The organism is Aporhodopirellula aestuarii, assembly GCF_023701485.1.
Lineage (GTDB): Bacteria > Planctomycetota > Planctomycetia > Pirellulales > Pirellulaceae > Rhodopirellula > Rhodopirellula aestuarii.
This window is the reverse complement of sequence record NZ_JAMQBK010000008.1, coordinates 232,326-289,996: the sequence shown is the minus strand read 5'-3', so window position 1 is coordinate 289,996 and position 57,671 is coordinate 232,326. Positions and strand designations below refer to the sequence as shown.

Annotated in this window: 43 protein-coding genes (1 of these 43 only partly in view); 22 read left to right on the top strand and 21 right to left on the bottom strand. The window is 55.1% G+C overall.

Translation table 11 applies throughout. The features are described 5' to 3' along the window. The 3 genes from NB063_RS02570 to NB063_RS32175 all read right to left on the bottom strand — a co-directional run. Positions 1-2,489 carry the 5' portion of a methyl-accepting chemotaxis protein gene (locus NB063_RS02570; RefSeq protein ID WP_250927166.1) on the bottom strand. The gene continues 655 nt to the left of window position 1, outside the view, so 2,489 of the gene's 3,144 nt are visible here — the first part of the coding sequence; its start codon is at positions 2,487-2,489; its stop codon lies beyond the left edge, outside the window. 396 nt (positions 2,490-2,885) lie between these two features. Continuing rightward, a complete protein-coding gene (locus NB063_RS02565; protein ID WP_250927165.1) occupies positions 2,886-4,748 on the bottom strand; it encodes a hypothetical protein in 1,863 nt (620 codons plus the stop codon). A gap of 618 nt (positions 4,749-5,366) precedes the next feature. After that, the gene (locus NB063_RS32175; protein ID WP_261367166.1) at positions 5,367-5,501 is read right to left on the bottom strand and encodes a hypothetical protein; all 135 of its coding nucleotides are present in this window, start codon (positions 5,499-5,501) and stop codon (positions 5,367-5,369) included. A 681-nt stretch (positions 5,502-6,182) separates the two neighbouring features. Here NB063_RS32175 and NB063_RS02560 point away from each other — a divergent pair. The 4 genes from NB063_RS02560 (at position 6,183) to NB063_RS02545 (ending at position 15,411) form a co-directional block, all read left to right on the top strand. Continuing rightward, on the top strand, positions 6,183-6,746 hold the full coding sequence (locus NB063_RS02560) for a sigma-70 family RNA polymerase sigma factor (RefSeq protein WP_250927164.1): 564 nt from the start codon (positions 6,183-6,185) through the stop codon (positions 6,744-6,746). After that, the gene (locus tag NB063_RS02555; RefSeq protein WP_250927163.1) at positions 6,743-8,410 is read left to right on the top strand and encodes a LamG-like jellyroll fold domain-containing protein; all 1,668 of its coding nucleotides are present in this window, start codon (positions 6,743-6,745) and stop codon (positions 8,408-8,410) included. Before NB063_RS02560 ends, NB063_RS02555 begins: the two co-directional genes overlap by 4 nt. A gap of 49 nt (positions 8,411-8,459) precedes the next feature. Then, on the top strand, positions 8,460-13,517 hold the full coding sequence (locus NB063_RS02550) for a BNR-4 repeat-containing protein (RefSeq protein ID WP_250927162.1): 5,058 nt from the start codon (positions 8,460-8,462) through the stop codon (positions 13,515-13,517). A gap of 505 nt (positions 13,518-14,022) precedes the next feature. Continuing rightward, positions 14,023-15,411: a sulfatase-like hydrolase/transferase gene (locus tag NB063_RS02545; protein ID WP_250927161.1), complete on the top strand. Its 1,389-nt coding sequence runs from the start codon at positions 14,023-14,025 to the stop codon at positions 15,409-15,411. A gap of 230 nt (positions 15,412-15,641) precedes the next feature. On the opposite strand, the gene NB063_RS02540 is transcribed toward NB063_RS02545, so the two are convergent. From NB063_RS02540 to hmpA, 14 genes are all read right to left on the bottom strand, one after another. Next, entirely contained in the window at positions 15,642-16,046 is a 405-nt protein-coding gene (locus NB063_RS02540; RefSeq protein WP_250927160.1) for an ACT domain-containing protein, read from the bottom strand. Between the two features lie 262 nt (positions 16,047-16,308). Then, complete coding sequence (locus tag NB063_RS02535; RefSeq protein WP_250927159.1) at positions 16,309-16,710, bottom strand: ABC transporter permease; 402 nt, start codon at positions 16,708-16,710, stop codon at positions 16,309-16,311. 673 nt (positions 16,711-17,383) lie between these two features. Then, positions 17,384-17,647, bottom strand: a complete 264-nt coding sequence (locus tag NB063_RS02530) for a hypothetical protein (protein ID WP_250927158.1) — start codon at positions 17,645-17,647, stop codon at positions 17,384-17,386. A 246-nt stretch (positions 17,648-17,893) separates the two neighbouring features. After that, positions 17,894-18,502 (bottom strand): hypothetical protein, encoded by a 609-nt coding sequence (locus NB063_RS02525; protein ID WP_250927157.1) that lies wholly within the window; start codon positions 18,500-18,502, stop codon positions 17,894-17,896. Positions 18,503-18,572: 70 nt separating this feature from the next. After that, complete coding sequence (locus tag NB063_RS02520) at positions 18,573-19,025, bottom strand: DsrE family protein (RefSeq protein ID WP_250927156.1); 453 nt, start codon at positions 19,023-19,025, stop codon at positions 18,573-18,575. A 315-nt stretch (positions 19,026-19,340) separates the two neighbouring features. Beyond that, positions 19,341-19,778, bottom strand: a complete 438-nt coding sequence (locus tag NB063_RS02515) for a YbaN family protein (RefSeq protein ID WP_250927155.1) — start codon at positions 19,776-19,778, stop codon at positions 19,341-19,343. Positions 19,779-20,361: 583 nt separating this feature from the next. Then, positions 20,362-21,087 (bottom strand): DUF542 domain-containing protein, encoded by a 726-nt coding sequence (locus NB063_RS02510; protein ID WP_250927154.1) that lies wholly within the window; start codon positions 21,085-21,087, stop codon positions 20,362-20,364. Between the two features lie 2 nt (positions 21,088-21,089). Continuing rightward, the gene (locus NB063_RS02505) at positions 21,090-21,425 is read right to left on the bottom strand and encodes a cupin domain-containing protein (protein ID WP_250927153.1); all 336 of its coding nucleotides are present in this window, start codon (positions 21,423-21,425) and stop codon (positions 21,090-21,092) included. Positions 21,426-21,471: 46 nt separating this feature from the next. Beyond that, on the bottom strand, positions 21,472-22,992 hold the full coding sequence (locus NB063_RS02500) for a PQQ-binding-like beta-propeller repeat protein (protein WP_250927152.1): 1,521 nt from the start codon (positions 22,990-22,992) through the stop codon (positions 21,472-21,474). Further along, a complete protein-coding gene (locus NB063_RS02495) occupies positions 22,985-23,320 on the bottom strand; it encodes a cupin domain-containing protein (RefSeq protein ID WP_250927151.1) in 336 nt (111 codons plus the stop codon). Before NB063_RS02495 ends, NB063_RS02500 begins: the two co-directional genes overlap by 8 nt. Then, positions 23,317-23,610 carry a GYD domain-containing protein gene (locus tag NB063_RS02490; protein ID WP_250927150.1) on the bottom strand — a complete coding sequence of 98 codons (294 nt, stop codon included), beginning with the start codon at positions 23,608-23,610 and terminating at the stop codon, positions 23,317-23,319. The genes NB063_RS02495 and NB063_RS02490 overlap by 4 nt, the downstream gene beginning before the upstream one ends. A 92-nt stretch (positions 23,611-23,702) precedes the next feature. Next, positions 23,703-24,416: an iron-sulfur cluster repair di-iron protein gene (ric, locus tag NB063_RS02485; protein ID WP_250927149.1), complete on the bottom strand. Its 714-nt coding sequence runs from the start codon at positions 24,414-24,416 to the stop codon at positions 23,703-23,705. 81 nt (positions 24,417-24,497) lie between these two features. Then, a complete protein-coding gene (locus NB063_RS02480; RefSeq protein ID WP_250927148.1) occupies positions 24,498-26,930 on the bottom strand; it encodes a nitric-oxide reductase large subunit in 2,433 nt (810 codons plus the stop codon). A gap of 90 nt (positions 26,931-27,020) precedes the next feature. After that, positions 27,021-28,256, bottom strand: coding sequence for an NO-inducible flavohemoprotein (gene hmpA / locus NB063_RS02475; RefSeq protein ID WP_250927147.1), 1,236 nt, complete (start codon positions 28,254-28,256; stop codon positions 27,021-27,023). A gap of 159 nt (positions 28,257-28,415) precedes the next feature. Between hmpA and NB063_RS02470 the strand changes: the two genes are divergently transcribed. The 4 genes from NB063_RS02470 (at position 28,416) to NB063_RS02455 (ending at position 31,937) form a co-directional block, all read left to right on the top strand. Beyond that, positions 28,416-28,847, top strand: a complete 432-nt coding sequence (locus NB063_RS02470) for an Rrf2 family transcriptional regulator (RefSeq protein WP_250927146.1) — start codon at positions 28,416-28,418, stop codon at positions 28,845-28,847. A gap of 66 nt (positions 28,848-28,913) precedes the next feature. Further along, the gene (locus NB063_RS02465; RefSeq protein WP_250927145.1) at positions 28,914-29,606 is read left to right on the top strand and encodes an MOSC domain-containing protein; all 693 of its coding nucleotides are present in this window, start codon (positions 28,914-28,916) and stop codon (positions 29,604-29,606) included. A gap of 60 nt (positions 29,607-29,666) precedes the next feature. Further along, a complete protein-coding gene (locus NB063_RS02460; protein ID WP_250927144.1) occupies positions 29,667-30,707 on the top strand; it encodes a hypothetical protein in 1,041 nt (346 codons plus the stop codon). 729 nt (positions 30,708-31,436) lie between these two features. Then, a complete protein-coding gene (locus NB063_RS02455; protein ID WP_250927143.1) occupies positions 31,437-31,937 on the top strand; it encodes a DUF4303 domain-containing protein in 501 nt (166 codons plus the stop codon). A 135-nt stretch (positions 31,938-32,072) separates the two neighbouring features. Here the strand turns inward: NB063_RS02455 and NB063_RS02450 are convergent, their stop codons facing one another. Then, complete coding sequence (locus tag NB063_RS02450) at positions 32,073-32,606, bottom strand: LuxR C-terminal-related transcriptional regulator (RefSeq protein ID WP_250927142.1); 534 nt, start codon at positions 32,604-32,606, stop codon at positions 32,073-32,075. A gap of 194 nt (positions 32,607-32,800) precedes the next feature. Between NB063_RS02450 and NB063_RS02445 the strand changes: the two genes are divergently transcribed. Beyond that, the gene (locus NB063_RS02445) at positions 32,801-33,265 is read left to right on the top strand and encodes a CBS domain-containing protein (RefSeq protein WP_250927141.1); all 465 of its coding nucleotides are present in this window, start codon (positions 32,801-32,803) and stop codon (positions 33,263-33,265) included. A 614-nt stretch (positions 33,266-33,879) separates the two neighbouring features. On the opposite strand, the gene NB063_RS02440 is transcribed toward NB063_RS02445, so the two are convergent. Both NB063_RS02440 and NB063_RS02435 read right to left on the bottom strand, forming a co-directional pair. After that, complete coding sequence (locus NB063_RS02440) at positions 33,880-34,299, bottom strand: c-type cytochrome (protein ID WP_250927140.1); 420 nt, start codon at positions 34,297-34,299, stop codon at positions 33,880-33,882. A gap of 372 nt (positions 34,300-34,671) precedes the next feature. Continuing rightward, entirely contained in the window at positions 34,672-34,890 is a 219-nt protein-coding gene (locus NB063_RS02435) for a hypothetical protein (protein WP_250927139.1), read from the bottom strand. 827 nt (positions 34,891-35,717) lie between these two features. Here NB063_RS02435 and NB063_RS02430 point away from each other — a divergent pair. The 9 genes from NB063_RS02430 to NB063_RS02390 all read left to right on the top strand — a co-directional run bounded on the left by NB063_RS02430 (position 35,718) and on the right by NB063_RS02390 (position 46,939). Then, positions 35,718-36,419 carry a transposase gene (locus tag NB063_RS02430; protein WP_250927138.1) on the top strand — a complete coding sequence of 234 codons (702 nt, stop codon included), beginning with the start codon at positions 35,718-35,720 and terminating at the stop codon, positions 36,417-36,419. Between the two features lie 1,124 nt (positions 36,420-37,543). Next, entirely contained in the window at positions 37,544-38,569 is a 1,026-nt protein-coding gene (locus NB063_RS02425) for a LacI family DNA-binding transcriptional regulator (protein ID WP_250927137.1), read from the top strand. Further along, positions 38,566-39,618, top strand: coding sequence for a nucleoside hydrolase (locus tag NB063_RS02420; RefSeq protein WP_250927136.1), 1,053 nt, complete (start codon positions 38,566-38,568; stop codon positions 39,616-39,618). Before NB063_RS02425 ends, NB063_RS02420 begins: the two co-directional genes overlap by 4 nt. Then, positions 39,615-40,568, top strand: coding sequence for a ribokinase (gene rbsK, locus NB063_RS02415; protein ID WP_250927135.1), 954 nt, complete (start codon positions 39,615-39,617; stop codon positions 40,566-40,568). Before NB063_RS02420 ends, rbsK begins: the two co-directional genes overlap by 4 nt. Continuing rightward, positions 40,556-41,530, top strand: a complete 975-nt coding sequence (locus NB063_RS02410; RefSeq protein WP_250927134.1) for a sugar ABC transporter substrate-binding protein — start codon at positions 40,556-40,558, stop codon at positions 41,528-41,530. The genes rbsK and NB063_RS02410 overlap by 13 nt, the downstream gene beginning before the upstream one ends. Further along, complete coding sequence (locus tag NB063_RS02405) at positions 41,527-43,038, top strand: sugar ABC transporter ATP-binding protein (protein ID WP_250927133.1); 1,512 nt, start codon at positions 41,527-41,529, stop codon at positions 43,036-43,038. The genes NB063_RS02410 and NB063_RS02405 overlap by 4 nt, the downstream gene beginning before the upstream one ends. Next, on the top strand, positions 43,035-43,991 hold the full coding sequence (locus NB063_RS02400) for an ABC transporter permease (protein ID WP_250927132.1): 957 nt from the start codon (positions 43,035-43,037) through the stop codon (positions 43,989-43,991). The genes NB063_RS02405 and NB063_RS02400 overlap by 4 nt, the downstream gene beginning before the upstream one ends. Beyond that, a complete protein-coding gene (locus NB063_RS02395; protein ID WP_250927131.1) occupies positions 43,991-45,016 on the top strand; it encodes a nucleoside hydrolase in 1,026 nt (341 codons plus the stop codon). Before NB063_RS02400 ends, NB063_RS02395 begins: the two co-directional genes overlap by 1 nt. A 57-nt stretch (positions 45,017-45,073) precedes the next feature. Then, positions 45,074-46,939, top strand: coding sequence for an arylsulfatase (locus tag NB063_RS02390; RefSeq protein ID WP_250927130.1), 1,866 nt, complete (start codon positions 45,074-45,076; stop codon positions 46,937-46,939). Between the two features lie 522 nt (positions 46,940-47,461). On the opposite strand, the gene NB063_RS02385 is transcribed toward NB063_RS02390, so the two are convergent. Continuing rightward, positions 47,462-48,307 carry a class I SAM-dependent methyltransferase gene (locus NB063_RS02385; protein WP_250927129.1) on the bottom strand — a complete coding sequence of 282 codons (846 nt, stop codon included), beginning with the start codon at positions 48,305-48,307 and terminating at the stop codon, positions 47,462-47,464. A 199-nt stretch (positions 48,308-48,506) separates the two neighbouring features. On the opposite strand from NB063_RS02385, the gene NB063_RS02380 reads away from it, so the two are divergent. From NB063_RS02380 to NB063_RS02365, 4 genes are all read left to right on the top strand, one after another. Next, positions 48,507-48,830 carry a hypothetical protein gene (locus NB063_RS02380; RefSeq protein WP_250927128.1) on the top strand — a complete coding sequence of 108 codons (324 nt, stop codon included), beginning with the start codon at positions 48,507-48,509 and terminating at the stop codon, positions 48,828-48,830. Between the two features lie 651 nt (positions 48,831-49,481). Further along, entirely contained in the window at positions 49,482-50,774 is a 1,293-nt protein-coding gene (locus NB063_RS02375) for a carbohydrate porin (RefSeq protein WP_250927127.1), read from the top strand. A 266-nt stretch (positions 50,775-51,040) separates the two neighbouring features. Next, positions 51,041-54,082 carry a sensor histidine kinase gene (locus NB063_RS02370; protein WP_250927126.1) on the top strand — a complete coding sequence of 1,014 codons (3,042 nt, stop codon included), beginning with the start codon at positions 51,041-51,043 and terminating at the stop codon, positions 54,080-54,082. Then, positions 54,079-57,477: a response regulator gene (locus NB063_RS02365; RefSeq protein WP_250927125.1), complete on the top strand. Its 3,399-nt coding sequence runs from the start codon at positions 54,079-54,081 to the stop codon at positions 57,475-57,477. Before NB063_RS02370 ends, NB063_RS02365 begins: the two co-directional genes overlap by 4 nt. Positions 57,478-57,671: the final 194 nt, after the last annotated feature.

Here is a 57,671-nt window from a genome sequence, read left to right as displayed (position 1 = left end):
TTGAGCGCATTGGCGATGCCGCTGACATCTCGTGAAATGCTTCCCAGACCCTGCGCGACATGATCCGCGTTCGTCCACGGGATGTTACGGTATAAGGTTGCGGCAATTTGATCCAACGTCGCACCGGCTCGGGTGTTCAGTGCTGCTGCGATTTGCCCGATGTCACGGCTGAGGTTGCCGAGCGCACCGGCCACATCTTGAAGTGAGGCACCCGCTTGGTTGAAAAGATTTCTCGCAATGTCCGAGAGGCCAAAACCGAGCTCTTTGAGTAACTGCGCAATCTGACCGGCGCTGGCGGCGGCTTCACGGCGCAACAGACCGGTCAACTCACCGACCCCCACGTTGAGTTCGCGAAAGAGTGTCTTGCCGATATCGGCGACCGACGCTCCGACATCATTCTTGAGGACACGCACCAATTCCCCAAGTCCCACGTTCATGTTTCCGTGCAGGATTTTGGCCGTGTTGGTTAAATTCACACGCAGGTCTTGGATCATCGCCCGCGCTGTGCCGCCGATACTTTGCAGGTCCTGATAGAGCAGAACCGCAGCTGCGGCTGCAATGTGCGGGTCCAAAGGAGCCCCCGCGTAGACGGCTAGCTTTCCTTCTCGTTGAAACTGTTCCTTGAACGAATTCAACTGATCCTGAATATCAGCCATTGTGCCGATTTCGTAGCGGTAGAGCGGTCGCTCGATCTCGCGTTGAACACTTCGCTGAATGCCGAAGTCCAGCAGGCCGACCTCGCCCTTCAATCCCAGGTTGAGGTCAAGCCCCGCCGTCACAAGCAAGTTAGCCGGCGTGAGTTGACGCAATTTCGTGTCCGAATTCGCTTCGGTGATGAAGGTGAAACCTCCGAATGCCTCCAACCCGATTTCGGCCGTCACCCGGACGAGATCCAAAACGAAGAAGAGGTCCCCTTCCCCGACAATTTGTCCCGTAATCCCACCGCCGAACGTGATGTTCGCCTGATCGCTCACTCCGTTGACGGGATCCGCCTCGACATAGAACCCTTGGGTGTCAATTCCCATCTGAACGTCAAACTCGAAGAACATGCTGGGGATCAGGTTGACTTCCATCGTGACGTTTGCGATTCCGAGATAGCTGAACAGAAGCGTCTCGGGCATGACGGTGATGGGTGTTCCATCGGCCTGAAAACGTTGGTGTAAATCCAGACTGAGGATTTCATAAGACTGGCCGCTGAGCAAACGGGTGAGGTTGATCGGTTCAAACAGATCAAAGCCGAAATCAAATCGATTGCCGTTCTCATTCCTGGCCACTTCGGCCAAAGGTTTGCCGCGGAACGCTTCCGGTGCGATCAAAAACTGGGCTTCCTCGGGAACATCCAGTAGATCCAGCAGAGATTGCTCGAGTATCGGGATTTTGGTACCCAGCATCGTTTGCACCGCATCCGGTAATGGATTGTGTGTGGCAACTTCGTCGATCAATAATTGAAACAACGCGTCCTGCAGCGAATCGTTTGAACCGAGCAGCGACGCGATCGCAGCGATCGACTCGCTTTGGATTTCTAGATCAAATGCCTGGGTGACTGCATCGATATGCACGTCAGCAGACCAAGTAAGTTGGGATGGGAAGAGACCTTGCAATCGGTTGGAAAGAAATGCTGGCAAGCGTGATAGCGGGTTGTCGAGTTGAAACTGAACCTCGGCGTCCGCGGTTGCTGCGAAATCAACCGCTCTCGAATCAGCCAACAAGCCTGCGAGGTTCGTTGCATCTACCCCAGCCAAGTAGAAGCGTTCGTTGGCAATTGCGTCGAAATCGCTGAACAAGAAATCCAAACTACTGACGAACAAATGCCGGTTGTCTGCCGAGGTGGCCTGGGCGGTGACGTCCGCGAGATTGGGGATGTGGGCCGTGCCATGAAGTTCACCATCGGCCGTCACGTTGACATGGACCGTTGCTCCCTCGACAATAAAGAATCGCCCTTCATGATCGAGGCCAAACGTCAATTGATAGTGCACGTCGGGAGTGACCGTGAGAGTGCCATCGAGCGTCAATCGGATTCCATCATTCGACCCCAGATTCCCAGCAGCCGACACGGTCAGTGGGTTGGCGAGCGATTGTGTGAAATCCATGGTCAGAACCAAAAGGTCGCCATGGGTTCCCGCGTAGACTTCCTGAGCGGTGGCGACGGAATTGATTTCAATCCCACGAGCGCGTAAGTACTGTCGGGTATCGCCTTGAACGTTGCCGATGCTGTTCGCCGAGCGAATCACCGGCGTGATGGCGGCGAGAATCTCATCGCCGACTGCGGGGATCGTTCCGAGCCCACTCAAGTTGCTGCCGATCGCCGACGAGATTTCCCCAAAATGGCTGGCCGCCTGGACCGCTAGCAGATTGAGAAGTTCTTCATCGTTGCTAAAGGATGTTGTCTTAAGCGAGTTTGCGGCGAAGGTTTGATCAATCAAGGATGCCAGATGGATGGCGGCGGGCGTGTCATTGGAAACCCCCGCCGTCAAGGGCGAGGCAGTCATGACTCGTCTTTCTTCCAGGCTTTGCAGGATCATGACACGGTTCTTGCTGGCCGTGTCGTGGCCTTTCCTGCGACGTGATCGGGAGCGGTCAGAGAAAAACTTTGCCAACAAGCCGCGGTTGCTTCGATTCATTTCACATGACTCCAGGTCCGGGATCGTCTTCGACGCGAAGTGCGTCTCGAGTTCCCTGAGCTAGAGATGTGAAGCGTCCATCCAATACGGACAACAAATCTACAAAATTTTTTGCTCCGAGTTTTGGCGTGGACCGGCGTTGTTCCAAACGCCTAACTTCATCACCCGACCGACCGTCCTACGCACGCACAGCGTATCCCTTTGCTCGTAGCGGAAACCTGTTTGGTGATGCCACATACCGTTAACGCCATGGCAGTTTGGCAATCACGATTCGGGTGTTCGGCGGACGTGGACGGTCAGTTCTCCTTCGTTGTCCGCCAGCTTGTTCCAGTCGTCTTGACAGCGGAGATAGAGTTGCCCGTCGGATACCGCCTCTAAGCGTTTGAGTTTGCCGATCGGTATCGGGTCGGAAAGCTGAAAGTCGTCAAAAATCACTCCGACCAATTTGCCGCGGCCATCGCTATCTCCGTCGGCGTCGTATTCGCTGCCGTCTTGCGCGATCTTCCAAGTGCCTACCGACGCAATGTCGTACGACACGGCTTTCTCCAATGTCACGCCACTGGCCTGCCAGCCATACGCCGCGGCGATTTTCTTTTGCATACGCCGGCTGCCTTGCAGCGCTGCGAATCGTTCATTCCACTGCCACGCACAGAGATCGGCGCGGTAACCGTTGTCGAGTGTGTTCAGGAACAGGTCGTACTCGAACGCTATTTGCTGTGCCACCGGCCCGTAAACGGCGGCGAAACTGACGCCTTCGCGTTTTTCCATCAAAGCGATGGCCAGCGGTTTGAAGCGATCGGCGTAGTTAGGGTTATTCGCTAGCAAGTGGCAGAGCGCCCAACGCCACGCGTAGTCCTGCCAAGTCCCCGCGTCGACTCGGCCGGGCACGGCGATCTCCAGCAGCTTCTTTTTGGGTTCGGCCCGTTGCAGGTACGACATCACCGTCGGGCTGACGTTGACGGCCAGTTGATCGGCTTTCCAATACTGCCCCATTTCCGCCACACCCTCCGACAACCAGGTTGGTCCGGTCGATCCGAAAGCGAGGTAACAAAAGCCATGCGTGCATTCGTGTTGAACCACGCCATGATCGTCGCACGAGTACAACACCGCCCGCCGCTGAGATCCGAGCGACGAGTTGAAGCAGATCCCTGCGCCACTCTCAATCTTTGCGATCCCCGCCGGCTCCTTCAACAGCCCGTTGGGCCAGCCGCTTAAGTCGCGAACGACGAAGCCTTCGACCACGCCGGTCGGGGCGCGGCCGAAGTACTTGGTCAATAACCCGGCCATCGTTTCCAGTTTGTCGAGAATGATCCGCGCCTGCCGATCGGAGACGTCGGTCATGAATGCGAAGTGCGACGAGCGAACCAGACGCGGCGGTTGCGGCTCGTCGGAAAGATGTCGGTATCTGGCCAATAATTTGTCGTCGACGCTGGCGCGGGCGGTTGTCTCGCCGCCGATCTCGATTTCGACCGCCTTGGCAACAAGGTCGCCTGTGTTGAGTCGTGCCGCTTCCAATCGCACGACTTTGCTACCCGCAGCCGCGCGGCGAATGTCGTTGCTCTGGAAACTGACCGTCGCGTCGTCGGCAAGCTGAAACGAGAGAACCTGCTTGCGCGTGAAGCCGTTGTTGGCCGGGACCTGGACCAGCAGACGTCCGTTGCTGACGCGAGTGAATTGACAGACGATTTCGCAAGTGAAAAAGGCTCCCGTGCCGCTCGCTTCCTCAATCACCCGGATGCCGCTTGATGCCTCCGCGCCACTGACCAGCGAAATGTTTTGGATCTCGCCCGCGGTACGGCCAACGCGATTGACCTGGCCTTGAAATTGGATCGTCTGTCCCGCTTTCAAATCATCAATCGTATAGTTGCCGATGACCTGGATCTCGGCCGGAAAGCGGAGCAAACGCCCATCCGCCAACGCCACATTTTCCTGGTCGACCGGCTGGACGCGTACGGTGTGCGCCTTCCCGCTGTCATCCTTCACGACCAATCCCGCCGCCGAGACCGATTCGACCGTACCTGTGATCGACAGTGTTTTCTTGACGGTGATTTGCGCGCTCGCCGAAGTCATGCTTGCCAACGGCGTGAGCAACACCGCGCAAATAAAGATGAGAGTGTTTCGCAGCATGATGCCGAGTTGTGCGTGGACGTACCGAAAGTAACCGCATTCAACTTATCAGAACGCCAGCCAAACGACCATTCAGCGTACCGGTCCGTTGGATGCCCTCAGACAAATCCTCTTTTTCGGGTCTGTTTGCGGAATCTGCCAACTGCCAACAGTGCAGCAGAGACGTCGAATGACGTAGAGCCGTCCGGTCCCACATTACCGGACGGCACGCGTCATTCCGCTACTCTTGAGATCCCGCAGTGATCAAGTCGACGTCCCACCCGCACGTTTGGGGCAAAGGCAATGCTAGAGGTTGGTCCCTCAGACAAGCCAACGGTGACACGAAAGGGCCAGTGGTCGTTGTGAAGTTTCCGTCAATAAAGCAGGATTTGGGAGCGCTATTGTCGCAGTGAAAACAGGGGTGAGACCGGACGGCTCGCGCCGTTCCGCTAAGAGTAGCGTTAAAACTACCAATGTCCCGAGAGCCTCAACGATGTGGGAGGCGAAAGCTCCAAGACGTCTTCCAGAACGTGGCGTTGTCCAGTCAGTCCGCGTGCACTTCTCGCTTCACCGAGAAGCGGAGGCAGCGTGAACTCGGGGTAACGCATCGCAACGGACTCATACTGACGCTTTGCCAACTCAACGTTCAAACATCTCGCTGTCCTGGTCAGCCACAAAAAGGTCCAGCGTCGACTCATTGAGCGACGCCGTGGTCGTTATATCGGCTGGCAAGGCGGGTGACGTATCGGATTGTCGGTCGATGCCAGAATGCATTGCGTCGAGTATTTCGGTGAAGCAATCAATCTATTGCAACTCTTCTCCGAGTCATCACCATCCCCCGCCAAGAAGTGAGAATGCCGGCCGGCTTCCGTCAACACACGCACGCATGCGGACAAAGACAGTTCGAAAGACCTCCTCCTCCACAGGATGCCAGAGACGGAAGATGTTCAAATTTCGCACTCATTACGTGTGAAGATACAAAACGCGTTCGCTGAGAAATCACGGTGAGGTCGCAGCCAAGCTGCGTTCTTGTCATTTCGTAGCCAAATTGGCGAATCTCACGGGAATAGTCGCAAAATTTCTTGCCCGCGGCGGGATGTAACAGCGCGGTGTTTGCGTTCTCATCTGCGCATCTAACACGTGGAGCCGATGGCGGTAATTGGTTCAGCGGATCTGGGCTCAAAAATTTGACATCCGCTCATTTGGGCGGCCCACACCGGCCTTCTTTTCAAGGGACATTCGTGCGGTGTTTGGGCTTGAAGATGGCGAGTCTCTAAACGGCCACTTTCTCGTGGTAGCCGCACCGGTGTTGAAAACAGAAGTGGCATTGATGTCGAGAACGCTGCCGAGAGTCGTGATCAGAATTCTTGCGAGATTCTACGGCAGATTCCGCTTTGACCGGGACTTCTATGACACACGGATCACTCTTCTACTTCTACTAACCGAGGACGCTCAATGCTGGACGCCCGTGGTGACCATCCTGGCGACGAATGCGACTCAGACGCTCAGACTGAGCGGTATGTTGCGATGATGAACCGGCATCAGGTTCAGTTAGTGACCTACGTCGAGTCGCTGGGGCTGGAATATCAGACGGCATTGGATCTGGTGCAAGAAACCAATCTGATTTTGTGGCGGAAGCGGCATCATTTCCGAGTAGAGTCCAGCTTCTGGGCTTGGGCCTGCAAAATCGCCTACCACCAAGTGCTCCATCACCGGCGTTCGCAGTCGCGTGACAAGCTGGTTTTCAGCGAGGAAGTGCTCAAGCGGTTGGCCGATGTCTCGCAAACGCGTCTCGAGTTTTTCGGCGACCACCAACGCCAATTGCGGCTCTGCCTACAAGAACTCTCCCCCCGGCAACAATCCGTCATCCAGTGGCGGTATCAGCAAGACACCGCGGTCGGATCGATTGCCGATCGGTTGAGCACGACGCCGAATGCGGTCAGCAAGTTGCTTCAGCGTGCCCGTCTGGCGTTGATCGCCTGCGTCCAGCGCAGAATTGCCGTGGAGGCAGGACAGTGAGTCGCGTCCCAGATCATTCCGAACGCCTGTATGCATTGTTTGCTGCACAGATCGATGGCGAACTCACGCCCGCCCAACGCGACGAGCTGAACGCCTTGCTGCTTGAGTCCACTGCAGCCCAGGAGCTGTACGTTGACCTTGTCGCGCAGCACTCCGAATTGTCACGCATTCATCGTGGACTCGGTCCGTGGGGCGACTTCGACATTCCCAAGCTGGACCTGAGCGAACTGGCGGTCAGCCACGGGGAAGGATTCAAAGCGGCTGTCATGCGGTGGTCCCGGCATCCCGCATTCGTCTCGGCTTCTGCCGCAGTGATCTTAATCTGTTGTGGGCTCGCAGTCTGGCTCGCTACTGACAACTGGGATCCGCATCGTTCGGATATCGCCGCAACTAACAGTGAAATTGCTCGGCTGGTTTGGAGCGACGAAGCCGTCTGGGATGGCGACGCTCCCAACGGCGGAGGCATGTCTGCGGGCCAACAGCTGATGCTTTGCTCCGGCTTGGCCGAGTTGAAATACAAAACGGGCGTCATCGTCATCCTGGAAGGGCCTGCGAACTTTACGGTTGGAGGATTGATTCAGGTCGGAGCAACGGAAGATGACGATTCGGATACTCGTCCTTCATTGCTAATCTCTAGCCCCTCCAACTCGGGCTACCTCGCGTTTGGCAAACTACTTGCATGGGTCGAAGGCCCGCAAGCCAAAGGGTTCACGATCCAATTGCCTAACGCAGCCGTCGAAGACTTAGGCACCGAGTTCGCCTTGCAGGTGCACGGTGACGGCGCGTCGGATGTCATCGTTTTGACCGGTTCTGTGGATCTTTCATGCGCCCCGGATCAAGATACGCCGAGGCAAAGAATTCGAATGACGACTGGTCAAGCGGCATTCGTTGAAGCAGGCGGCGAGACATTAACGCGTCGTAGAGTCGTCGATTACCGATTCATTAACGCGATGCGACGCCGGTTGGAAGCATCGCGGAACGATCCGGCCGCTCTACAAAACGATGCCACGATCATCGCACATTGGAAGCTAGACGGGGACGCCAACGATTCGACCGGTTCGCACCCTGGAAAACTTGGTGGCGATACAGACTTCGTCGCGGGTCGAGTGGGCCAAGCCGCCAAATTCGACGGCGATGGTGACTTCATAGCCACCGGCACAGACCCCTTACCAAAGTCCAATTTCACGATCGCTGCGTGGATCCTCCCTGACTCAACCACCGAGCGGATGTACATCGCGGGTACGCAGCGTTCCGGTGACAAAGGGGCGTTCCTGATGGTCGGCCATAATGGTTTTCTTGCCGCTGTGTTTCCGGGAATTGATCGGAATAGGGACGCCGCTTCCATCATCAAGACGGTAGCACCGAAAAACTGGACTCATGTCGCGATGACCGTAAGTAGTACGGACGGATTAAAACTCTACGCCAACGGAAGCCTTGTCGCCATGGACGGCGCGATGACATCGCAACAATCCGTGAGCAATTTCACGATTGGTAGACGCCCCGACAAACCACCCACAGACGACCGCTATCAATTCTGGAAAGGATTGATTGACGATGTTGCCGTGTGGAAAGGGGTGCTCACCAACACGCAACTGCGAAACGTCGTCAACCTGGGCGCCGAGAATTTTAATCGCGGCGTCGCGTCGGCGCTACCTAAGCGTTAATTGCATACAAGTATTCGAAAAAAGCATATCGAGGACAATTGAGGTATTGATGAACGGTCTCCCAAATGAACAGGTGATGGCTGGAAGTCGGTCAATTCTTGGAGGATTGCGCAGTAAATTCGGCGGTCGTAATCGATCCAAATCCAGTCGTGCGAGACTGAAATCTCGACGCAGGAAGACGCTGCGTTTGGAGGCACTGGAAAGCCGCCGATTGCTGGCCGCATCGCTGAATTTGACCGCAGACATGGTGCTTGACTCACAGGCATTGGTATTTCCTGACAGCGCGCGGTTTTCACGAGATGCCAATGGATCCCCGTACAGGACCGAACCTCTTTTGACCCATGACGGCTACCAGTTTGCGACGTGGTATAACCGTGGTACGGGTGATGGAGTGGGTGCTGATATTGGGATCAATATCGCGCGGCGCGATCTATCGGGCAATACGTGGGAGGTCATGGATACCGGTCTGGATATGGTTAATGCCAAAGCCATTTGGGACTCCCACAACGTCATTTCACTTGGGATTGCGAGCGATGGGCGACTGCACCTGGCTTATGATATGCATAAAGATGATTTGCGTTACGCAACAACACCTACCGGCAGAGCGACGGGATCGAACTGGCACGTTTTTAACGCTGAGCGTGATTCATTGAATAGTAACTCAGCAAGTTTGACAGACGTCACCTATCCACGTTTCATCAATAACGGCGACAACATGTTGATGACGTTTCGTAAGGGCGGAAGCGGTAACGGAGATATCGAACTGGTCCGCTACGATTCATCAGCCGCTTTGCCCCATCGGTGGGTTGATGAAAACGGCAATACCTCAGGGGATTTGACTCAAACGATTATCTCGGGAGCAGGAACCTACACCAACCCGATCGATAACTCCGTGAGTACCACTCGCAATGCTTATCTCAACGGCGTGGACGTGGATCCCAACGGTCGAATTCACATGACGTGGACGTGGCGTGAAGACTCCCAAGGAAGCAACCACGACATTAACTACGCTTATAGTGACGACAACGGAAGTACTTGGAAGAATAACGATGGCCAAAATTTGGGGGCGACCATCTCAATCAATTCTCCCGGAATCATTGTCGAGTCGCTCGATCTGCGCCAGGCATTGATCAATCAACAAGGCCAAGCGGTCGATGGGGAAGGCGGTGTCCACGCCCTGATGTATCACCGTCGCCAAGAACCGGGATTCGAATGGGAGCCAGGTGACGGACTGTTCTTCAAAGGAGATTCCGCCTACTTTCACCATTACCGCGATCCGAGTACTGGCGAATGGGTGGAGAGCATGTTGCCAACCGATCGGCGTGTCGGCTCACGCGCCAGCATTGGATTTGACAGTAATAACAATCTCTATGCTGCCTATCTCTCGCCGTCATCTGGTAACAATATTTTGATCATTGCTGGCGCTGAAAAGCTGGCGACTGGTGGCTACAGCGAGTGGGACATTCTGTTGGAAGACCATCGTGACTTCCTTGGTACACCACTCCTTGATCAAGAGAGATTGCTGAACGACAACGTTCTTTCCATCTTCCTTCAGGAAAACACAGACTCGCCCACCCTAACAGGAACCAATCTGCATGTACTGGAATACAGCATCGTGCAGGCTCCTGAAGTGACAGGCGTCTGGTTGGTCAACGCCGACACGGACGAGAATATCGTCGAACTGACCGATGGTGCGGTGATCAACCTCACCGCAAGCGAAGCCATGAATTTGAACATCCACGCGACGACGAATCCTGCAGTGGGAAGCATCGGCTTCGCTCTTTCGGGAGCGACAACGGTTGACAAGACCGAAAGCGTGGCACCGTTTGCCTTGTTCGGTGATGTCGCAGGGGACTTCAACGCGGGAACACTTCAGCACGGCCAACACACTGTGGTTGTAACACCCTACAGCGGAGCCGGATTAACTGGCACGGCAGGCACACCGCTGACCATCCACTTTGAAATCGGAGGCCAAGTTCCGTTTACGCAGCGAACGGTGCAGGATGGCACGCGCATCGAGGCCGAAGCGTTTGACCGTGGCGGCAGTGGTGTCGCTTACTTCGACACGACGGCAGGTAATGAAGGCAACGAGTTCCGTACCGACGTGGATGTGGACATCTACGCCACCACCGACGACGGGGCTGAGTATTCGGTCGGCAAACCCAACCCTGATGACTGGCTGGAGTACACCGCCGATATCGTCGCCGGAACTTATGACATCGATGTCCGTTTAGCCGCCAGCGGCAACGACACGACTCGAACGGTTCGCATGTTGATTGCCGATGATGCCGCCAGCACGACCTTTACGGAATTAGGAACCGTCAGTGTTCCGCTCACCGGTAGCCAGTCGACTTGGCAAACGGTCACTCTCGAAGATGTCGACCTGAGCAATTGGGACGGTTCCGAGCGTGTGATTCGACTTGAAATGGGGGGATTCAATTTCCAAGTCAACTGGTTTGAGTTCAACTCGCCGCAACCGGACCCAACGTTGAATCTTACTATCGACGAATCTTCAATTTCCGAAAACGGCGGCACGACGACCGCCACGGTCAGTCGCAACACGGACACGACCTCCGAGCTCGTCGTGACGCTCAGCAGCAACGACACCAGCGAAGCAACGGTTCCAGCAACCGTTACAATTCCAGCGGGCCAATTAACGTCCGCGCCGTTTGCAATCACCGGTGTCGATGACACGGTCGTCGACGGAATACAATCCGTGACGCTGATCGCCAGTGCCGCGGCGCACAGCGATGGCGTCGCCTCCGTCGACGTGACCGATAACGACGAGGCCGAACTGACCGTACTGATTCTGCACGCGTCGATCAGCGAAAACGGCGGCACGACGACCGCGATCGTTAGCCGTAACACTGACACGACAGACGCGTTAGCCGTCACTTTGACCAGCAGTAACACCGGCGAGGCAAAGGTTCCCGCGACAATCACCATCCTAGCAGGTCAGGCAACTTCGGTACCGTTCACGATCACCGGTGTGAATGATGAGATTGTTGACGGTACGCAATCCGTTACCATCAATGCCGCTGCGATCGGACACGCTGTTGGAAACGACACCGTTGACATCAGCGATGACGACTTGGCGACGCTCACAATCTCGATCGGTGCCAATTCGATTCTCGAAAACGGCGGCACCACCAACGCCACGGTCAGTCGCAACACAGACACCACGTCAGCGCTCGTGGTGACGCTCAGCACCAGCGACAGCGACGAAGCAACGGTCCCCACCACGATCACGATTGCTGCCGGCCAATCAACCTCCGATCCGTTCTCGATTACCGGAGTGGACGACTTCGATCTGGACGGCGCTCAAACTGTCACTGTCACCGCCTCCGCGGAATCGCATGCCGACGCCACGGGAAATATCTTCGTAATAGATAACGAAACGCCAAACCAACGACCCGTCGTTGCTAATCCAATCACGGACCAATTTGTTCTGGAGGACTCAGCCTATTCGTTCACGATTCCAGAAAATGCGTTCAGCGATCCAGACGATGATGCGTTGACCTATGCAGCGACCTTGGTTAGGGGCGGTGCACTGCCGAATTGGTTATCGTTTGACGCGAGCAGCCGAACTTTCAGTGGCACGCCTCTCAATGCCAATGTGGGCGAGATTAACGTCAGGATTTCCGCGAGCGACCCCGATCGCGAATCGGCCACCCAAGACTTTGTGCTGACAATTCAAAACACCAATGACTCACCAATCCTGCTGAGCCCCATTGTCGACCAAACGGCCACCGAAGACACCGAGTTCCAATTTGTGTTCGCTGCCGACACGTTCAGCGATGCCGACGGCGACGTACTCACCTACATCGCGACACTCGCCGACGGTTCGTCACTCCCGAATTGGTTGACGTTCACGCCTGCGACCCGCACGTTTCGCGGAACGCCAGCCAACGAAGATGTGGGGGCCATCAACATCAACCTCACCGCGTCCGACCCGAGCAATACCTCCGCCTCCGACGAATTTGCGATTGACGTCATCAACACAAATGATGCTCCTGTTACCCAGGCCGATTTGATCGCCGTCAACATCGAAGGCAACAGCCCGATCAATCCTCTCGGTAACGACTTCGACATCGATGGGGAAGTCATCCCCTCGACAATGGAGATCACGACACCACCCCAGTTTGGGCAGCTTCTTACGATCGATGGTGTGTTGACATACGTTCCGTTTGAATCATTTATGGGCAATGACTCCTTCGTTTACACGGTGATGGATGATCAGAATGCGTTGAGCAATCAATCTACCGTGGAATTGGTCGCACGTCCCTTCAGTGAAACGATTGTTGCTGGCACGTCGATTAATCGAAGCGTCACGGTGGACATCGCATCGCAATTCGTCTCTCAAACGCCGCTGGATCTTACTTCAATCATAATTCTTGACGGACCGGTACAAGGGTCGGAACCGGTTGCATCCTATGGTCCACATCATGGTTCGGCGGAGGTGGTCGATGGCAGAATCCGCTACACACCCGCTCCCGGAACTATCGGCATCGACTCCCTTTACTTTACGGTCCAAGATCAAAATGGCATTAAGAGCCTGCCCACAAGGATCACGCTCAACACGGTACGCAGCCGCCTTGAGAACCCACGCAATCGGCATGACGTCAACGCCAGCGGCATCGTCACGTCCCTCGACGCCTTAAACATCATTAATTATTTAAATGCTGCAGGTGGGGACATTAGTTCGATTGTAGTCGACCAAGACAATGACTTTGGAGTCGGAACTAACAATGGAATCGACGAACAGTACTATTATGATGTAAGCGGTGACGGGCGAGTAAGCGCTTTGGACGCCCTGATGGTCATCAATCAATTAGTGTTCGTGCCAAGTCGGCAAGAATCGGCTCAAGGCGAACCAGTTCGTCCTCACACCGCTGAGGCACGGAACGCACCGCGAGTGCGGTCGCTTGATACGGAAACGTCCGGCGTCAAACGGGATCGAGCGAAGATCGTCGGAAAAGAGAGTGAATCAACTCCGTCGACGCAAGCATCCTCAATCTCAGACGTTTCCATCGCTAATAAAAGCGAGAAGGGTGAAAATGAATCGTTACTGACTGCGCTGGATGTCGCCATTGGGGAGATGTTCTAGTGCATCGTCAGCATTAAGACTTGGGAGAAGATCGAACGGATCGCGGGCCGTTGTTATAATCAGCCAACGGCGCGAGCCGCGGTTCTAACGGCATCTTCTTTGTTAGCGGTGCCGCGCAAGCCGCATAGTTGTAGTGAGTAAGATCTTCGAGAATAACCGGGCGGCTTGCGCCGCTCCGCTATAAAAATCACCCGGTTAGTGCGAAAGTCAATCGTATTGGACGGAGCACTCAAGTTTGATCCCTCCAAGTTCCGGTTAGGCAAACGCCAGTCAAAGCACACGCCTCGATCTCAATCTTCCTCACTGAGTATCGTTCGGATCGGCGCATGTGGTCAGTGCCCTCGTCGGTCATAACGATGGTGACATCCCTGCGCAGGCTGCGGAACAGATACAATGAGAGTCCGGCACGCGCTAGCGAATATGAGTAGCTGCTTTCGCCATTCCGTGGGCCGCAACTTCAGTAGAACAAAAGCACAATCACTAGCTTTCCATCTAGGCCAAATACATGCACCGATTCGTTTCAGGCTTCCTAGCTCTGCTTGGCATCGTCACGTCTCAAACCTCCGTTCATGCACAGCCCCTACCCAACGTCGTCGTTATCTACTTCGACGATACCGGCTGGACCGATTTCGGCTGCTTCGGTGGCGACGTCGATACACCGAATGTCGACAAGCTGGCCAGCGAAGGGATGCGATTTACCGAGTACTACGCTCCGGCTCCGAATTGCTCTCCATCACGGACCGGGTTGCTGACCGGGCGATTCCCTTTTCGCGTCGGCATGTACAGTTATCTGGCTCCCGATTCGGTGATGCATTTACCAAATTCCGAAGTCACAATCGCTGAGGTGTTGAAAACGCAAGGCTATGCGACAGGAGTTTTTGGAAAATGGCACTTGAGCTCGCTAAACAGCCAGCAACCGGGCCCCGCGGACCAAGGTTTTGATTACTGGTTTGCATGTGACAACAACTTGGTCAAACGGAATCCGAGAAGCCTGATTCGTAACGGCACACCGGTACCGAAGACCGATGGCTGGGCAGCGCAAGTGGTTGCCGATGAAGCGAACGGATGGATGAGGACTCAGGATCGACCGTTCTTTGCGTACGTTGCATTCAGCGAAACACACTCACCTCATGATGCGCCGACAAACCTCAAGGAAAAGTACGCAGAAAGAGGAAATGATAATAATCGCGCGACATACAAAGCGATAACGGAGTACACCGATTCCGCCGTGGGGAGCATTCTCAAAACGCTCGACGACCTTGGCGTGAGTGACAACACGATCGTCTTCCTAGCATCGGATAACGGCCCCACCTCCGACAAGTCCTGTGTCGGGCTGCGAGGCCGAAAGAGTTTTACGTGGGAAGGTGGCGTACGAGTGCCAGCGATCATGCGTTGGCCAGGAAAGATCACGCCCGGCTCGGAACATCACGGCCCCGTGGGCGGAATCGACCTGCTGCCAACGCTCTGTGATATTGTGGGAGCGGAGTTGCCACCAAAGAAGATCGACGGCGTGAGCCTCCGACCGTTGCTGGAAGGCAAATCGTTCACACGCACGGCCCCCATTCTCACATTCTTCTATCGCACCAGTCCTGCCGCTTCGATGCGACTTGGTGACTACGTACTGATCGGTCACTCTGACGACGAGTCGCGTGAGAAAACACATGCCGCTGGCGCAGAGGACATGCCCAAGATCAAAAGTGCCAAACTAGTTTCATTCGAACTATACAACGTCAAAACTGATCTCGCGCAGCAACACGATCTAGCCGAATCACAGCCCGAACGGCTGGCAGGACTTCGCGGCGTGATGGTCCAACTCCACCGTGACGCAATCGACGAAGGCCCCGTCTGGCAATTGCGAGAGATCAAGCCCAGGAAGAATCGGAAAGAGAAATGATCTCCCATGCTGGTAACTCACCGTCATACCACATGGACAGCACAATCCCCAATCTGCTTAGCGCTGCGTGCGTTTGAACGCGAACACCTTACCGTATTCGTGTAGCCCGAAGACGCGAACAAGTTGAAAGTCACCCCAGCGTTCGCAATCGAGAGCAGTATCGCAAGACGGAACAACACGGCATCGATGATTGATCCCGAAAATTCGCGGACACTCTCTCGGGGAAGCTGTTACGACGTTCGGCGGGCTAGGTCTTCCAAAACTTTCATCGCTTCGTCGGCACTTCCCGTCGGTACAAAGAGGTGATCATGATAATAGGCCGAGACAACATTCACGCTGATTCGGCTCTGTGCCAGTCTGGCCGTCACGGCAGCAAGAAAACCAACCGCCTCGAGACTGGAGTGAACCTTGAGGGTAATCATCCGGCAGACGTACGAGAAGTCGATTCCATTTGCCTCTGCTTCCGCCTTTGCGAGAATTAGAGTTACCCCCTCGAGTTCAAAAAATTGCCCAATGGGGGAAACGTGAAGACCAGAGGCAGTCGCCGGTTCCATCGTACAAAAAACGAACTCGACGCCTTGGAGCACAGGCTGCATGTTTTTCAGCAACATTTGGAGGTTGGTCTCGCCTGTCATGAGTCTTCTTCTTCCAAATCGTTAAAGCTGGTTGCGACGGTGAAAGATCATATCACGCCGTCAGGCTCGCCTGTTGTCCAACGCTCGTAATAGCAATGCCAATTTTCGCAGCGAACAATTGGAACGAGTTCGGCTCCCAAAATGTTTAAGCAGGCAGGAACAATTGGACAAAATTTCATGAACTATTTCGGCGTTAGTCTGGATTGCAAAATCATTGCCAAGACGTGCAGGCACAAGACCACACAACTATCGCTATCAATCCTTAGACGCAATAGCGACGGCGTGCGAAAGCCACGGACGCAACTCCAGGTTCGACTTGCCAAACATCATTGATAGCGGGCCTTCGGCAAATGCTTGACTGCGAAAAACTGACGAAATGCTGGTATGGAAAGAACATCGTGATCGGATTGAACCATTCAGGTTGGCATTCGATTGGCGTCATGGCTCCGGAGAGTCCTTGCATGGGTAGGACGGTGATGAGAACCAGCAAAGCGATCTGGACAATCGAACCGGAAAGGGCTCCTACGAAGATCCCCATCGCGGTGGCGAAGAACGGATAGAGCCAGATTCCTCCGAGCAGCAAAGCCCCTGACCAAGCCACCGAAACCAACAACCGTCGACAGACGCAGCAATGGCCAAGATCATGAGCAATCGTTAGACGCATTGGGTCATCGTTTGAATATGCGCGGTGTTTTGATCGAATTTTCCAAAACTACTTCATCGCAATCACGATGCCAGTTTGAGTGTCGAGACAATTCCGCATTCGTTCCGTGTAAGCGACGTTGCTAGACCCAACGACAAACAATGGAAACAGTTGCTTGGGACCACAGCAATTGCACAAACAGGCGCAGTCCACGCTTCAACCGTGCGGATGCGATGCTGAGCCGGACAGCCCCATTTTCTGGCAGACGTACAGGAGTTTTCGACGTCCACGTAGCAGAGTCTCTCGAGACGTCGATTTCATTACTGCGGCATTTCAAAAGTAGCGGAACGGCGCGAGCCGTCCGGTGACTCGGGACCGGACGGCTTGCGCCGTTCCGCTAAAAAAAGCACCAAAACAATCAACGTCCCGAGAGACCGAACTACGTGAAAAGTGGGGTTGTCCTGCTAGGGCTTTTTCAGCATTAAAAATGGTGGTGAGACCGGGTGGTTCGCGCCGCTCCGCTATAAAAACCACCCGGTTAGCGAGAAAAAAGATGGTATTGAATGCGAGCGATCCGATTCGAGTACCCCAAAATTTCAGGTGAGATAACTTACTAGCTCGACAACGCCACTTGCCGCATGACGCCCCGTTTTCCGGTTCACTTTGCTTCCTGGCTCGCCGCGTTAATCCATAGTCACATCACTTCACGAATCCGCTTCAAGCCATCACGGATTTCGTAGGCGACCAATTTTAGTGAATCCAAGACATCGTCTGCTGAGGTTTGGACCGCGTCCTTGAGTGGCTCGTACTGGTGATCGAGTTCATCGACCTTGTCGCCAAGCCTGTTCAGCTCCTCGCGAATTTCCATTGACGCTAGGTGTGCTTGCAGCTTGAGTTCGTCTCGTTCGTGTTTGAGCCCACGAATCAATTCCGCCACAAGCTTATTTTGTCCGGTCATCTCATCTTTCCCTACAGGTTTGAGTAATTTAGCAACGGGGTGATTCATTAGTGTCGTGGATAGCTCGAGACATTGATATTGTTACTGAAGCATTACAGATGTAAACGTAGGATGGACGTCCATCGTACGGCCCCGGCGACTTGCACCGTTCCGCCAAAAATGGCTAAAAAAACAACGTCCCCAGCAATTCCACGTTGGATCGGCGGAGCGATCCACGACAATCGGCAAACCAAATTCCTGCGACCGTCAGTCGTAGTTCTGCTGAGTTTTCTCCAAATCCTGGAACTGTTTCCGCAGCCCCTGCAAGTTTTCAGCGTACCCTTCCGCGTCACCAAACTCGCAGAACAAGCACGTGCGGATGTGACAACCTTTGGCGCGTCGGGCGTGTTTGATGGGGCACCAGTACTGCTCGGTCCTTGAAGCGACCTCGCGTGCCAAGGCCAACACGCCATTGCAATTGCCGCAATACACACAGTTGACCTTCTCGATCACGTTCAAATATGCCAACGATTGCCTATCGACGACGACGTATTCCTTGCGTGAAAGATGGGGAATCTGGTAAACCGGAAAGCAAATCCACTGATAAAGGCTAACAAGTAGGTCCAGCAGCGAAATCGGAATTAGCAGTGAATAGATAACCGGCGCAGTCGCGATCGTCAAAAACGAAGACTCACGAATGGTCCGCCAAACTCGCTTGGCCATTGCCCTGTGACGGCGACGCACATCTTCGCCAAAAACCGCACGCCCGTGGGCAATTTCATACGTCAGCTCCTTCTTCGTTTGCTGAACTTTTTCCGAGATGGCTCGTTCAAGTTCATGGACTTCTTCGAGGAGATGATCGAGTTGGTTGAGCATCGCATGGCCGTGTAAGCATTCTTAGTTTTAGTATTGCTTCGTTTCTTGATCGCGATAGCGACGGCATGTTCTAATAGTCCATGACTTTGTCGGCGTCGATGAGCAATTTCCCGAGCGATGGCATCGTCGCGATTTCAGCGTTGCGTTTAAGCCCTCCGTCGCCCATGCGAGCCGACTTGGCGCAATGGGGACAAACAACCACCTTACCGCCGCCTTCAGTGAAGTTCTGATAGTGTTCAGCAAGCGATGGTGAGTCTGGCCCCCACGTTAAGTCGAGCAACTGCCGACGTTCGGCCAAGCGGACACCCTCAAGGTCCAAAAAAATGGTTACTTTCGCACCGTGTTCCTGCATCAGATTCGCCATCTTCAACGCCATGAAACAACGATGAAGATCGTCCGTGAAATGCGAAAGGTGAACGACGACTTGTTGAGTCTTTGCGGCGGACTGGTGTTCATCCGCATGTACCGGATGTTGCGTAAGCGAGATCAGCAAGATGGCAAAAAGTATTGAATGCAATCTCATATTGGTTTCCTAGCTCGTGGCGGGGAGATTGTCGTGGAAATCAAGTTCTCACACGTCTGAGGCCGAAACCAAGACTTGCATTCGCTGTGCCAGTGGCGTGGGAGGCGACGGTTTTGGCAGACACGTTGCAACATTGCCACAAGATCATCGTCCAAACCCCAAAAAAGAAACGGTTAGTGCTCACCAACGAACCGTCAAACAAGCGGTCATATGCGGACAGTGTGCTCGATCGCACGCTCTGCCATTGCCGAACATCGTTCGCAAGCTTCCACGATTGTTCGGCAGCCTCCCACCGTACCGTCGGTCTTGGTGGGATCACTCTTGCTGCGAGTGTTCAATCCCGATCTCACCTTCAAACGCAGCGTGTTCGCCGCGGGCGACCGGTAAACGAGCGACCACAGAGATGCCGTAGATAGCGGCAGTTAGAATTAGCGATTTGAGCATCAGCGATAGGCTGCTAAAAACCAGCGTCGATCCGACCAGAATCGTGACCATCGCATAAGCCAAGCGTTTCACATTGGGGCGAACACCGCCTTGTTCCTGCCAATCCCGAAGTGGACCACCGACGAACGGCCAAACCATTGCCTTGGCGTGCAACCCAGGCGAGACGCGAAGCAAGAAGTAACACATCAGCAACAGGAACGGGGTTGTCGGAATGCCCGGCAAAACGACGCCCACCATCGCAAGCGTGAAAAAAAAGGCGGCTAGCCCCCAATAGAGAATGCGACGGACTCCGCGGACGGGCTCAACCATCGAAGAACGTCTTGCTGGTCGGTTTTTGCGTGATTCGTTGTCGCACACTGGTAATGTTCCATCCCGGTACGTGAACCAATCTGAAATCCTGCCGGTTAGACGGTCTCGACGGAAGATTCTGACGTTTGACATGAACAGTACAACGCCTTTTCGAATATAAAAACACCCCCGTGAATTAATACCAGCCGGACTTGCACGTGCTGGTACACACTGGGGCCTTGTAAGCATTGAAATTTGGGGGTGAGACCGGACGGCTCGAATAACCCAAGATTTCAGGTCAGAGAACGCGTTCGGCAAGGCTGGTTGACCTGTCCAGTAGACCTTCAGTCCACGAGCTGAATGATGAATCACCCTAACACGACTCCGCCATCCTAATGAGCCGAACAATTCATTCGCTAACCCGCGTTGTCTTGCCCAACATCTTGCGTCCAAAAAGACGCGTCCTTTCATAGTCGTTTCTGTCAGATTCAGGCTTTGCCATTCGTGAACATCTGTTCCGGTCGTAACAACAAAAGCGACTCCGTTCAGTCTATGCTCGCTTGTTCAACGAACCATTCGTCACCACCTCAGTTGAGACAGTTCGTTAACTATTGACCGCGGTTTTCACGCGAGGAAACAGGATCGACTCTTCTTTGTGGACATGATGGCGGACGTCGGCTTCGATCCAACGCAGCAGCCCATACATCTGCGAGAACTTTCCGCAAGCATCTTGGGGCGCCGAGAAATGCTTCGCGGCACTTCTTGCCTTCTTCAGGGCTTCACCAATATCAGCGTGTTTAAACGTGATCCGTTGGATCATCTTCTGGATCGAGTCGATGAGTGATTGACTGCGATCGAGATCATTTTCGAAGCGACGGATCGCCGGAAACAACGAACGCTCTTCTTCGACCATGACAGCTAATATTTCGTCACGCCACGTGATAAAGTGTTGCTGAACCTCTCGCAATTCTTCGTGGTCATCGCCATGCAGATTAACGACCTCGGCCATCAAATCGCTTAGCAACGGAAGCGAATCCTTCAATAACGCATGGTGTTTCTGTTCGATGTGATCACAAAGCTGACTCAATGAAGCATGCATCCAATCAGGTTGAGCATCTTTGCCCGCCTGGGCGACGGTATACTTCAATAGCGAGTGAACCCGCACCACTTCCAATCCATTTTCCCAGCACGCGTTCTCGAGCGTTTTTTGACCGTCACAGCAGTAATCGATCTGCAACATATCAAACACTTCCGCAGTCCGTGGGTACTGAGCAACCCAGAGTCCGACGGGAGATGCGGTTTGTAATGCGGGGGTGCGTAATTCAGACATAGCTAGCTCGCTTTGCTCAGGAGAATGGTCAACAACACGGATGCGTCTGTGACGGCTTCGACGGCGTGAGGTTCGGAAACTTCGAGATAAAGCATGTCTCCGGCGTTCATCTCGTGTTCAGCTCCCTTCGCTGTAAACTTGATGCACCCCTTCAAACATTGAACCGTGATCTCGCCGGGCGCTTTGTGTTCGGCGAGCTTTTTGCCGGCAGGCATCACCAAACGAATCGCCTCGATCGCGTCGGTTTTGAACAAGGTGTGCGTTTTGGTGATGCCAATTTTGGATCCGAGCGGTTGCAAATGAATGATTTCGAGAGGATTCGCGTGATGGATGGCCATTAGAGTTCCGAAAGGTTGCAATTAGTTCACAGTCATTTTCCGCCGTTTACTCACAGACACAAAAAAGGTGCTGTCCGGTGCGAACGAGCAAACGGTCATTTGCCACCGCGACACCGTAAACCATCGGATCGCCGTACGAAAACATTTGATGCAGTTGGCTTTCAGGCATCCCCGCGAACACTTTTTCAGGGCCTGTCTTTGGGGACGCTTGGTCCGCCGGTACTGCGTTGGCTTTGCGTTGTTTCTCGGCCGCCTCGCGGGCATCCATCATCGCACGGGTATCGTAAAGTTGGTTGCGAGCAACTTGGTCGTACTCGTTCCCAGGTCGCAGAATGATCGTGAATCCATTCTTTAACACAAAGTAAACGAGTTGCTCGCCATCGGTCCGTGTGATGCCAACTGCGGAGGCCCAACACGGATTTCCGATTCGCCGAGCAAATCGCTGCTCGCCGGTTGCTTGGTCGATGCAGTACAACACACCGATTTTGTTGACATAGTAAACGTAACCCGCAAATGCGAGCGGCGTTGAGTAATACGAGTTCGCACGCTGGGCACCCCAGCGAACTTCGTAGCCGGGATTGCCGCCGTCGCTGGTCAGCTTGATACAGCAATTTGATCCAGCGGTCGCCTCTTCATCCGTCGCACCGCCGTACATCGTCGTCGATCCAACAAAGACCTCGTCACCCACGACCGAAGCCGATGGGATATGGTTGCCTTGCAAACCATCATGCTGCCATAGCGAATCGCCGGTCGCCGCATCGTAAGCGTCGACCGTATCGGCGGAACTGGTGATGACGATGTCGCGCCCACCGAACTTGGCAACTACCGGCGAGGACCAGGACGGAACTCGCGTGCCGCGATCAGCCTTCCAGGCAATCTCGCCGTCATGTTTGTTGATCGCGATCAAGTACGACGGCCCGTGATGATCAACCAATACAAATAAGTGGTCATCGGTTTGAGCGAGTGAACTGGCAACACCACGTTCGTTGTCAACTTCGCCGTAGGTTTTGATGACCGGAGTCGTCCACCGCGTCAGACCGTCATGCGACATCGCCGTCACATCACCACTGGCAAAGAACGAGTACACTCCGTTTGCATCGACACAGCACGTCGGAGCGGCGCGGCTGTTGCGGAAGTAGTTCTCAACCTTCGTGGTCGCCTCGATGTGCGACGTCCATAGCTTCTTGCCTGTTTGCAGCTCAAAGGCATGCACTTGGCAATCCTGCTGGAACGGTCCTTCGCTGCTGGTCACGTAGACGTGAGTCTTCCATACAACGGGCGATGATTGCCCGTAGCCCGGGATATCAGATTGCCACGCAATTCCTTCCTCCGGCGACCACTGAGTCGGCAGATCCGCCGCGGTGATCCCGCTGCCATCGCCGCGAAAACCGGTCCAGTCTTCAGCGATTGTTGATGCCGCAATGCCGATCGCGAACGCAACGATGAGAATTAGGCGCAGAGCCGGGGAGACGCGGGGGTGCAGAGCAACGAGAGCTCTGCATTGTCGTTCAACTCCGTGTCTCCCCGCCTCGTGTACGTGGGCAGTACCTTTCCTCAACTTAACCATCAGCCTTGGCACCTTTGAGTAGCAGCAACAGCATTTTGGTGGGCTTATTGGCCGTGATGCTGTGCGACAAATTCGCGGCCATGTGAATGAAAGTACTTGCCGCAGCGTCAACGGTCTTATCACCCAAGGTTACGGTCGCGTCACCGTCGAGAAATTGCAGGACTGCCGGGACAGCCGCGGTATGCTCAGACAACTCTTGACCAGCATCGAACCCAAACAAAACGACTTTGAGGGAGCTGTCTTGATAGAGCGTCTTGCTGATCGTGCCACCATCTTGGATTTTGACTTCGGCAGCGAGATCGACGTAGGTCGTGGATTGATCGCTCATGAAATCACCTTCAGAATGTCAGCGAATTCTTGATTGTCGTAGCATCGCATCGTTTGCGTGCGAACATTCCCGTCTTTGGCCAGCTTGACCAGCAGCGCCGAACTTGTAGATTCGTCGGGCGTTTCAAACACGACGCAACCGTCGTACTTGCCGACGGTCCAAACTTGTGAGATGAGCTTGCCGCCGGCATCACTCACGGACTTTCCAAAATCAGATGCACGTTGCACCGATTTGTCGACATTGCGAGCACCTTGGTCAGTGAACTGGATGAGTGTGAGATAGCGAAACATGTTAATTTCCTTTGGGAATAAAGAGTGGTCTGAGCTTCCGGATTGTGTTTCAGGTAAACGCAGGCGACATGCTTACGCCCCAACTTTTGACACTACGTTGCTTGTTCGAATTGAATGGCTTTTGGAAACAGCACGTTGTTTTCTTTGTGGATGTGCTGGTGCATGTCGGCTTCGAGCTTGGCCAACGAATCGAGCATGGCTCGGTAAGTATTGCAGGCCCACTCGGGAGGCGTGTAACCGTCGGTGGATTCATTCAGCATCGCGAGTGCGTCGCCCGCTTGATCGTGCTCGTGCTCCATCTGGCGAATCGGATTGGCAACGCTGCCGCAATGGAATTCAGGACGCCCCGAAGAAGCCTCCAGCTGACGCACGATCGGAAACAGAATTCTTTCCTCTTTCATCATGTGCGGTTCGAGTTCGGCTTTGAGCGCCACGAACGCTTCTCGCATCTTGAACAATCGAGCGTCTTTGTCGCCGTGAACTCGTGACACTTTCTCGGTCATGAAATCGAGTCGCGGCAGCTCCTCACGCAGGTAAGCGTGGTGGGTCACTTCGATGTGGTCGGCAAGTTGCGTGAGCGTCATGGCATCGACGTCGACCAACTGTGTTTGCTCGGTCGCTTGGTCGGATTGCTCAATCTTTGCGAGCACTTCGTCGACGGCGATCCCACGTTTCTCGCAAGCCCGAGAGAGCGAGACCTTGCCACCGCAACAGTAATCAATCTTGAGCGATTCAAAGACGCGGGCACGGGCCGGTTTCTGACGAACGAAATCGCCAACGGTTTGTTCAGGATCAATGGTAAGCATGGTTCTTCTCTCTGAATGGAAGGAAATTGACATGAAGGTGGAAAATCGAGGCGACGAAAAGCTGAGTTGGTTTTCGTTTGTTTAAGCCAACACAGATTCACGTTTCTCCGTTTCTGTTTGCTCGTCGAACTTGTTCGCTCCGTCTTGCTCGGGCGGATCGAAGCCGTCTGTCTTTTTGGAGAACGAATGCCCAGTCCATAGCCCGAACACGAACCAAACTAATGCGACCGCTCCGAAGAAGAAAATCGTGTCGCCGGGCACCCGCATCCAACGCAGCGTTTGCATCAAATCGGTTTGCATGAATTCACTACTACGAGCGAACCAGTAACCTGTCTCGACCGATGCCTTGGTTTGCAACAACCCGACCGGCAATAGGCTCAGCACGCACATCGCCATCAAACCGACGTTCATCCCCCAGAATCCGAAGGCCAACATGCCGTCTTTCCACGGCCGTCCTGGGATCAGCACCCGCAGGCACATCAACATCAGTCCGATGCCAAGCATCCCGTACACGCCAAACAATGCAGCGTGGCCGTGCAACGGCGTCGTGTTCAGGCCTTGCATGTAATACAGCGCGATCGGCGGGTTGATCATGAACCCGAACAGTCCCGCACCGATCATGTTCCAGAACGCGACCGAAACGAAAAAGTAGATCGGCCATTTGTAGCGTTGCACCCACGGTGACGCCTTGCTGCGCCGCAGGTCCTCCATGGCGTCGAACCCGATCAGCGTTAGCGGTACGACTTCCAGTGCACTGAACACACTGCCCCAGGCGAGTGCGACGGTTGGCGTGCCGGAAAAATACAGGTGGTGTAGCGTGCCGATGATACCGCCGGACAGAAAGATCGTCGCCGACAGCAAGGCAGCCGCAGCAGCCAATCCCGGCCGTACCAATCCCAGCCGCATGAAAACGAACGCGATCACCGTGGTAGCGAAGACCTCGAAGAACCCTTCGACCCACAAGTGGACGACCCACCAACGCCAGTACTCGACCATGGTCAGGTGCGAATGTTGGCCCCACGTCAAACCGGCTCCATAGAACAACGCAATCGCACCGGTAGCGACGGCCAATAGAATCACGAGGTGACGCTGAGAATCGGCTTCAACCAAATTCACCTTCCCTCCGGAAGAATCGATCGTAGCGAGCGAAGGGCTGCCGCTCAGTGGCGTGCCCGCGCTCCCCGTTCGTTCCACGCGTTCCTCCCCGAGGGAGGATGACGTCATTCCTCGCAGAGCCGGCCACAACACTCGCAGCATCAAAACCAACCACAACAGCAATCCGACCATCAACCCGAGCTGCCAAACCCGGCCGAGTTCGACGTACTCGTATCCTTGGTGGCCGAGGTAGAACGACACCGTGTCGCTCATGAAGTGCTTGACACTAAGCCATTCGCCAGCCAGCGAACCGACAACGACTAGCAACAAGGCGCCGAACAACACGTTGACGCCGAGTCGTTGAAACTTCGGTTCGTGGTTGCTGACCAATGGTCCAATGAACAGCCCAGCGGCGAGCCATGCGGTCGCGATCCAGAACAATCCGATTTGGACGTGCCATGTTCGCGAAACGCTGTAAGGCAGATACTCGGCCAGCGGGAATCCATAGAATCCTTCGCCTTCGACTCCGTAGTGTGCCGTCACGATGCCAAGACTCATTTGGGCAAAGATCAATGCGGCGACAACCCAAAAGTATTTGACCGTTGCCTTTTGCGATGGCGTGGCTTGCCAGCGTGCGAGCGGATCGTGTGAGGCGATGCCTTCGGGCTTCTCTTCCTCTTCACGCCGCGAAGCATACCACCATGCCATCCCGGAGATTCCCGCTAGCAACATGATCACACTGACGCCGGTCCACACGATGTTGTCACCGGTCGGACGGTTGCCCACTAACGGCTCGTGCGGCCAGTTGTTCGTATAGCTGGCAATGTCATTCGGACGGGTCGTCGAGGCCGCCCATGAAGTCCAAAACACGAACGCAGAAAACTTGCGAACACGTTCCTTACTCGAAATCGTATTCGCCGGGATCGCGTAGTCGGCGTTGCCATCGATGAAAACCGTCTCGTAATGTTCAACGTTGGAATCGAACGCTTCGGCGCGGATCGGGTCGATCGTCACCACGCCAGTTGATTCGTCAAACGTATTGGTGTGCATCAACTTCGACAAACGGCCCACCAGTTGTCCTTGATATTCTTCCCCCAAATCCTCGTAAGGCTTGGAGAACTCCGCCGTCGCCCATTTGTCGAGAATGAATATCGCTTCACGGTGCAGCCAATCGGCGGTCCAGTCCGGTGCGACGTAGCTACCGTGACCCCAGATCGAACCGACCTGCATCCCGCCGAGCGACTGCCAAACATTCTGGCCCTCGCCGACTTCTCCGCTGTCGATCAGTGTCACACCATCAGACGTGACATACTTGTCGGGAATCGGCGGCATCTCTTGGTAGATGCGCGTTCCGATCCAACCAAGGACCATAAAGGAAAGGATCATCACAGCGGCAAAGCCGAGCCAAAGGCGTTTCATTATTGGGTCTCTCTCGTAGCCACGCTCGCCAAGAGCGTGGATGGAAGGGGAGTGTGGAGATGGATTGATTTAGGAAGTCTTTCCCACGCTCTAGGCAAGCGTGGCTACGGTTAACTCTTCTTTTGGCCCGAAGAACTCGTAGCGGACTCGGTGCTCGTCGACACCAAGTTCCTGCAAACAAGCATGGATGTTTTGCATGAACGGCTTGGGACCGCAGAAGTAGAAATCTGCGTCGGAAAACGGAGTCCATTCGCGGAGCAAGTCTGTCGTGACAAAGCCCGCGACGTCACATTTGCCGTCTTCGACATCGCCCGGTAACGGAGCGTCGTAAAGGACCTTGGTGTGGACGTTCGCTCCTAGTTCAGCCAGATTGCCAAGCTCATCCGCGAAGGCTTGCACCTTGCTGTTGCGAGCTGCCTGGATGAAGAAGATCGACGCGTTGGGATTGGCGTGAACGATGGATTTGGCCATTGACAACAGAGGCGTTACGCCGATACCGCCAGCGATAAGCACAACCGGTTTCCCAACTGTCGCCGGATCAATCGTGAACTCGCCACACGGTGGTCCAAGTTCGATGCGGTGGCCTTCTTCGATGCCGTCGTGCAAGTGAGTTGAAATCAAACCGTCCGGGGCGTCGGAAGCGAGAGCCTCTTCGCGTTTGACGCTGATCCGGTAGTGTGGTTGGCTGGGGCAATCAGACAGGCTGTAGTTGCGGGGAGACGTCGGCGTGTGCGGATGGTCAATGTGAACCGTGATGTACTGCCCGGGCTTGAACGGAGGCAGCGGGCCTTCGTCTTCAGGTTTCAAGTAGAACGAAGTCACGACGTCGCTCTCGGGAACCTTCTTTGCCACCACAAACGTTCGCGTGCCGTTCCAACCGCCCGGTGCCGACGCCTGCTCTTCGTAAATCGCGTCTTCCCGACCAATGAAGATGTCGGCTAGAAATCCGTACGCCTCCGAAACCGCTTCAACGATTTCCGGTGTCGCCGCGTCACCCATCACGTCGCCGATGGCGCCGAGCAGGTTGCTGCCGACGATCGGATAGTGCTCCGCTTTGATGCCCAGCGACACGTGCTTTTGAGCGATCAGTTCAACCGCTGGCATCAGCACGGCGGGGTTGTCGATGTGCGTGAAATAGGCACAGATCGCCCCGGCGAGTGCCTTCTGTTGACCGCCGGTGTGCTGGTGTGCTTGGTTGAAAAACACCTTCACTTCCGGATTGGCCTCGAACATGCGTTCGTAAAACCGGCGCGTGATGGTTTCTGCGTTGGCAGCCACCAGGGGCGTGATTTCCTTGACAATTCGAATCGTTTTCTCGCTCAGCATGGGCGGGGAACTCAGTTGAGGGGTCTTGATCGGGGAGGATTCCAACGCTGTGAAAAGCGTCGACTTTCTTATCTGCACCAAAAGGTACACATTGCATCCTACACGTCAAGGTGTATATTAGGGCAGTGCATAAAATTCCCGCCCAGACCGACACCAACCATGCTTTCCAAAACCACTGAATACGCTTTGCGAGCGGTCACTTGCTTGGCCGGACAGGCCGCCTGCGGCAAAACGCCCTCGCCCGCCGATGAAGTGGCCGGCATCACGCAGATTCCAAGACGCTATCTACACCGAGTGATGCAAAACTTGGCAGCGGCCGGCTTGGTGGAGTCACGCTGCGGCACGCATGGTGGATATCTTTTGGCTCGACCCGCCGAAGCAATCACCATCCTCAACGTCGTCGCCGCAGTCGAACCGATGGCGCGGATCTGCAATTGCCCGTTGAATCTGCAATCGCACACGGCACTGTGTCCGCTGCACGCGGAACTGGATCGTGCCTACGCCGCGACGGAAGAAGCGTTTGCAAAAGTGACGATCGCGGCATTGCTGTCTTCCGCCAACCCGATCGTTCCGATGTGTGAAACGCCTTGAGACAACTTGCATTGATATTGCTGCGGTTCAGCTCACTCGCATACCCGTTTTGGTAAACTTCAGACCATGGTTCGAGTTGCCTCCATCCAAGTCGGGAAGCCCAAAGAAATGGAGCCGGAAAACAGTCCCGGTAAACCGTGGCGGTCTGGTTTCGTAAAAGAGGCCGTGTCGGAACCGCTTTGGCTAGGCACCACTAACCTGGAAGGCGACGGTCAAGCCGATCTTGATTATCACGGCGGACCATCGAAGGCGGTTTGTGTCTATCCGCTTGCCCACTATCCGTATTGGCGGGAAACACTCGACATGCCTGACTTGACCGGCGGCGATTTTGGCGAAAATTTTACCGTCGCTGATCTAACGGAGGACGAAATTTGCATTGGTGACGATTGGACGATCGGTGAAGCAACCGTCCAGGTGTCTCAGCCACGCCAACCGTGCTGGAAGCTCGCGCGGCGCTGGAGCATCCAAGACCTCGCCCTCCAGGTTCAGCAAACCGGCCGCACGGGCTGGTACTTCCGCGTGTTGGTCGAGGGATATGTGCAACGCGGCATGCCACTGAAACTAATCAAGCGTCCCGAACCAAACTGGACGATCGCAAATGCCAACAGACTGTTGCACCACGATAAAGCGAACCGAACCGACGCAGCCCAACTTGCGGCCGTCGCATCGCTATCGCCCAGTTGGAGAGCAACATTGGCCAAGCGTGCCGAACTGAATATTCAGCCGAATGAACAACAGAGACTGAAGGGCAACGAATGAGAGCTGTCCCCCCAGATCAAAGACCTTTTCGCGCCGCTCGTGCTACCGAAGGAACGATGCTTGGCAATCACTGAAAAGAGCGACACCATCCATCTGTCGGGCCAATTTTCAAGGCAGGACCACTCGCAGGTCAGTCGACTGATCATTCCGCTTTCGAAGCGGATCGTTGTCCACGGCGCCGTCTTGCTGTTGGTCGCCCTCGTTCTTTCCGCGTTTCGCCCAATTCCGCCGCGTGGTCCGATCGCATTCGTGGCCTTCGTCGCTCTTTATTTTCTGATATGGTGGCGACTACAACGCCGCCGGTTTAGCAGCCAGCAAGCGAACCGCGAGCATACTCACATCGAGATAAATAACGGTGGCGTGCTCGTACGCGCGGTGGACCAAGAGACTCGCTTCGCTGCCAGCGTTTTCAAAACCGTGACACGCGACGACCGGTTCATCGTCCTACGCGGCCGAGAACCTGGCGGACTGCCGATCGTGGTCTTGCCAAAATCATGGTGTCCCACGGCATCCGACTGGTCGTCCGTCGAACGCATCGTCGCAACGTGGTTTCCGCTGGCAACCAGTTCGTTCACCACGGAAAGCGCACGTCGCGTTCGTCGCGAACATCTTCCGGCAGAGATCGCATTGAAGCGAAGCGTGCTCTTGTTGCTCGCCTTGTCGTTGATCATTACCCTCGTCGCTTTTGTCGTTCCGTTTCAAGCGGCCAATGCCAACGTGCCCTGGTTGGTAATATTCTTTCGCGTGCAATCGGGGATCGTGACGGCGGTTTGTTTCTTGGTGGCGTGGGGCGTGCGCCGAGGCGCGGCCTGGTCACGAGTCCCGCTGCAAGTTTTGGCCTATCTGTGCTTCCCACTGTTTCCGATCGGAACGGCGCTGGGGGCGAGGATTCTGTATCTGCTCATGCCCGGCTCCGAACCCCGCTTGCTAACAACCGAGTACGAGCAGATCGTGCGTGTCGCGGGACCAATGAAGCTCCAGGACGAAAGTCACATTCGCTCAGTGCGGTGGATTGCGTTCATGCTCGCTTGCGTCGTCCTGATCATCGGACTGGTTTATCTGATCTCACTCATCCCCGAGGACATCAGACACAATCTGTGACGGTGAATGTCGCGAAGAAGTTTGCGTGAGACATTGAGTGACAAATGAAGATTCGACCGAGCGTTCACGTTGCTTGATCACGCGCAATCAAAGAGACCCATCGCAGCTGCGAAGCAGTTGCATATACCAGCCGGCCAGCGCCACGTAGCTCGGTCTCTCCGAGACCGAGTATCCCAGGCCTTAGCCGCTTTCTAAGTCTCGGAAAGGCTGTGAAGTGATAATGTGGCCGTTCGCTCCGCGAACGAGCGTTCCCGTAGACTTCGTTTGCGCAGCAAACGGCCACATCACTTCGCCTCGGGACATCGATTGTGTTAGTGCTCTTCCTAGCGGTACGGCGCAAGACGTCCGGTCCCAGGTCACCGGACGGCTCGCGCCGTTCCGCTACTTTTGAAATCCTTCAGTAATACAATCGGCGTCCCCCGCGAACGAGCGTTCCCGTAGGCTTCGTTTGCGCAGCAAACGGCCACATCACTTCGCCTCGGGACATTGATTGTGTTAGTGCCCTTCTTAGCGGTACGGCGCAAGCCGTCCGGTCCCGAGTCACCGGACGGCTCGCGCCGTTCCGCTAAGACTTTGGTGGCAGAACGCATGCATCCGATTCGAATCCACCAGAATTTCCGGCTAGAGTACATACTAGCCGACACGCCGGCGGGAACGTGCAAGAACTGGCGACACGGATAATCCGGCAAAGGCCCTGAGCTAACGAACACAGAACAGGAGAACTTGAAGATGGTCGAACAACTCGCGAAGCTAAAAGCGGAACTGAAGACCGCGATCGCTGCACACTACAAGCAGCTAAAGGATTCTTTTAACGACGTCTATGGTTATGCCGTTTACACCGACGATGGAGTGTCGAGTATCTCTGCGGTGGCTAACCGTACCAGTGCCATCAGTGCCGATCCGTCGGACCGGATGTACAACTACTACCGGTACGGTGCCGTCGAATGGAGCGAGCAAGACGACTTTGGATTGTTCGACGCGGTGAACGACATCGTCGGGCAGATCCAGGACATCGATAGCGTCGAATTTGCGGACAAACGCAACGCAATGCTGCGTGCGGCGATGGAAGTCATGTGCGAACTGGATGCAGAAGGCGTTTTCGGCCCGAAGTCCGACGAACGGTTTGTCGCGGTTTGCGTTACCGACTCCGATGAACCGATCATGCTCGAATCAGTCGAACGGTTGAACACCCCTGCCGTCTTCGAGGCGTACCGTTCGGAGTTTGGATGATCCCCGCGGGGGGAAACCAAGAAACTTGAAGCAGACCTTGTCGATCGCATCAATGAGGACTTCATGGGCACCGACACGCAGGTTACGCATTGGGAACTCACCGCCAGCGAAAACTGGTGGCAATTGGATTCCGGGTTAAGCGCACTGTTGAGCGTTATACCATTCGACCTTGAACATCGACACAAAATCGTTGAAGCCGAACTCGGATGCATCACTGGCTAGCGAGGTGATGTCGTCGATTTCCAGCTTCTCTTTGATGCGAGCGCGATAGGTTTCGATCGTCTTGGGACTCAGACACATTTCCTTCGCGATCTCTTTGGTTGGCACACCCTGGCCGATCATGCGGAACGTTTCGAGTTCGCGGTCGGACAGTGATTCGACGGGTGAGACGGCAACGGACTCCTTGCCAGTGACCACTCGCTGTAGCATCTTGACGGAAAGTTCTTTGCTGATGAAAAGTTCGCCGGAGAGGACCGTGCGAATCGCGTCGATGATCGTGTCGGTGACATGCTGTTTGTTGATGTAGCCCATCGCCTCGGCTCGGAGTGCCCGTTCGGCATACAGCGATTCGTCGTACATCGACCAAGCGAGCATTTGTCCGTCACTCGTTTCAGTACTGGCGACCGCGTCGGCGTCGGATGGATTCATCACTTCAGCGGTGAAGTGCATGAGAACCTCTCGCCGTAATTCGCCGGCATCGGCTCTGACATCCACAACGACAAGCTCGCGACACTGTGGCCGCTGTCTGCCACTGGCCGACAGCAAGCACTGGCGCAACGTTTGCTCGGTAAACGAGTGTTTACGTTCTGCCAACTTCGGAGGATGCCATGCACACGCAGCCAATGCCACTCGCCTCGAACATCATGACCTCTCAAGTTGAGACGATCGGGCCAAAGATGCAACTTGCCGATATTATCACGTTCTTGCTGGAACACAAACGATCCAGTGCGCCCGTCGTTGACGATCAGGACGTCAAACGACGCTTACTCGGCTTCGTCTCTGAAGGCGATTGCTTGGAGTATGTCGGCAACGAATTGTTTTACGGAAATCCAAGTCCACCGCAGACTGCCGAAACGATCATGCGAAAGCACCCGACCTGCGTCGGTCCCGAAACCGACCTCTTCACGCTTACCTCGATCTTCACCAGCCATCGTTTCCATCACTTGCCGGTTGTCCAAGACGGGAACCTGATCGGTATCGTCAGTCGCCGCGACGTGCTCAAAGCAATTGACGTTTACTATCGTGATTGGAACCGCACTCGCGATCGCGAGCGATTTCCCGTGGATATTCACGAAATCATGAACCACCGTTTCATCGTGGGTCACTAAAGAAGCCCCCCAACGACGGTATCTGATTCCATCGGACGACGTGACTCTCGATTTCTGCGAAACTCTCTTTTGCGTTAGCAGTTGCTTGCGAGCTGATTTGATAGCAGAGGCCCGCATTTCTTTGGCAAAGACTTGTGCGCAGCTGGATCGCCGGTATCGGCAGAAGTGTACTCCGGGTGTGACAAACGTGCGAAAAGGGACCATTTCGGTGTGCCATTAAATCGGTCGCGGGATCACAAATTCACCCGAAAACACCGTCCTGGCATTCATCGTCAGGATCGCGTGGGTGAAAGATAATAGTCGTTTCTTGATGTCCCTGCATCGGCGGATTTCCGTTTCGTTATCGTGCTCTCCATGGGTTGCGAGCTAACTCGTCTAACCGGAAATTCGGGATAGCCTGAACCGGAGGGCTCGCGTTCTGCCGCTATAAGACCTAGCGGATCGGCGCAAGCTGTCCTGTCCCAAAACGCGTTTGAATGCTGTCGGGACATCGATTGTTTTAGTGCTCTTCTTAGCGGGACGGCGTACGCCTTCCGGTCCCACGTTACCGGACGGCTTGCGCCGTTCCGCTACTTTTGAAATCCCGCATTAATCAAATCGACGTCCATACGGCATTAGTGGTAGGGACCATAGGGCGTTGGGTCGAAACGAACCACGGAGTAGTGTGATTCCAAGAACGCCACCAAGTCGATCAATTGCTGCACGGTCATTTCATCGTTGTACAACCGCATCTTGGATTCACCGCCGGTCGCCACGTCCTCTTCGGCGTATCCCTTCGCAAATCGGTGAGACGGGTTGATGATCGAAGTGACCAGATCGCCATAAGTTTGCACTTTCGACCTTGCTCCGCCGAGCGCGACCATCTTGTGATCGGGCGATGGCTCAACGTCATCAAATGTCACACCTGCGACGGTATGGCACGCTTGGCAGTTGAGCTCGGCAAACGTTTGTTGGCCTCGCTCGATGTCACCCTCGGGTAACGTGAACCCTTTGCCGGACTTGGGGTCGGGCGTGCATGCAACCAACGTCAGCACGACGATACCTACGACAACGCAAATAGTCTTGATGATACGACTCCTCGAGTGAAAACAGTCTTCGACGAAGTCCATTTTCAACGCAAGCGGTGTGCCGATCTTCGCTGCTTGCTCAAGGAGGATCAAATCTCGCTCGCATGAGCCGGGTCCACAGCGAACGGTGGCATATCACTCAAGGGGCGAGAGCACGTATGATCATGAGATCCACTCGTTCGGCAAAGAAGAATAATCCTGTCTTGCGCGTAAGTAAATTCCTTAAGATGATCCGACTATTTCTCTCAACCTACCCCCCAGTCGCGACGATTCTGTTAGTCATTCTCGATCGAGCATGGCATAGGTCTGTGTCAAGACCGCATTGTGTGGAAGATTGCGTTATGAGATCGATAAGACCATGCACAACACTTCCGTCCCGCCGCCATCGAGCGGACGGACATCGAGTTCACCATGGATCAGGTGCGCGCGGTAAATCATCGTTCGCACACCCATTCCTTCTGTCGATGGATCGTCGGTTCCGATACCAGAGCCGTTATACCTGATCCGCATTAACTCGAGCGTGAGCGATTTGGATTTGTGCTTCTCGCAATTCTTCATTTTGAATCTCCAATTCCATCTGGTGGACGTGAAGTTCATGAAGCAGTTTTGGGATGTCCTCAGGCGGGATACGCTCCACATCCTCGATCGAGGTTTTCAGCATCGCCAGAGCGCGGTTCGCAAGGATTCGTTGGGATCATTCATGATGGTTAAATTTGGCCAACGGCCAGTTTGATCGTCGCCCCCGGCTAGGGAGCAAAGGGCCGTTGGCCATTAGTTTTAGGCCAAAGGCCTTCGTCATCGTAGCCTAGGGCAACGCCCTAGTCGGAAATATGTGTGCGGTATCGTTTGGCCAACGGCCATATTCACATGGTTGCCGTCGGGTGGACCGGTGGTTTGAATATGGCCCTTGGCCAAAATGCATTGTGGGTTGTGATTCGTCTGGGGCGTTGCCCCAGGCTACGGTGCCAATGGCCGTTGGCCATGGGATTGCTAGGCCAAAGGCCTTCGTCATCATAGCCTAGGGCAACGCCCTAGTCGGAAATACGTGTGCGGTACCGTTTGGCCAACGGCCATAGTCACTGCATCGGCTTCCTCCGGTTCAGGTTTCAAACGCCGACGCATCTCGGCCGCAATCTGCCCCAGCCGATGTTCGGTTTCTTCGGCGTGCTGAGCCAGCTCGGCCATCCATGATTGGTCAAACACGAATCCTGAATACCATGTAGCAATTCTTAAAAACCGAATGTCAGATCCAACAAAATGTAGAACAGTTGTCCCAACTGTTCATTCAAAAACAGGAAGAAATCTCCTAACTGTTCATGCCATACGAAAAACAATGCTTGTAAATAACAGATGAACATTTGAGACAAATGTTCTACAATTGCGGCATGTCACGTGACGAAACGAGTCCCGTTTTCCGCAGCTTGGATCCGCAAGCGGATCTTGAGATCACCGAACGAAACCTGCCTCATTGGTTTCAAATCGGTGCTGCGATGTTCATCACGTTTCGCACGGGCGACTCGTTGCCAAAAGAAGTGCTGCTGCGTTGGCAACGAGAACTCGAACACTGGCTCAAAGCAAACGAACTGCCACTCGATCTTGCCGTCTCGACAGCGGTCCGTAAGTCGAAAGACCACCACGCATTGCTGGAAACACTCAGCGATGCTCAACGCCGAGAGTTTAAAAAACTCTCAGATCGCTTCTTCCACCGGTCGCTGAATGAATGCCATGGCAAGTGCTTGCTCCGGCGACCAGAACTGGCAGAGTTGGTGGGCAACGCCCTGTTGTTTTACAACGACGAGAAATACGATCTTGACCGGTTCGTTGTGATGCCGAATCATGTTCACGCGATGGTACAGTTTCGTGCGGGAGCGACTTTGGAAGTGGTGAGTCAAAGTTGGATGCGTTACTCAGCACGTCAGATCCGCGCCGTGACAGGTGATTCCGGCGTGTTCTGGCAACCGGAGCCCTTCGATCACATCATTCGCAGTCCCGAAAAATTTGAGTACCTACAGCGATACATCTTCGACAATCCCCGAAAAGCAAACCTACGCCAAGGAGAGTTCCTCTACTGGCAAAGACCAATGTAGAACAGTTGTCCCAACTGTTCAGACCACACGCTGAAGAGGCGAACTGGCCAGTCCGATGAACATTTGGGACAAATGTTCTACATGGAATGCGGTACTCAGCATTTCTAATCCGCACCGCAACGGGCGACTCCGGGGTGTACTGGCAGCCTGAAGCTTTCTATCACATCATTCGCAGTCCCGAGCAATTTGAATATCTACAGCGATACATCTTCGACACCCCCCGAAAAGCAAACCTACGCCAAGGAGACTTCCTCTACTGGCAAAGACCAATGTAGAACAGTTGTCCCAACTGTTCAGACCACACGACAAAAGTGGACGTTTCGGATGTCCGATGAACATTTGGGACAAATGTTCTACACTCGATATCCCCAAAGTTCGAAACCTGAGGCAGCGGATCCCTGCGAAGAACAACGATTGAGCTGCCTATCCCGGGTGCGGCTTTTCGGGCGGACTCAGTCCAGATCACACGCATCCGGCTCTCCAATCGATCCAGATTCTTTCGAGGCGGAGAGACGCAATGATTCAGGCTCGGGTCGTCGCAGAGCTTACTCATCTTCATCCTCTGCGTCCCTGCGTCTCACCGTCTCTGCGTCCACTTCTCACAAACCATCGTCCGCGTCCAATTTCCAAACCAACGCGTTCGACGACTCTAAATAAACGCGTAATGACCTTGACGCAAAGTCGCAAGAGGCGCGGAGTCGCAGAGACTCAGACTCGGTTAAGCGTAGGTACTTCTATCTCATTTCCTCCGCGTCTCACCGTCTCTGCGTCCACGCTTCACCCAGGACAATCCACCAAGACGAACCATGACCGCACATAGCCGATTCACCGTGCACGACAAACTCCGATGGCAGCAACGAAAGCGTAGCTAAGCGAAGCATCGCTCCGGCCTCTTTCCTGATCCCTCGCTGCAGGTTGCGACAGAATCCCTAACTACGATTCGTACGGTTTAGCCGCGAAGCGTCCCCACGTTTAGTGGACGTTAACAAGAGACGCATGTTGAGTCGGACCACTCTCAGTACTCACCGCTTCGATACCTCCGAACTGGGTTGCAATCCCGAAAACGCCTGCTAGGATAGTCTAGCACAATCGTTTGTGCACGAGGACCTCGAAGGAATCCAGCGGTGGTGACGACTCTTAGCCAAGTAGCCGAAAAGGCCGGTGTCAGCGTCTCGGTGGCGTCCAGATCGCTGAACGGCCACGCCAAGGCCTACCGCATCAGCGACGCGACTGCTTCACGCGTCAAAGAGGCGGCTGATCAGTTGGGGTTTCGCCCCAGCCAAACGGCACGGTCACTTCGGCTGAAGAAAACCGGGTTGGTGGGCGTCGTGGTGCCGGACCTTTCGAATCCGTTCTTTGCTTCCATATCGCAGTCGATTGCCTTGTCTGCTGAGGCCGAGGGCTACAGCGTCATTGTCGCGGATAGCCGCGAACAAACGGAACATGAGATCCGGTTGCTGCACCAACTCGAAGACCGACAGGTTGAGGCACTTGTTGTCTGCCCGGTGGGTACCGAGAGCAAGCATTTGCAGGAAATCAATAAGCGTGGAACTCCAGTCGTCCTGGCTGATCGTACGTTCCCCAATTGCAACTTGGCGCAGGTTACTTCAGAGCATCGGGTCGGGGCCGCGAAAGCGACTCGTTTGCTCACCGCACAGGGACACCGAGTGATTGGTGTCTTGCAGGGCTTGCCGGGAACACTGCCCAACGAGCAGCGGTTGAGCGGTCACGCAGAAGCACTCGAGGAAATTGGCGTTGCGTTTGATCCATCGTTAACCATGGGCAATAACTTCACCGAAGCATCCGGTTTCGACTCAGCAAAGAAGTTGCTCGTTGATCGTCCTGACATTACAGCCTTCTTTGCTTTCAGCACACCGAACGCGATGGGCGCACTCCGCGCCGCAATGGAATCGAGCCGGCTCGTTCCCGACGACTTATCCATTGTTGCATTCGACGATTGTCCGTATGCGGATTTGATGAGCGTGCCGCTAACAACCGTTCGTCAGGACGTTGACCGCATCGGTCAGCTTGCTGCCGAGCTGGCGCTGCGTGCAGCGGTCGGTTCAACGAGCAGGAAACGAAAGAGGCGGCACGACGTCAAGACGCGTGTCATTGTTCGAAACTCCATTTCAAGCGTGAGACACTCATGAAACGACTTGCCCTGATTGTCACCTGTTTTCTCACAGCGGCGGTAGCCGTCGCCGGCGATGGCCAAAGCCACGCGGTTCCCCTGATTTTTGACACTGACATAGGGAATGATTGTGATGACGTACTCGCAATGGGCGTCATTCATGCACTGCAAACGCGTGGCGAATGCGAGTTGCAGGCAGTCACGATTACGAAGGACCACGAATTGGCGGCGCCGTTTGCTGACGTCGTCAATACGTTCTACGGACGAGGCGACATTCCGATCGGCGTATGCCGCAGCGGCGTCACGCCCAAGCAGGGAAGTTTCAACGTCTTGGCCGCCAAGAAAGATGACGGAAAGGACCGCTACGAACACGACTTGCGCAGCGGCAACGATGCTCCCGACGCCGTTGACGTGTTGCGTGAAACACTCGCCGATCAAGAGGACGGCAGCGTGGTGATTGTGCAAGTAGGTTTCTCGACAAACCTAGCGAACCTGTTGAAGTCGACCGCTGACAAACACAGTGATCTCAGCGGCCTGGAACTGGTCAAGAAGAAGGTCCGATTGCTGTCGATCATGGCGGGAGCCTTCCGACAAATCGTCAACAAAGAAGGCCAATTGTACGACCACAAGGAATACAACGTCGTCAAAGACATTCCAGCGGCCAAAACGTTGGTTCAAGATTGGCCGACGCCGATCATCTGGAGCGGGTTCGAGATCGGCAAGAACCTGACCTATCCGCACGAGAGCATCTTGCGAGACTATCAATACGTACCGCATCATCCGCTGCCCGAGGCGTATACGCTCTACATTCCGCCACCGCACGATCGCCCAACTTGGGATTTGACGTCGGTGTTGCAGGCGGTTCGCCCCGATCACGGCTACTTCGATCTATCGGCAACTGGACGAGTGCATGTAGCCGATGACGGTCTGACCACGTTCGAAGAATCCGCCGACGCTCGCGATCGCTACTTGATTCTGCGGGAAGATCAAAAAGGCCGTGCCCGGGAAGCACTCGTGCAACTTTCCAGCCAGCCACCGGCGTGCCAAGCAGCAGGGGCCAGCAATTGACATCCGCACACGAGAACCCGCCCTCACCGCGTATCGTCGTTTGCGGTTCCATCAACATGGACTTGGTCGTTCGCTGTCAGGAAATCCCGAAACCGGGACAAACCATCAAAGCGGAATCGGCGTCTGAAATCTGTGGCGGTAAGGGTGCCAATCAAGCGGTTGCTGCCGCAAAGGTCGGCGGACGGGTGCAGATGATCGGTCGTGTCGGTAGCGATGCGTTCGCCGAAAGACTGCGAACCAACCTTGAAAAACATGACGTTGACTGCCGTGCTGTCTTGCCAACGGACGACTGCACGAGCGGACTGGCGATTATCGCGTTAGAACGTTCAGGCCAAAACGCGATCATGGTGATTCCGGGTGCCAACGGGAAACTCTCGGAAACAGACGTGCAGGATCATCGACAGCTCATCGAGTCCGCCGATGTGTTGATGTTGCAGTTGGAAATTCCAACACCCAGCGTGATGGCGGCGATTCGGATCGCCAAGCGATGTGGCGTGCGCTGCATTCTGGATCCCGCGCCGGTCGCAGCGGACTGGACGGACGAGTTACTTGATGTGGATCTCGTCTGCCCCAATGAAAGTGAGGCCGCAGCCATCACCGGAATCGAGATCAAATCTCTTGAAGACGCCCAGTCAGCGGCACTGCAACTTCAAGCTCGCGGTGCCAAGAATGTCGCCGTGACGATGGGTGAGAAAGGGACCGTATTGCTTGCGGCGGAATCGTTCCACCACGTCGCACCGACACCCATCCAACCCGTTGACACCACCGCGGCTGGCGACGCCTTCGCGGGTGCCGTCGCGGTCGAGTGGGCGAAAACGTCAGATTTGCTGCAGTCGACTCGGTTCGCCAATATCGCCGGTGCCCTGGCGGCAACGAAGCTCGGCGCTCAGCAAAGCCTTGCCAACCGAAATGAAATCAATGCCATAAGGAATCAAACATGCAAAGAGTAAACCGAATATCGATCGCTGCAGGACTCGTCTGTTTCTGCCTGTTGATCGGATGCAAAGCGTCCACAACCACTGACGAACCGACTTCGGAGTCGTCGGAGAAGCCCAAAGTCGCGTTGATCATGAAGTCGCTCGCCAACGAGTTCTTTTCGACGATGGCCAAGGGAGCGGAAACGCATCATCAGCAGAGTGGGCAATACGAGTTGGTCGTCAACGGGATCAAAGATGAACGCGATGTGAGTCGCCAAGTTGCTTTGGTGCAGGAGATGGTTGCCAGCGATGTGGACGTCATTGTCATCGCGCCCGCAGATTCTCAGGCGTTGATCCCATCGCTTCGCCGAGCCATCAAGGCGGGCATCATCGTCGTCAACATCGACAACAAGCTGGATGCCGAAATGTTACGTAAGGAAGGACTGCAGATTCCTTTCGTCGGGCCGGACAACCGCGCAGGTGCGAAACAGGTCGGCGACTATCTGGCAACACATCTCGCCGAGGGTGACTCGGTGGCGATCTTGGAAGGGCTGCAAACGTCCGAGAACGGTCGGGCAAGGAAAGCCGGTTTCGAAGAAGCAATGAATGAGGCAGGAGTCAAGATTGTGGACAGTCAGTCGGCCGAATGGGAGATGGCGAAGGCAAACGAGATTGCTTCGTCGATGCTGAGTGAACACACGGAGATCAAGGCGATCCTGGCGGCCAACGACAGCATGGCCTTGGGCGCGGTCGCGGCGGCCAAGAGTGTCGGTCGTAGCGACGACCTGTCGATAGTCGGCTTCGACAACATCGCCGCAGTGCGAACGGCGATCCGAGATGGCAAGGTGCTTGCGACCGCGGACCAGTACGGCGACCAATTGGCAGTCTACGGCATCGAGACTGGGTTGAAATTGATCGCGGACGAGAATGCAGAAGTCGCCGATGTGGAAACGCCGGTCGACTTGATTACCAAAGAAACGCTGGACGCGAAATGAAGCCGCTGTTGACAGCAACCGACATCACCAAACGCTTCGGCCCCGTAACGGTGCTCGACAGTGTCTCGCTGGATGTGCGCGGCGGGGAAATCCATGCCTTGCTGGGGGCTAACGGAGCAGGAAAGAGCACGCTTTGCAAAATCATCTCCGGGTTGCTGACCCGAGATGGTGGCGACATGTCGATCGCGGGCGAGGCATATCTTCCAAGTGACAAACAAACGGCCGAGCGAGCCGGAATTCAAATTGTTCAGCAGGAACTGAATCAAGTCACCACACTGACAGTTGCGGAAAACATCTTTCTGACGCGAATGCCCAGCGTTCTCGGGATCATCCGCAGTCGCCAACTTGCCGATCGGGCGCGGCAGGTTCTCGATCACTTCGGTTTGAACGATGTTGCCACCGATACCGTCATGGGCACGCTGGGTGTTGGTCGCCAACAGATGGTCGAAATCGCCACGGCGTTGGATCGTCAGTGTCGATTGCTGATTCTGGATGAACCGACGGCGGCCCTGGGTGCTGATGAAACGCAGCGACTATTCGAGCGACTGCGAAGCTTGCGTGACCAAGGAATTGGCATCATCTACATCAGTCATCGGTTGGATGAAGTTGCCCAGTTGTCCGATCGTGTTACGGTGTTACGAGACGGCCGGCGCGTCTGCACGCAAGAAACCTCGTCGCTGACGACCGACCAGATGGTCGATCTGATGACTGGCGAGTCCACCAGCGAACATCATTCGTTTCAGTCGTTCGCAACGGCCAAGACGGCAATGCAAGTCAAGGGTATCACGGCTGGAATGGTTCAAGACGTTTCCTTCTCCGTACGCCACGGCGAGCGTCTGGGGATCGCTGGATTGGTTGGATCGGGACGGACCGAGTTGTTGCGTGCCATCTTTGGAGCCGACTCAGCCGAGCAGGGGACGGTCCAAATCAGCGATCGCCAACCCACGCATTTTTCACATCCCAGTCAGGCCGTCGCAGCGGGGCTGGCCATGGTCACTGAAGATCGCAAGCAGAACGGCCTGCTGTTGCGTCAATCGATCCGAGCCAATACGTCAATCAGTTCGCTCGGCAAGCGATTTGCCTCCCTGGGAATCATTCGCAATCAGCGCGAACGACAGGCGGCCCAAGAGATGGCCCGCCAGCTAGAAACGAAGTGCAACGACATCGAGCAAGTCGTCGCCACACTCAGCGGTGGCAATCAGCAAAAAGTCGCCATTTCAAAATGGTTGGTACGCGACGCCGACGTTTTCTTTTTTGATGAACCGACTCGAGGCATCGATGTCGCTGCCCGTCGACGAATCTACCGACTGATCGAGTCACTGGCACAGGCGGGCAAAGCGATCGTTATCGTCAGTAGTGATCTGGACGAGCTGTTGGAAACCTGCGACCGGATTGGTGTCATCTCTGCTGGAAGATGGATCGACGACTTTGATCGCGACTCATGGTCGACGGACCAAATCATGCAGGCGGCGTTCGCGGGGTACCGACAGGCGGAGTCGGTTGCATGATCAAGAAACGAATCAAGCAAACCGCATTGCAGTACGGTGGTTTGCTGACGGCGTTGGCACTGTTGATTCTGGTCTTCAGTTTGCAGACGGACAGCTTTTTTCAGATCGGCACGGCGAGGCTGATCGCCAATCAGATTCCCGAGTTAACGCTGCTGGCTGTCGGGATGACACTCGTGCTGATCATTGGACAAATCGATCTGTCGGTCGGCAGCGTGATGGCGTTTGCCGGAGCCGTGCTGGGCGTCTTGATGGCAAAGCACGATTGGTCGTTGGGATTCGCGATTTTGGCAAGTGTTTCAACCGCCGCGGCATGCGGCTGGGTGACCGGAGCGATCTGGATTTGGTTCCGGATCCCGTCTTTCATTGTCTCACTCGGCATGCTGCAGATCGCACGCGGCGCAACCCGGCGGTTGCTCGACTCTAAAACGCTAACAATCGGTTCCGACGTCGCGACGATCAGTGAACCGCTGCCGGCCATAGGCCTGTCACCCGCGTTCTTGATCGCCATCATTGCCGTGTTCGCCGCGCAGTTTTTGATCAGCCGCACGGTGTTTGGCCGTTACTGCGTCGCCATCGGAACGAATGCGGAAGCCGTTCGCATGTCAGGCATCCGCACGGCTCCCTACGCGATCGGGGTGTTTGTCATCAGCGGTTTGCTCTGCGGACTGGCCGGACTGGCGCCAACATCACTAATGGAAGCCGCCGATCCGGGGGCGGGGTCGGGAATCGAATTGTCCGCAATCGCCGCCTGTGTGATCGGCGGGACCAGCTTGATGGGAGGACGCGGCAACGCGATCAGCACATTCCTGGGAGTGTTGGTAATCGCGGTGCTGCAAACGGGACTCAGCCGTATGTCGGTCGAAGACGCAAACAAGCAGATCATCACCGGCATGGTGATTATCATCGCGGTGCTGATTGACACCCTGCGATACAATTGGGAGAAATCAAAGTGATGAATACGAGACTTATTGCAGTGTCGCTCGCCCTATGGCTTCCGGTCATCGGTTGGGCGGATGCCCCCGCGAAGATTGTTTTTGATACCGATATCGCCGGCGACGTCGACGATGCATTGGCGCTTGCCATGCTGCATGTTTTGGCCGATCGCGGCGAATGTTCGATCGAAGCCGTAACCGTGTCCAAGACACATCCGCAAAACGGACCGATGGTCGACGCGATCAACACGTTCTACGGTCGGCCCGATCTTCCCATCGGTGTCACCAAAGGACATTACCCACGCGAGAGTAAGTACGTAGGGCTGGTCGACAAAAAGGATCAAGGCGAATTCCGATATCCGCATGACTTGATCAAAAACTCCGATGCGCCGGACGCCGTCGCGGTACTGCGGCAAGTGCTTGCGGCCGCAGATCCGCATTCGATCTCGATAGTCTCCGTTGGCCTGGCAGTCAATCTCGCCGATTTACTGGACTCGCCCGCGGATGAGATTAGCCCGTTGGCTGGCGTCGATCTCGTTCGTCAAAAGGTCAAACTGTTGTCGATCATGGCCGGAGCGTTTGCACCGGTGAAGGGAAACGCTCATTTCCTGGAGGCCAACGTCGTCAATCACGTCGGATCGATGCAGCGTTTTGTAAAGCGTTGGCCCGCCGAAGTCCCCGTCGTCTGGAGCGACTTCAATATCGGCATTCACGCACGCTATCCCAGACGAAGCATTGCGCGAGACTTTGCTTACACGCCGAATCATATCATTCGCGAGTCGTACCTGCTGCACAGCGGTCCCGACCATGATCGTCCAACCTGGGATCTGACCAGCGTGCTGTACGCCGTCCGCCCCGGCGATGGCTACTTTGGGCTGTCGCCGTCGGGATCTGTGTCCGTTGCGAATGATGGCTTCACAACGTTCACAATTGATGAAGCCGGATGTCATCGCTATTTAAAAATGAACGACCTCCAGGCCGCGCGTGTGGTCGAAGTTCAGCGGACTCTTGTTAGTCAACCGCCGGCCACGGCAGCGTCGCGATGATGAAAGTCGTCATGCGGAAATCCTCTACGATCCGATGAGCACAGGCATATTAAAACGATGAAACAGTTCTTTGCGTCAAACATTCTGCTCGGCAAGACTCACAACATGATGATGAAATCTTCGCTCTGCCTGTTGGCCCTTCAGCTGCTTGTCACCTCAACGGCGTTTGCGGATCGCCCCAATGTGATCGTGATCATGACCGATGATCAGGGTTACGGTGAATTTTCTTGTCACGGAAATCCGATCACTCAGACTCCGAACATCGACAAGATCGCACGCGACGGAATTCGCCTGACGGACTTCCATGTCGCACCGATGTGTACGCCGACACGCGGCCAGTTGATGACGGGTCTGGATGCCTTTCGAAACGGAGCAAGCAATGTCAGCAGTGGCCGAACGTTGTTGAAGACGGATGTCAAGACAATCGCCAACGTGTTTCAGGATGCAGGATATCGGACGGGAATCTTTGGTAAATGGCACCTTGGCGACAACTATCCTTTCCGACCGGAAGATCGCGGTTTTGATGAAGCGTTGTGGTTTCCTTCCTCACACATCAACAGTGTTCCCGACTATTGGGACAACGACTACTTCGATGACACCTACATTCGCAACGGCCAGCGCAGGAAGTATCACGGCTATTGCACCGACGTCTTTTTTGATGAAGCCGCGTCGTGGATTGCGAAAGAAGATGAACGCCCTTTTTTTGCTTACATCGCCTTGAACGCCGCTCACTGGCCTTGGTTTGTTCCTGACAAGTTTCGCGAACCCATCCGTCAGGCAATCCGAAAGAATCCCGAAGTGGTTGAGAAACTGAACAGTTCCAAGCGGGAAGACTTGGTCAGTTTCCTCGCGATGGGGGCCAACATCGACGAGAACGTCGGCAAGCTCGACGAGCGACTGACGCAATCCGATGTATTCGACAACACGATCGTCATCTTTCTGACCGACAATGGCAGCACAATGGGTCAGGACTACTTCAACGCGGGAATGCGCGGCAAGAAGACGCAGCTTTGGGAAGGTGGACACCGCGTCCCTTGTTTCATCCGTTGGCCAGCGGGGTCGCTCGGCGATCCGCGTGACGTCTCCGAGTTGTCTCATGTTCAAGACATCATGCCAACGCTTGCCGATCTGGCCGGCGTCGCTGATCTTCCCGGCGAACTCGATGGCCAGAGTTTGGCACCCATTCTTCGTGGTGAAAAAGACAGTCTCGGCGATCGGATGCTCGTCATCAATTACAGTCGCATGCCGGGCGCGAGGGTGAACTACACCCGCGAAAGCCCGGCGATTCCCAGACGCAACGGCGCTGCCGTGTTGTGGAAACGCTGGCGACTGTTGGAGAATCGGATGCTGTTCGATCTCGAGAGTGATCCACACCAGGACCACAACGTCGCCGCAGATCACCCCGGTGTCGTTGCGAAAATGCGCGCCCACCTGGACCATTGGTGGGATGGCGTCAAAGACGATGTGAGGAAGCCTCAGCGAGTGATCATTGGATCCGATGCGGAAAATCCCATGTTGCTGTCCGCTTGCGAATGGCTGGATGTGTTTGTTGACCAGCAACGTCAGGTCCGCGACGGCGTGTTGAAGAACGGGACATGGCACTTGCACGTCGCACGTGCGGGAACGTACCGACTCGAACTGCGCCGTTGGCCTCGAGAATCTGGATTGCAACTGACCGACAGTCTTCCGGAAACCCGTGTAACTGACGGCGAATTTGTGCCTGGGAAGTCATTGCCCATCACATCAGCGACCCTGCAGGCGGGTGATCAGAAATTGAAGCTCAGTCCGCAGCCCGACAAAGAGTCATTCGTCACGGAAGTTGAACTCGACGAGGGAAACATGCAGTTGAGAACGTCGTTCTTCGATCCCGACGGAAACGAGATTTGTGGTGCCTACTATGTTTACGTCAACCGACAACAATGAGCCCCATGCCAACCCAATCCAACGCGAACCAGCCGCTGAAGCCTGATTTGCGTCCGGAAAGGCGATCACGATCCGTTCATCAGTTGATATGCGGGGACAGCGGTCAGAATCCGTGAGATGACAGGACAGGCGCGTTGTCTTTGACGCAGAGTCGCGGGAGGCGGGGAGACGCAGAGGCTCCTCCCTGGTTCAGCGCAGAGCTACCCTTCTCTCAATCTCTGCGTCCCTGCGTCTCACCGTCTCCGCGTCCAATCTCACCGAACCACTACCCCGACCAATCCCCAGATCAGCGCGTTCGATTATTCTCAATAGATATTCTGTCTTTCGCGCAGAGGCGCGGGAGGCGCGGAACCACACCGTGATGATGACCAGAATCTGATTACCGAATCCGAACGTGATTCCAGCGACGCGAGGGACGACGGACCTGTGACTGGCAGGCTGAGTTGGGGACGCGTCAACATCTGGCAGTTTGATCGACGCGTCCATGCGACGGTCCTTGGTTATTGGTGGCGTGTTGAAGTATCAGGTCTTAGTCATTGGTTTTTCGGCGACGATCGCTCCGTACTGCATCGCGCCGCTTCGGTAAGCGTTTAGCAGTGCGTCGAAGCCGTCGATAAAGTCGACTTGTTCGCGATCCAGAATCTTGGCCAGGTGCCGAATTCCCGTTCGCTGAACGCGTTGTTTGCAGATTTCCCAAGTCTTGGTGACACGGTCGGTCCAATCGACGTTATGTCGAATCTGCAAACCTTGATCGGCCATCCATCCTGCGTAGTCGTTGCGGGTCGCCAGCGAAGGACATACGAAACGCTCGCATACTTCTTCGCACTGCTGGCGATGATCCGAACGGCTGATATCTTCTCCCTCGAACCACACGCAAATCGCCATTCGTCCTCCGGGCCTGAGCCACTGAGCGGCACGACGAAAGAACTCGGGCTTGTTAAAAAGATGTTCGGTACACTCAACACTCCACACGATGTCGAATAAATCTGCGTCGAACTGTACCGTTTCGGCGTCGTGCGCGATGAAGCGAGTTTGCGAGCCGACGCGGTTGAGACGCGATGACATCGACGCCCATCGAGCCTGCAGAGGACTGAGCGTCACGCCGGTTGCATCAACGCCACGCAGTTTGGCCAGCCGAATCGACGAACCTCCCATGCCGCAACCGATGTCGACCATTTTGTCGCCCGTTGAAATCTGCGAAAGATCGGCAAGCGTATCAGTTAGTTGACACTGGGCCACGGACGCAGACTCATCGCCGTTCCAAAGTCCATGATGGATGTGCTGTCCCCATAGAACGCGATAGAACAGCGTGCCGAGCTGGTAGTGCCTGCGAATCGAACTTTTCTCAACTCCGTCAACTGCGATCATGATGGTTCCATTGTACCCGAACGCTTCGCGGTCGGCGCTGATGTTGATTGGAATTGCCGACCGCGGGCGTTCGGCCGCACTTTACTGGCGAGTTGGAAGGTCGTCCATGACAACGTGCTAGGTCGGAGCGACGAACGAATCGCTATAAATTTTCAGTTCGTCGGCAACGCCAATGGCCCCGAACGCTTTCGAGTAAGGGGTGATTCCAAAACTGGTTTGCTTGATCTTGAAGTTGCCTCGCACATGCCGCGACCTCGTTCGCGACGGCGTCATCATTAATCAAAGTGAACTGGCCCACTACGGCCAAATCTCCACCACCCGCATGTCCCACATCATGTGGCTCGACAATCTGGCCCCCGATATTCAAGAACAGATCCTCGCCTTGCTGCGAACCGTCCAAGGCCGCGATGCGATCCTAGAACGCGAAGTCCGCCCTTTCGCCAAAACACTTGATCGGAAACGGCAACGCAAAATGTGGAGAGCGATCAAAGACTCTCAAGCTGTTAACCCGAGCCAAACATGAACCGTCTGGCTCGGTGGGTCGGAAGCAAACGGCGTGGTAACAAACAGCCACTTTGTGAACAGAGAGCGCGATAGTTCGCAGAGAAAAATCCGTTGAGACGGACGCTGGCTCATGCGAATCCGGGACGGCCGAGTTCGAAAGAGAGATTTCGGCCAAATCACCGAAACTTGAAAAACGCCCGAAACACGACGTTTATTGACCGACCAAGAACGGCCGGTGGAGACTCTCACGGTGCGAACTGGCCGGTAGGGCCAATTCCGCAGATCGTGAAGAGTACAGCGGAATCAGCAGTCTTCGTGACGACTCTCTTCGAATGCTGTATCTCGACGTTGATTAACGAACCTGCCGCGTACAAGAGGACCGGCGACGTTTGTTGGCGAGTTTGGATTTGATGCAAGGTGGTCCTTCTCATGAATCGCTTGTAGCTATTCAAAACGACGGTGTTTAACGAACGGCCGCACGAGCTCGCTAATAGCGAATAAGGGACTCGATGCCAAAGGTATTTGAATCGTAATAACTGCTTTAATCGGTCCTGCTTGAGAGATTGATCCCTCTCGACGGAGTATTCTCCAGCGAAGACGGGGCTCTCGCGACGATGGTTACAGAGTACGGATACACCTCTGAAATTGTCACGGAACGCAAGGTCTCGCCATGGAATCGCGGTTTCAGGCACTCATTTTCTCTTTCACCGTTCTGCTTGCGGTTGCACCTGAATTTGCCGTTGCCGATCAGCCATGCGACGCACAATTGTGCGGTGATTACAGTGCCTGTGATTCCATCGGTTGCGATGGCGGCTGCGACGAATGCCGTCTGAAAACGTTACTGGGTGGCTGCGCCGAAAAGGGAGTCGTGTTTTCCGGTGACCTCGTTCAGTACTACCAAGCTGTCACCGACGGCGGGCTTCGCCAACAGGGACGATACGGCGGACTGGCGACCTACGGTGCACTTTTTGACTTTGGAAAACTGGGTCTAACACAAGGGACTTTTCTTCAGATTCGTGGGCAATCACAGTTTGGTGAATCGATCAATGGCGATACCGGTTCGCTTCTGATTGCGTCCAATACGAATGGAACCCTGCCCACCGCCGACGGCCAAGACACTGCGCTGACCGACTTTTTGCTGACCCAGTTTTTGTCGGAACGATTCGCTGTTTTCGCTGGCCGACTGAACACATTTGACGGCACGTTAAATGCATTTGCTCATGGACGCGGTAAGACGCAGTTCATGAACATTGCGCTAGCGACCAATCCGATCGCGTTCCGAACGTCGCCTTATGTCACTTACGGTGCAGGGTTCACCGTTCTGGGGAAGGAGGGAACGCCGGTGTTTTCATTCTCGGTCATCGATCCCAACGACTATGCAACGCGAGGCGATTTGGACGAACTGTATTCGGACGGGGTGACCATCGCATCGGAAACCCGTTTGCCAACGCAGCTGATGGGCCGGCCAGGACATGTCCTGTTGGGAGGTACATGGAGCAATCGCGAGGTCCTGGACCTGAGCCAGATCGCTCGATTGCCAGTGTCGACTGCACAGCCGCTGCCGCGAGCCTCCAGCTCGTGGTCTGTCTACGGCAACTTCGATCACTACTTAACCACTTACGACAAAGCCGGGACGCAGGGCTGGGGCGTGTTTGGGCGCTGGGGAATCGCCGACGACGATACCAATCCGGTTGAGTGGTTCTTGAGCGCGGGCATCGGCGGCAACAGCCCGATCTGCGGTCGCCGTCAAGATTCGTTCGGTTTGGGATGGTACTACTCCGCCACGACGGACGCGATTCCCGGATTGATATTTTCCGATGACGCCCAGGGTGTCGAAGCGTTCTACAGTGTCGCCCTGACCGAGAAGGTTTTTCTTAGTCCCGACGTCCAGTGGGCGCGATCGGCAAACGGAACCGTCGACGACGCGTGGGCCATGGGCTTACGCCTGTTCATGACGCTGTAGCGCGGGCGGGGGTTATCACGGTATGCATCGCCCATTACGATGTTGTTCCGGTTGCTTGGCGAAGACAGGTGATCGTTGCCGTCGCCTAAGCAGATAATCCAAACCGCACATCAATTCTGCATGTATGCGAATGAGCTGATGAATACACTAAGTCTTCACCATCTCAATCGACTCAATCAACGAAACTGCGCTATTGAATGCGAGAATCTCGGCAAACCCGATCGCCTGACTTACGGTGGCTTTGTCGTCTCTCGCTGATTGGCCTGATGCTCGTCTTGGTTGCGCGGCCGACCCTGGGGCAGAACGAGGAAGCCTCTAGTCGATTGCAGGATGATCGGCGAATTGATCGATTACACAGCGACGCCTGGGGCCCTGATGATGGACTTCCCTCGGACCAAGTGTTCGACATCCTGCAAACCCAAGACGGTTACTTGTGGATTGGAACCGGCGCCGGTCTGTGTCGATTCGACGGCGTTCAGTTCACCACCTTTGATCAGAACAACACGCCAGAGCTAGCTTCGGAGCAAATCACGCAGTTGTTTGAGAGCCGCGATGGCACTCTTTGGGTCGGCTCTGACCAGGGCGGTTTGGTTGCGTTTCAAGCTGGGCGTCTGCGCAAGGCGAAGGCGATCAACGAACTTTCCGGTAAAAGCATTCATTCGATTCTTCAGGACCATGGCGGAGCGTTATGGGTGGGGACCGATTCGGGCACGTGGCGATCGCAATCGGGAGCCGCGTTTGAACACGTCGAGAACGCGCCGCGGCGTGTGTTGGCGATGGCGGAAGACCGTGAAGGCAGTCTCTGGATGGGCGGGCCGGATGGTTTGTTTCGCTGGGACGAAGCAACCTCCGCCGCCGTGAAAATTGAGTTGCTCTCGCTTGAAGCAATGAGCCCGGCCGTGAATGTGTTGGTTACAGATCGCGATGGCAGCCTTTGGGTAGGCACCGACACGGCTGGGCTGATCCATTTCAAGGGTGATGTGCTCCGTCGTATTTTACCGAAATCGAGCATTCGACTTGTCTATCAGGATCGTTTGGGCGTGATCTGGTATGCCGGGAAGGTCGGAAAGCTGAAACGTTTGCATCAGGGTGAACCCGAGACAGACAGTCCGCCCTGGTTTGGTATCGGTGTCAGTTGTATCGCGGATGATCGTGAGGGAAGTTTGTGGCTGGGCGCCAACGGTTCGCCTCACTGCCTGCGTCAATTGAAGCCCGCTTCGGCTGTTTCTTTTGACCACGTTGCGGCTTGTGTCATTTCCGCATCCGATGGCGGCGTCTGGCTGGGATCCAACGCGGGACTGTCGCATGTTGCAGCGAGAAGTGGTCCGGAAACGCTCACCGTGGATCGGTACTACAAACTCGTTCGCTCTCTGGCGCTGGCACCAGGTCGTGATGGGTCGCTTTGGGTCGGGCAAAAAGAGAAGTGGGTGACTCACTGGGCAGACGACACTTTGTCGACGTATTTGCTTCGCGATGGACTTCGCAGGAAACCTGTCGGAGCGATTTATGAAGATCGTCACGGCGTAGTGTGGGTGGGTTATCTAAATGGAGGTGCCGCGCGACTGGATGAAGATCGCTTTGTCGAAATCGAAGCCTTCCAGGATCTTACGGTACATTGGTTTGCTGAAGACGCCACGGGCGATCTTTATGTCGGGACCAGTGACGGCTTGTATCGCGGGACAGAGCGTGTCAGCGATCCGTTGCTTGATGACTTGCCAAACGTCAATTTCAGTTCTCACTACCTGGATGAAGACGGCGACTTCTGGTTGGGGACCCTTGGTGGCGGTTTGTGCCGGATGAGGGACGGAAAGTTTACAAATTGGCGAGTTCGCGATGGCCTGCTGGCAAACCGTCTCTTTGCCATCACAGACGATCTCGACGATAACCTATGGCTAGGATCGTTCGACAAAGTCTTTTTCGTTTCCAAGCAAATCCTGGATGACTTGGTGGCCGGCAAGATTGATCAACTCGATTGCCGTTTGATGCCGCTTTCGATCGATCAACAGCGGCTCGGGATGGGCTACCCCAAGATGACGCGAGCCTACGACGGATCGGTGTGGGTCACACGGAAACGCGACACGGTCAAAATTCCTCCCGGCGCGATCAATGTCATCCGGAAAGCTCCTCCGGTGCACATTGAACAGGTGCTCGTTGATGGCGTCGCGGTAGCCGGCCACGACACGGTGGAATTTCAATCAGGGACGCGCCGATTGGCAATCCATTACACCGCCGCGACACATGCCAAGCCCGATGCCGCTGAATTTCGGTACCGGCTGACGGGGCATGCCGACGACTGGGTCGAGGCTGACAATCAGCGAGTTGCCCATTTTACGGCGTTGCCTCCTGGAAGCTATCGGTTTGATGTGTTGGGTAGCAATGGATACGGCGTCTGGAATGAGGAAGGGGCGACAATCGCGATCGTTGTCCATCCGCGTTGGTTCGAGACCGCTTTGTTCAAAGCGATGCTGGCAGTGGGTCTATGCGCAGTGGTGATCGTGGGAGTGCGGGGCTACACTTCGTCCGTTCGAGACCACAACGCCCAACTGCAGAAGGAAGTCACTGAACGAAAGGAGGCGGAAGAGATTCTTCAAAAACACCAGACGAGACTCAAAGCACTCGCGTCGGAGTTGACCGTTGCCGAAGAACGTGAACGCCGGCGCATCGCTGCGGACCTGCACGACGACGTTGGACAGACACTTGCGCTCGCCCGAATTCAACTGGCATTTGCACGAAAGTCAATGAGTTCGCCGGAACTGGGTGCCAAGCTCGATGAACTTTCCTTAACGATTCTGAAAGCGTCTCAAGACACCCGGCACCTTGTTTACGATCTCAGTTCACCGTCACTCAATGAACTCGGGCTCGATGAGGCGATCGAAGAATGGTTGGAGGAGGAGATTGGGAATCGCTATGGCCTCAAGACTCAAATCGTCATTCAGGCCAAGCCCGCGGCGCCGGAAAATGCCGTTAGCGACGATGTCAATGCACTGCTCTTTCGCAGCGTCCGCGAACTGCTTATCAACGTGGTGAAGCATGCCAAAGCTCGTCATGTCGTTGTCACCTCGGAGCATACCAGCAATCACATCAAAATTACGGTCGCGGACGACGGCGATGGATTTGACGCCGGTTCGGAAGCTTTTCGAGCGAGCTCCGAAGGAGGTTTCGGTTTATTCAGTATCCGAGAACGGATGATGAACCTCGGTGGCTCGTTGCAGATCGACTCGGAACCGGGGAAGGGCTGCCACGCTAAACTGATCGTTCCTTGCGTCCATTCGGACAGATCCGCGACCAAGCCAGAGAGCCACTCATGACGATTTCGGTATTGGTCGTTGACGATCATGCGATGTTCCGCAAGGGGCTGCGGATGATGTTGGATGACGAAGACGACATCCAAGTCGTTGGTGAGGCAGGTGACGGCGTGGAAGCGATTCGATTGGCCGGTGAACTTTTGCCAGATGTCATCGTCATGGACATCACGATGCCAGGCACCGATGGCATCGAGGCAACACGGCAAATCGTTTCAACGCTTCCGGGTGTGAAAGTAATTCCGCTATCGATTCACTCGGGCAAGCGTTTTGTTCAAAAAATGCTTCGCGCCGGGGCCGCCGGCTATGTCTTGAAGGAAAGCGCCCCTGAAGAGCTGGTGCATGCCGTTCGCGCGGTGCATGGCGATGACATCTATTTAAGTTCTGCGATTTCTGGCGTCGTTGTTTCCGAATACGTTCGACTGCTGAATCGATCGGACTCGCACGACCGCGACGGCGGACTGAGTGAAAGTGACGAGTCGATCGTACGGATGATCGCCGAAGGCCATTCGGTCAAGGAGATTGCCGCCGCTCGAGAGACAAGTGCGAGCAAAATCCAGACGGCGCGGCGACGCATCATCAAAACATTGGACTTGGCAAACGTCGCGGAATTGACTGAGTATGCTCGCGCCCAGCGTTGGGGTGAAGGCGAAACACGCGTTGAGATGGCATCCTCGGACAGCGAATCGCTGCGTGTATCGATTCTCGGCACTAAGTTTCACCGTCCCACGGTTCCACCTGACTTTGTCTCCAGAGATCGCTTGCTACAGAAGTTGGATGAAGCGTGCGATGTGCCGGTGATTCTGGTTGCGGCGCCAGCCGGATACGGAAAGAGCATGTTGGTGGCAGATTGGCTTGCAAAGCACCACGAGCGCCCCGCAGCATGGCTTTCACTGAGCGAGGCCGAGAGCGATTTGCGGTCATTCTTGACTTATGTGGTGGCCGCGGTGGAGGGTCAGCTCCCGAGTTCTTGTCCCGACACGACGACAGTTTTGCACGCGTCTGAACTTCCGACGGTGAACGTACTGGTCGATGCGTTGGGCAATGATCTCGATGCAATTGATGAGCCATTCGCTTTGGTTCTTGATGACTATCACTTGATCGCCGGCGCCGAAGTCCACGGACTGCTTGAGAATCTGTTGCAGCATCCGCCGCGCCCGATGCGGCTAGTGGTGATCACCCGGCATGATCCGCCGTTTTCATTGGCTGCCCTACGCGGGAATCGGTGGTTGACGGAACTTCGACAACAGGATCTCCGTTTCACCCGAGACGAAGTGAGCAAGGTGCTGCGCCAGACGACGGGTGTGACGCTAGGCGAAGGGGCGCTGGACCGGATCGAGCAACTCATGGAAGGTTGGATCGTCGGCCTGCAGTTGGTCGGTATGTTGATGCGAAATTGCGAGGACCCGGATGCGTTTGTGTCGAATTTGCAAGGCGGGGTCCATCAAGTCTACGACTACTTGTTGCATGAAGTGCTTGGCCGACAACCTTTCAAATTACGAGAATGTCTTCAAAAGATTTCCATATTAGATCGCTTTTGCGCCCCACTGATCGATGCGGTCTGCCAACCGTCTGACGATGCCACGGACTCCGCAATGACGGGTGCACAGATTATCGAGCGTTTGCGGCGAGAGAATCTGTTCATCGTTCCGTTGGACGCTCAGAGGCGTTGGTTTCGCCATCACCACATTTTTCAGAATCTGCTCGCGCAACAACTCGATAACAATCGAAGTGTGAGTGAGGTTTGCGACCTGCACATACGCGCCAGCGATTGGTATTCCGAGCATGGTCTGATCGATGAAGCCATCAGGCAAGCGTTGGCTGCAGGGCAGACCGAACGGGCGGCTGAGATCGTCGCCAATCTGCGGGTCAAGACACTGACAAGAGATGCGTGTTACGAGCTTGAGCGGTGGCTCGCAATTTTACCCGATTTCGTTATCTGTGAGCGACCGGAATTGCTACTCGCTCGAACTTGGGTGCTGTACTTCCATCTCAAGTTCGAGGAAGTCTCGGCGGTCCTTGATGGCCTAGAGCTGCTGATTTCTGAGCCGCAATCTTCAGATCAGGCGTCGACCAATGCGATGCGTGGCGAAGTCGACTTCTTTCGCGGTTCTCTCGAGTTCTTCGCAGGTCATTGCGCCGAAAGCTTGCTCTACCTCGATCGTGCGATCGAGCACATTCCAGCCGACCATCACCTCGTCCTCGGCGAGATTGACATGATCCTTGCCCTGGCGAGTCAAATGGACGGTCGGCAGGACCAGGCGATCGAACGGCTTCAGTCGATTCTTGCCCATTCGCACGCTCTGCACTCCACTCGGCAGGTCCGAGCGATTGCTGCCACCGTGATGGTTCACATGATCTCGGCCAATCTTCACGATGCCACGTCGGCGGTGACGCGAATGAAGCGAATTGTGGCTGACAGCGGATCGATCTATGCAGAGAGTTGGTGCGCCTACATGCAGGGACTGATTCACTTGTGGCAGAACGAACGAGGCGCTGCGGTCGCTTGCCTGAGCAGGGCAGTCGACCGTCGTTACGTTTTGGATTCGAGGGCCGCCATGGACGCGATGGCTGCGTTGGCTTTGAGTCACGAGATGAGCGGGGATCGCGCCGAAACGGAGGCAATCTTGCGGATGCTCAGCGAATTCGTTGATTCGCTTCGGCTTTCACCGGAAATTTTACATTCATGTGAAGCGAGATTGGCAATCGTTCGCGGAGAACGTCGGTCAGTTGCTCGCTGGCTCAAATCAGTCTCGCCGGCGGAGGAACCAGCACTGATTTTTTGGCATGAAGTTCCCTGTGTTACTGGCTGCCGTGCGTTATTGGCAAAGAATTCTAAAGCGAGTTTGCGGGAAGCCGAGCAACGACTCGATGCCTACTTACAGACCAGTGAGAACACGCATAACACCCTGAATGTGATCCAGGCATTGTTGTTGCAATCATTGGTCTTGCATCGGAACGGAAGAAACGCGGAGTCGTTAGAAGCATTGCATAGAGCCGTCGCACTGGCACAACCCGGCGACTACATACATTCTTTTGTGGAATGGGGCCAACCGATGGCGGAGCTGCTACGAGGCTTGTTGGTCGATGAAGTGGTTGCGGAATTTGTTGATCGATTACTGACTGAAATGCCCAAGCCGGATCAACAAAAGCACAGCGAACTGGCGAAGCCAACGACAGCGGAAGACGGCTCGTTGATCGAGACGCTGACCAATCGTGAACGCGACACATTGGAGTTGCTGGCACAGCGACTGTACGACAAAGAGATTGCCAAATCGATGGGCGTCTCAGTTTGGACGGTGAAAACGCACGTCAAGCACATCTTTGAAAAGCTACACGTGAAAAATCGCCGCGAAGCGGTGCAGAAGGCGAAAGAGCTTGGTTTGGTGGAGGGGGAGTGACGTGGCGGTCGCTTCCAGCCGCAGTGGTTTCCGCAACTGGGGCTGGAAGCCACATCCACGAAAGCAAATTCGCCCTCTGCGGTTTTCACGTTGGAACCCACAAATCTCCTGGGGCTGACGCCGTCCTGTTATCCACAAGTCGTGTGCGATACTTTCGGGCCAACGGCCCAGCGGTTTGCCTAGCCCAGCCCAAC

Excerpts from the sequence above, each read along its gene's own strand:
- NB063_RS02565 (WP_250927165.1), bottom strand. The coding sequence starts at position 4,748 with ATGCTGCGAAACACTCTCATCTTTATTTGCGCGGTGTTGCTCACGCCG.
- NB063_RS32175 (WP_261367166.1), bottom strand. The coding sequence starts at position 5,501 with ATGCATTCTGGCATCGACCGACAATCCGATACGTCACCCGCCTTGCCA.
- NB063_RS02560 (WP_250927164.1), top strand. The coding sequence starts at position 6,183 with ATGCTGGACGCCCGTGGTGACCATCCTGGCGACGAATGCGACTCAGAC.
- NB063_RS02550 (WP_250927162.1), top strand. The coding sequence starts at position 8,460 with ATGAACGGTCTCCCAAATGAACAGGTGATGGCTGGAAGTCGGTCAATT.
- NB063_RS02545 (WP_250927161.1), top strand. The coding sequence starts at position 14,023 with ATGCACCGATTCGTTTCAGGCTTCCTAGCTCTGCTTGGCATCGTCACG.
- NB063_RS02540 (WP_250927160.1), bottom strand. The coding sequence starts at position 16,046 with ATGACAGGCGAGACCAACCTCCAAATGTTGCTGAAAAACATGCAGCCT.
- NB063_RS02535 (WP_250927159.1), bottom strand. The coding sequence starts at position 16,710 with ATGCGTCTAACGATTGCTCATGATCTTGGCCATTGCTGCGTCTGTCGA.
- NB063_RS02530 (WP_250927158.1), bottom strand. The coding sequence starts at position 17,647 with ATGACCGGACAAAATAAGCTTGTGGCGGAATTGATTCGTGGGCTCAAA.
- NB063_RS02525 (WP_250927157.1), bottom strand. The coding sequence starts at position 18,502 with ATGCTCAACCAACTCGATCATCTCCTCGAAGAAGTCCATGAACTTGAA.
- NB063_RS02520 (WP_250927156.1), bottom strand. The coding sequence starts at position 19,025 with ATGAGATTGCATTCAATACTTTTTGCCATCTTGCTGATCTCGCTTACG.
- NB063_RS02515 (WP_250927155.1), bottom strand. The coding sequence starts at position 19,778 with ATGGTTGAGCCCGTCCGCGGAGTCCGTCGCATTCTCTATTGGGGGCTA.
- NB063_RS02510 (WP_250927154.1), bottom strand. The coding sequence starts at position 21,087 with ATGTCTGAATTACGCACCCCCGCATTACAAACCGCATCTCCCGTCGGA.
- NB063_RS02505 (WP_250927153.1), bottom strand. The coding sequence starts at position 21,425 with ATGGCCATCCATCACGCGAATCCTCTCGAAATCATTCATTTGCAACCG.
- NB063_RS02500 (WP_250927152.1), bottom strand. The coding sequence starts at position 22,992 with ATGGTTAAGTTGAGGAAAGGTACTGCCCACGTACACGAGGCGGGGAGA.
- NB063_RS02495 (WP_250927151.1), bottom strand. The coding sequence starts at position 23,320 with ATGAGCGATCAATCCACGACCTACGTCGATCTCGCTGCCGAAGTCAAA.
- NB063_RS02490 (WP_250927150.1), bottom strand. The coding sequence starts at position 23,610 with ATGTTTCGCTATCTCACACTCATCCAGTTCACTGACCAAGGTGCTCGC.
- ric (WP_250927149.1), bottom strand. The coding sequence starts at position 24,416 with ATGCTTACCATTGATCCTGAACAAACCGTTGGCGATTTCGTTCGTCAG.
- NB063_RS02480 (WP_250927148.1), bottom strand. The coding sequence starts at position 26,930 with ATGAAACGCCTTTGGCTCGGCTTTGCCGCTGTGATGATCCTTTCCTTT.
- hmpA (WP_250927147.1), bottom strand. The coding sequence starts at position 28,256 with ATGCTGAGCGAGAAAACGATTCGAATTGTCAAGGAAATCACGCCCCTG.
- NB063_RS02470 (WP_250927146.1), top strand. The coding sequence starts at position 28,416 with ATGCTTTCCAAAACCACTGAATACGCTTTGCGAGCGGTCACTTGCTTG.
- NB063_RS02465 (WP_250927145.1), top strand. The coding sequence starts at position 28,914 with ATGGTTCGAGTTGCCTCCATCCAAGTCGGGAAGCCCAAAGAAATGGAG.
- NB063_RS02455 (WP_250927143.1), top strand. The coding sequence starts at position 31,437 with ATGGTCGAACAACTCGCGAAGCTAAAAGCGGAACTGAAGACCGCGATC.
- NB063_RS02450 (WP_250927142.1), bottom strand. The coding sequence starts at position 32,606 with ATGCACTTCACCGCTGAAGTGATGAATCCATCCGACGCCGACGCGGTC.
- NB063_RS02445 (WP_250927141.1), top strand. The coding sequence starts at position 32,801 with ATGACCTCTCAAGTTGAGACGATCGGGCCAAAGATGCAACTTGCCGAT.
- NB063_RS02435 (WP_250927139.1), bottom strand. The coding sequence starts at position 34,890 with ATGAAGAATTGCGAGAAGCACAAATCCAAATCGCTCACGCTCGAGTTA.
- NB063_RS02430 (WP_250927138.1), top strand. The coding sequence starts at position 35,718 with ATGTCACGTGACGAAACGAGTCCCGTTTTCCGCAGCTTGGATCCGCAA.
- NB063_RS02420 (WP_250927136.1), top strand. The coding sequence starts at position 38,566 with ATGAAACGACTTGCCCTGATTGTCACCTGTTTTCTCACAGCGGCGGTA.
- NB063_RS02410 (WP_250927134.1), top strand. The coding sequence starts at position 40,556 with ATGCAAAGAGTAAACCGAATATCGATCGCTGCAGGACTCGTCTGTTTC.
- NB063_RS02405 (WP_250927133.1), top strand. The coding sequence starts at position 41,527 with ATGAAGCCGCTGTTGACAGCAACCGACATCACCAAACGCTTCGGCCCC.
- NB063_RS02400 (WP_250927132.1), top strand. The coding sequence starts at position 43,035 with ATGATCAAGAAACGAATCAAGCAAACCGCATTGCAGTACGGTGGTTTG.
- NB063_RS02395 (WP_250927131.1), top strand. The coding sequence starts at position 43,991 with ATGAATACGAGACTTATTGCAGTGTCGCTCGCCCTATGGCTTCCGGTC.
- NB063_RS02390 (WP_250927130.1), top strand. The coding sequence starts at position 45,074 with ATGAAACAGTTCTTTGCGTCAAACATTCTGCTCGGCAAGACTCACAAC.
- NB063_RS02385 (WP_250927129.1), bottom strand. The coding sequence starts at position 48,307 with ATGATCGCAGTTGACGGAGTTGAGAAAAGTTCGATTCGCAGGCACTAC.
- NB063_RS02375 (WP_250927127.1), top strand. The coding sequence starts at position 49,482 with ATGGAATCGCGGTTTCAGGCACTCATTTTCTCTTTCACCGTTCTGCTT.
- NB063_RS02370 (WP_250927126.1), top strand. The coding sequence starts at position 51,041 with ATGCTCGTCTTGGTTGCGCGGCCGACCCTGGGGCAGAACGAGGAAGCC.
- NB063_RS02365 (WP_250927125.1), top strand. The coding sequence starts at position 54,079 with ATGACGATTTCGGTATTGGTCGTTGACGATCATGCGATGTTCCGCAAG.